At 52.9% G+C, this 57,671-nt stretch carries 48 protein-coding genes (1 of these 48 running past the window's edge); 11 read left to right on the forward strand and 37 right to left on the reverse strand.

The genetic code is table 11. The features are described from left to right. Nucleotides 1-205: 205 nt before the first annotated feature. The 15 genes from PKO02S_RS10130 to PKO02S_RS10200 form a co-directional block, all read right to left on the reverse strand. Nucleotides 206-1,183: a prenyltransferase/squalene oxidase repeat-containing protein gene (locus tag PKO02S_RS10130; RefSeq protein ID WP_127582053.1), complete on the reverse strand. Its 978-nt coding sequence runs from the start codon at nucleotides 1,181-1,183 to the stop codon at nucleotides 206-208. A gap of 29 nt (nucleotides 1,184-1,212) precedes the next feature. Further along, nucleotides 1,213-3,399, reverse strand: coding sequence for an MGH1-like glycoside hydrolase domain-containing protein (locus PKO02S_RS10135; RefSeq protein ID WP_127582057.1), 2,187 nt, complete (start codon nucleotides 3,397-3,399; stop codon nucleotides 1,213-1,215). A 22-nt stretch (nucleotides 3,400-3,421) separates the two neighbouring features. Next, a complete protein-coding gene (locus PKO02S_RS10140; protein WP_127582248.1) occupies nucleotides 3,422-4,576 on the reverse strand; it encodes an enolase C-terminal domain-like protein in 1,155 nt (384 codons plus the stop codon). Nucleotides 4,577-4,687: 111 nt separating this feature from the next. Further along, nucleotides 4,688-6,067, reverse strand: a complete 1,380-nt coding sequence (locus PKO02S_RS10145) for an extracellular solute-binding protein (RefSeq protein ID WP_164821379.1) — start codon at nucleotides 6,065-6,067, stop codon at nucleotides 4,688-4,690. A gap of 155 nt (nucleotides 6,068-6,222) precedes the next feature. Next, on the reverse strand, nucleotides 6,223-7,809 hold the full coding sequence (locus PKO02S_RS10150; protein WP_127582063.1) for a response regulator transcription factor: 1,587 nt from the start codon (nucleotides 7,807-7,809) through the stop codon (nucleotides 6,223-6,225). Beyond that, nucleotides 7,802-9,595, reverse strand: a complete 1,794-nt coding sequence (locus tag PKO02S_RS10155) for a sensor histidine kinase (RefSeq protein ID WP_127582066.1) — start codon at nucleotides 9,593-9,595, stop codon at nucleotides 7,802-7,804. Before PKO02S_RS10155 ends, PKO02S_RS10150 begins: the two co-directional genes overlap by 8 nt. A 90-nt stretch (nucleotides 9,596-9,685) precedes the next feature. After that, the gene (locus PKO02S_RS10160; protein WP_127582069.1) at nucleotides 9,686-10,531 is read right to left on the reverse strand and encodes a carbohydrate ABC transporter permease; all 846 of its coding nucleotides are present in this window, start codon (nucleotides 10,529-10,531) and stop codon (nucleotides 9,686-9,688) included. Then, the gene (locus PKO02S_RS10165; RefSeq protein ID WP_246066909.1) at nucleotides 10,528-11,412 is read right to left on the reverse strand and encodes a carbohydrate ABC transporter permease; all 885 of its coding nucleotides are present in this window, start codon (nucleotides 11,410-11,412) and stop codon (nucleotides 10,528-10,530) included. The genes PKO02S_RS10160 and PKO02S_RS10165 overlap by 4 nt, the downstream gene beginning before the upstream one ends. Before the next feature lie 230 nt (nucleotides 11,413-11,642). Beyond that, nucleotides 11,643-12,896: an FAD-binding protein gene (locus PKO02S_RS10170; RefSeq protein ID WP_127582072.1), complete on the reverse strand. Its 1,254-nt coding sequence runs from the start codon at nucleotides 12,894-12,896 to the stop codon at nucleotides 11,643-11,645. A 43-nt stretch (nucleotides 12,897-12,939) separates the two neighbouring features. Continuing rightward, a complete protein-coding gene (locus PKO02S_RS10175) occupies nucleotides 12,940-14,709 on the reverse strand; it encodes a diguanylate cyclase domain-containing protein (RefSeq protein WP_164821380.1) in 1,770 nt (589 codons plus the stop codon). 209 nt (nucleotides 14,710-14,918) lie between these two features. Then, nucleotides 14,919-15,359 carry an SRPBCC family protein gene (locus PKO02S_RS10180; RefSeq protein ID WP_127582078.1) on the reverse strand — a complete coding sequence of 147 codons (441 nt, stop codon included), beginning with the start codon at nucleotides 15,357-15,359 and terminating at the stop codon, nucleotides 14,919-14,921. Next, entirely contained in the window at nucleotides 15,346-15,804 is a 459-nt protein-coding gene (locus tag PKO02S_RS10185; RefSeq protein ID WP_127582081.1) for an SRPBCC family protein, read from the reverse strand. Before PKO02S_RS10185 ends, PKO02S_RS10180 begins: the two co-directional genes overlap by 14 nt. Further along, nucleotides 15,801-16,307 (reverse strand): MerR family transcriptional regulator, encoded by a 507-nt coding sequence (locus PKO02S_RS10190; protein WP_127582084.1) that lies wholly within the window; start codon nucleotides 16,305-16,307, stop codon nucleotides 15,801-15,803. Before PKO02S_RS10190 ends, PKO02S_RS10185 begins: the two co-directional genes overlap by 4 nt. A gap of 126 nt (nucleotides 16,308-16,433) precedes the next feature. Further along, complete coding sequence (locus PKO02S_RS10195; protein WP_127582087.1) at nucleotides 16,434-16,862, reverse strand: SRPBCC family protein; 429 nt, start codon at nucleotides 16,860-16,862, stop codon at nucleotides 16,434-16,436. 122 nt (nucleotides 16,863-16,984) lie between these two features. After that, nucleotides 16,985-17,833, reverse strand: a complete 849-nt coding sequence (locus PKO02S_RS10200) for an SDR family NAD(P)-dependent oxidoreductase (RefSeq protein WP_127582090.1) — start codon at nucleotides 17,831-17,833, stop codon at nucleotides 16,985-16,987. 157 nt (nucleotides 17,834-17,990) lie between these two features. Between PKO02S_RS10200 and PKO02S_RS10205 the strand changes: the two genes are divergently transcribed. Further along, nucleotides 17,991-18,413, forward strand: a complete 423-nt coding sequence (locus PKO02S_RS10205) for a MerR family transcriptional regulator (protein WP_127582093.1) — start codon at nucleotides 17,991-17,993, stop codon at nucleotides 18,411-18,413. Nucleotides 18,414-18,519: 106 nt separating this feature from the next. Here PKO02S_RS10205 and PKO02S_RS10210 read toward each other — a convergent pair whose 3' ends face one another. The 5 genes from PKO02S_RS10210 to PKO02S_RS10230 form a co-directional block, all read right to left on the reverse strand. After that, nucleotides 18,520-23,223, reverse strand: a complete 4,704-nt coding sequence (locus tag PKO02S_RS10210; protein ID WP_127582096.1) for a discoidin domain-containing protein — start codon at nucleotides 23,221-23,223, stop codon at nucleotides 18,520-18,522. A gap of 292 nt (nucleotides 23,224-23,515) precedes the next feature. After that, complete coding sequence (locus tag PKO02S_RS10215) at nucleotides 23,516-24,286, reverse strand: M55 family metallopeptidase (protein ID WP_127582099.1); 771 nt, start codon at nucleotides 24,284-24,286, stop codon at nucleotides 23,516-23,518. Nucleotides 24,287-24,378: 92 nt separating this feature from the next. After that, nucleotides 24,379-25,911 (reverse strand): extracellular solute-binding protein, encoded by a 1,533-nt coding sequence (locus PKO02S_RS10220; RefSeq protein WP_127582102.1) that lies wholly within the window; start codon nucleotides 25,909-25,911, stop codon nucleotides 24,379-24,381. Between the two features lie 125 nt (nucleotides 25,912-26,036). Beyond that, nucleotides 26,037-26,909 (reverse strand): carbohydrate ABC transporter permease, encoded by an 873-nt coding sequence (locus PKO02S_RS10225; RefSeq protein WP_127582106.1) that lies wholly within the window; start codon nucleotides 26,907-26,909, stop codon nucleotides 26,037-26,039. 18 nt (nucleotides 26,910-26,927) lie between these two features. Further along, nucleotides 26,928-27,872 (reverse strand): ABC transporter permease, encoded by a 945-nt coding sequence (locus PKO02S_RS10230; protein WP_127582109.1) that lies wholly within the window; start codon nucleotides 27,870-27,872, stop codon nucleotides 26,928-26,930. A 225-nt stretch (nucleotides 27,873-28,097) separates the two neighbouring features. Here PKO02S_RS10230 and PKO02S_RS10235 point away from each other — a divergent pair, with 225 nt between their 5' ends. Both PKO02S_RS10235 and PKO02S_RS10240 read left to right on the forward strand, forming a co-directional pair. Continuing rightward, nucleotides 28,098-29,144, forward strand: a complete 1,047-nt coding sequence (locus PKO02S_RS10235; protein WP_127582112.1) for a response regulator transcription factor — start codon at nucleotides 28,098-28,100, stop codon at nucleotides 29,142-29,144. A 2-nt stretch (nucleotides 29,145-29,146) separates the two neighbouring features. Next, on the forward strand, nucleotides 29,147-30,958 hold the full coding sequence (locus PKO02S_RS10240) for a sensor histidine kinase (protein WP_127582115.1): 1,812 nt from the start codon (nucleotides 29,147-29,149) through the stop codon (nucleotides 30,956-30,958). A 12-nt stretch (nucleotides 30,959-30,970) separates the two neighbouring features. Here the strand turns inward: PKO02S_RS10240 and PKO02S_RS10245 are convergent, their stop codons facing one another. After that, nucleotides 30,971-32,095: an acyltransferase family protein gene (locus PKO02S_RS10245; RefSeq protein WP_127582118.1), complete on the reverse strand. Its 1,125-nt coding sequence runs from the start codon at nucleotides 32,093-32,095 to the stop codon at nucleotides 30,971-30,973. 208 nt (nucleotides 32,096-32,303) lie between these two features. Here PKO02S_RS10245 and PKO02S_RS10250 point away from each other — a divergent pair, with 208 nt between their 5' ends. Then, nucleotides 32,304-32,954, forward strand: a complete 651-nt coding sequence (locus tag PKO02S_RS10250) for a response regulator transcription factor (RefSeq protein WP_127582121.1) — start codon at nucleotides 32,304-32,306, stop codon at nucleotides 32,952-32,954. A 43-nt stretch (nucleotides 32,955-32,997) separates the two neighbouring features. Here PKO02S_RS10250 and PKO02S_RS10255 read toward each other — a convergent pair whose 3' ends face one another. Further along, nucleotides 32,998-34,950 (reverse strand): sensor histidine kinase, encoded by a 1,953-nt coding sequence (locus tag PKO02S_RS10255; protein WP_127582124.1) that lies wholly within the window; start codon nucleotides 34,948-34,950, stop codon nucleotides 32,998-33,000. Between the two features lie 255 nt (nucleotides 34,951-35,205). Between PKO02S_RS10255 and PKO02S_RS10260 the strand changes: the two genes are divergently transcribed. The 6 genes from PKO02S_RS10260 to PKO02S_RS10285 all read left to right on the forward strand — a co-directional run bounded on the left by PKO02S_RS10260 (nucleotide 35,206) and on the right by PKO02S_RS10285 (nucleotide 42,649). After that, on the forward strand, nucleotides 35,206-35,778 hold the full coding sequence (locus PKO02S_RS10260) for an RNA polymerase sigma factor (protein ID WP_127582127.1): 573 nt from the start codon (nucleotides 35,206-35,208) through the stop codon (nucleotides 35,776-35,778). Beyond that, entirely contained in the window at nucleotides 35,753-37,132 is a 1,380-nt protein-coding gene (locus tag PKO02S_RS10265; RefSeq protein ID WP_127582130.1) for a DUF4179 domain-containing protein, read from the forward strand. The genes PKO02S_RS10260 and PKO02S_RS10265 overlap by 26 nt, the downstream gene beginning before the upstream one ends. A gap of 420 nt (nucleotides 37,133-37,552) precedes the next feature. Next, complete coding sequence (locus PKO02S_RS10270; RefSeq protein WP_127582132.1) at nucleotides 37,553-38,128, forward strand: YdeI/OmpD-associated family protein; 576 nt, start codon at nucleotides 37,553-37,555, stop codon at nucleotides 38,126-38,128. A 100-nt stretch (nucleotides 38,129-38,228) separates the two neighbouring features. Then, a complete protein-coding gene (locus PKO02S_RS10275) occupies nucleotides 38,229-40,859 on the forward strand; it encodes an SLC13 family permease (protein ID WP_127582135.1) in 2,631 nt (876 codons plus the stop codon). A 73-nt stretch (nucleotides 40,860-40,932) separates the two neighbouring features. After that, entirely contained in the window at nucleotides 40,933-41,409 is a 477-nt protein-coding gene (locus tag PKO02S_RS10280; RefSeq protein WP_174819897.1) for a PD-(D/E)XK nuclease family transposase, read from the forward strand. 760 nt (nucleotides 41,410-42,169) lie between these two features. Continuing rightward, nucleotides 42,170-42,649: a toll/interleukin-1 receptor domain-containing protein gene (locus tag PKO02S_RS10285; RefSeq protein ID WP_246066910.1), complete on the forward strand. Its 480-nt coding sequence runs from the start codon at nucleotides 42,170-42,172 to the stop codon at nucleotides 42,647-42,649. A 360-nt stretch (nucleotides 42,650-43,009) separates the two neighbouring features. On the opposite strand, the gene PKO02S_RS10290 is transcribed toward PKO02S_RS10285, so the two are convergent. The 9 genes from PKO02S_RS10290 to PKO02S_RS10325 all read right to left on the reverse strand — a co-directional run bounded on the left by PKO02S_RS10290 (nucleotide 43,010) and on the right by PKO02S_RS10325 (nucleotide 50,786). Continuing rightward, a complete protein-coding gene (locus PKO02S_RS10290) occupies nucleotides 43,010-44,158 on the reverse strand; it encodes a helix-turn-helix domain-containing protein (RefSeq protein ID WP_127582141.1) in 1,149 nt (382 codons plus the stop codon). Between the two features lie 15 nt (nucleotides 44,159-44,173). After that, nucleotides 44,174-44,878 carry a hypothetical protein gene (locus PKO02S_RS10295; protein WP_127582144.1) on the reverse strand — a complete coding sequence of 235 codons (705 nt, stop codon included), beginning with the start codon at nucleotides 44,876-44,878 and terminating at the stop codon, nucleotides 44,174-44,176. 335 nt (nucleotides 44,879-45,213) lie between these two features. Next, nucleotides 45,214-46,485 carry a DUF6602 domain-containing protein gene (locus PKO02S_RS10300; RefSeq protein WP_127582148.1) on the reverse strand — a complete coding sequence of 424 codons (1,272 nt, stop codon included), beginning with the start codon at nucleotides 46,483-46,485 and terminating at the stop codon, nucleotides 45,214-45,216. A gap of 335 nt (nucleotides 46,486-46,820) precedes the next feature. Further along, nucleotides 46,821-47,300, reverse strand: coding sequence for a 23S rRNA (pseudouridine(1915)-N(3))-methyltransferase RlmH (gene rlmH / locus PKO02S_RS10305; protein ID WP_127582151.1), 480 nt, complete (start codon nucleotides 47,298-47,300; stop codon nucleotides 46,821-46,823). A 33-nt stretch (nucleotides 47,301-47,333) separates the two neighbouring features. After that, on the reverse strand, nucleotides 47,334-47,744 hold the full coding sequence (locus tag PKO02S_RS10310; protein WP_127582155.1) for a DUF1398 family protein: 411 nt from the start codon (nucleotides 47,742-47,744) through the stop codon (nucleotides 47,334-47,336). A gap of 78 nt (nucleotides 47,745-47,822) precedes the next feature. Continuing rightward, nucleotides 47,823-48,635 (reverse strand): helix-turn-helix domain-containing protein, encoded by an 813-nt coding sequence (locus tag PKO02S_RS10315; RefSeq protein ID WP_127582158.1) that lies wholly within the window; start codon nucleotides 48,633-48,635, stop codon nucleotides 47,823-47,825. 422 nt (nucleotides 48,636-49,057) lie between these two features. Further along, complete coding sequence (locus tag PKO02S_RS32310; RefSeq protein WP_164821381.1) at nucleotides 49,058-49,234, reverse strand: hypothetical protein; 177 nt, start codon at nucleotides 49,232-49,234, stop codon at nucleotides 49,058-49,060. A gap of 104 nt (nucleotides 49,235-49,338) precedes the next feature. Beyond that, on the reverse strand, nucleotides 49,339-49,506 hold the full coding sequence (locus PKO02S_RS10320; RefSeq protein ID WP_127582161.1) for a CxxH/CxxC protein: 168 nt from the start codon (nucleotides 49,504-49,506) through the stop codon (nucleotides 49,339-49,341). A gap of 5 nt (nucleotides 49,507-49,511) precedes the next feature. Further along, a complete protein-coding gene (locus tag PKO02S_RS10325) occupies nucleotides 49,512-50,786 on the reverse strand; it encodes a S1C family serine protease (protein WP_127582164.1) in 1,275 nt (424 codons plus the stop codon). A 234-nt stretch (nucleotides 50,787-51,020) separates the two neighbouring features. Between PKO02S_RS10325 and PKO02S_RS10330 the strand changes: the two genes are divergently transcribed. Continuing rightward, complete coding sequence (locus PKO02S_RS10330) at nucleotides 51,021-51,230, forward strand: hypothetical protein (RefSeq protein WP_127582167.1); 210 nt, start codon at nucleotides 51,021-51,023, stop codon at nucleotides 51,228-51,230. On the opposite strand, the gene PKO02S_RS10335 is transcribed toward PKO02S_RS10330, so the two are convergent. The 6 genes from PKO02S_RS10335 to PKO02S_RS10360 form a co-directional block, all read right to left on the reverse strand. Further along, a complete protein-coding gene (locus PKO02S_RS10335) occupies nucleotides 51,196-52,023 on the reverse strand; it encodes an MBL fold metallo-hydrolase (RefSeq protein ID WP_127582172.1) in 828 nt (275 codons plus the stop codon). The genes PKO02S_RS10330 and PKO02S_RS10335 overlap by 35 nt on opposite strands. A 42-nt stretch (nucleotides 52,024-52,065) precedes the next feature. Further along, the gene (yycI, locus tag PKO02S_RS10340) at nucleotides 52,066-52,815 is read right to left on the reverse strand and encodes a two-component system regulatory protein YycI (RefSeq protein WP_127582175.1); all 750 of its coding nucleotides are present in this window, start codon (nucleotides 52,813-52,815) and stop codon (nucleotides 52,066-52,068) included. A gap of 35 nt (nucleotides 52,816-52,850) precedes the next feature. Beyond that, nucleotides 52,851-54,137: a YycH family regulatory protein gene (locus tag PKO02S_RS10345; protein WP_127582177.1), complete on the reverse strand. Its 1,287-nt coding sequence runs from the start codon at nucleotides 54,135-54,137 to the stop codon at nucleotides 52,851-52,853. Next, complete coding sequence (gene walK, locus PKO02S_RS10350; RefSeq protein ID WP_127582180.1) at nucleotides 54,134-55,990, reverse strand: cell wall metabolism sensor histidine kinase WalK; 1,857 nt, start codon at nucleotides 55,988-55,990, stop codon at nucleotides 54,134-54,136. Before walK ends, PKO02S_RS10345 begins: the two co-directional genes overlap by 4 nt. Before the next feature lie 25 nt (nucleotides 55,991-56,015). Further along, nucleotides 56,016-56,735, reverse strand: coding sequence for a response regulator YycF (gene yycF, locus PKO02S_RS10355; RefSeq protein WP_127582183.1), 720 nt, complete (start codon nucleotides 56,733-56,735; stop codon nucleotides 56,016-56,018). A 201-nt stretch (nucleotides 56,736-56,936) separates the two neighbouring features. Beyond that, nucleotides 56,937-57,671, reverse strand: partial view of a peptidoglycan DD-metalloendopeptidase family protein gene (locus tag PKO02S_RS10360; protein ID WP_127582186.1) — the 3' end only. Its footprint extends 816 nt past the window's final position; only the last 735 of its 1,551 coding nucleotides appear in the window; its start codon lies off the right edge, out of view — the gene reads right to left on this strand; the stop codon is at nucleotides 56,937-56,939.

The raw sequence follows: 57,671 nt of genomic DNA on the forward strand, positions 1-57,671 counted from the left end.
CTCTTATGCGTAGTTACTGGCCAGGGCGAGAGCGTCGTGCGGACAAGCAAGGAGTGAGAAGGAATCGACATCTGAACGGCAAAAATCAGTGTCAGGTGTATAATGCTTGTACATCTGAACCCAAAAAAAGCCGACTTCAGAGCTTAGCTGTACAATCCATATACATCTGGGCAAGTACCGATAACCTCCACTCCCTCAAACCCAATCATTTACCCGCCGAATACCAAGCCAACACCCGCAAGGCGCGCAATGTATTCCACCGACTCGCTTGCCCCACGCCTTCGTTCACCTCGACCGCCATCGTGCCAGGATGCTGGTGCTCGAGCGGCCAGCGACCGTCGCTGTCCTGCTTCGACTCGATCAACGCAATCGCCTCGGCTACACGCTCGTCCGGCTTGACGCCGGCTCGGCGCAAGTACTCGAGTCCCCGCAACACGTCGTAATACCACCATGTCGGGAAGGTGAGGCGCGTCCAATCTGCTCCGCTCTTGCGATCTCGCTCGATCGCTTCGCCTGTCGACAGTCGCCGGAAGAGCCTGCGTGCAAGGAGGAATTCTTGCCCGCGGAGGCGGGCTTCCGTCACCTCCGTGGGGCTCCCGCACGCCAGCTCGTATTCGAGTAGGGCTTCCAACACACAGATTGTGGTATTGAACGACGACCGGATCGAGCCGCTGTCCCCCGCATCGCAATTCCAGCCTCCGTCGGGCAACTGCTCACTAAGCAAGCGGTCAACGAGCCGTTGAACGTCCTGGCCGAAGTAGGCACCGCTCGCCGCCACCTGCCCGTTGATGCACGGCTCGACCTCGCCCGCGAAGAAGGAATTGCCCTTCCACTCCCAGCCCCGCCACGTGCCGTCCATATCCCATCCCCGCCATCTCACGTGGTCACGGACCAGGCCCAGCGCTCGACGCGCTTCACCGCTCAAGGGATCGAGGCCCAATTCTCGCAACAGCAACAGGACATGCATAGTGGAGTCCCACCCGTGGTTCCAAGCCTCGCCAACCCAAGACCCGTCAGACCCTTGAAGGGCGAGCAAGCGTGCGCCAACCCCTTCGGTTGCCACCTTGGCCCGCTCGGCTTCGACCTCCTCCACGGGCGCGTCCATCAAATCGCGCAGCACCTGCCAACGGATCGACGGGTCTGAATCCAGCAACCACTCGATGACCGAACGATGAGCTTTCATCCAACCGTTCTCCTCCCTTATTTCGAGAGCTACAGTCGTATAACAACCTCAGTCAAACAATCAGACCTTGCCGCCACTTTCCCGTCCACCATCACGGTCATCCCTTCAGCAATAGAGGCATTCTCCTTGCACTCGCGCTTTCTCCATGAGATGGTGAGCAGCTTCCCATGGTACGGAACATGCTCCAGCCTAAAGTAGTCCCATCCCATATCCAGCGGTCTAATTCTTACTATTTCGCTTTCCTCCGGTACAATTCCTGCGATTCTTGATATAAGGATGGAATTATAGTAGGAATGAAAATAATCGTAAACCTCTTTATTCCATACCCCCGTCTCCGGATTGACGCTCTCGCATGTATTCAACAGGTTGTTCGCCTCGTCCTGAATCTGAGATCGGGTCCACTTGTTCCAAAGATCTCGAAATAAATCTACATAGGCCTTCGCATTTTCGAATTGTTGGATGGAAGCCCCCAATCCATCCAGGGCGATGGAATTCGAGAAATGCCACGATGGACCGTTCCAGCAGCAAGGATACTTATACGGGTCATTGTCCGATGCATGAGGACCAATTCGCCACATATTATCCGGTGCGTAGGCCGGACATTTCTTGGATACCGTAGGAATGGGATATTCGGCGTAGAACTCCTCAGGGTCGCCCAAATAAGCATACATCGCCATATGTTCTTCATGAAGAATGTCCGCCAACCCCGGGAAAAAGCCCACTACACTCCTGCTCGAGAATGCCTTTGCGTCTGACTTTGGTTCCAGATCATAAAAAAACCGCGAATCTTCATCCCACATCTTGGAAATGATATTTTCCCTAAGCTTAACAAGTTTATCTTGATAGCGATCGGCTTCCATCGGTCTGCCCTTTAACTCCAGCATTTTCTGCAACGCCTGTAGGTTCAAGTATAAAAAAACGGCTTCGTCGATCCGTTTCAGCGCGGTCTCCCGTTCTTTATGAAAGGGGGCACTCTTGGTGTGGTCCCATTGGGGCTCTGTAAACTCAAAAAAGCTGGGCTGATACTCCATAGCCGTTCTCCAGGTTCCAGTTACGATCGGGAGCCCATCATCCTCCCCGACAAACAGAGCTCCCGATTCCCAATTCACAAAATCAGCGATCCGGTCCACATACTCATCGATAAGGACGGGATCCTTTTGTACAAGGTACATATTCCATATAGCCGCCGGAAAATAATTCAAATAGGTATCCCGGAATCTTCCCTTCTCCATCCCCTCCTCCACCTGACTTTCTAAGAGACTGGATGCATAGCCTTGACTGATAGCCGGGTCCCTTAACCACTTGGCTTCATCCAAATGCATAGGAGCGCTGCAGCAACAAGGAACGGAGATCACATCTTTTCCTTCATAGAAACAAGCATCTTGAAAGCAATCGATCTGAGGATAGATCAAATTCTTATAGACCAGATACCATCTGTAATAGTATAGTTTCTCTACATCCTCAGAGGAACACTCGAATCCGGGCACATATGCTTTAAACCATTCGATAAAGGACACGTCATAGCAGCTATACAGGTTGGGTTCATTATCAACATACTGAATCAAATCATCCGGATTCCTATCACCCGTATGGTCCATATAGCCGGCTATAACAACCCTTATTTGCTGGTCGCCAGCCAGTTTAACACTTTTCTTCAACGTACAGTTGTCCTCTTGAACCTGAAAGCCCTTGGCGTAAATACAATATTCCGTTTTCACCACATGTCTGAAGATCTGTCTTGCGTTGCATTCCACATTAAGTTTACCCCTCACATGATCCTTGCCCGCATTGTCCCACCGGAGAAAGAAGGGATTGGCCGTGGCCGACCTGTGGTTTTCAAGAGCGGTGTAGAGGGTATCCACTGCCAACTCTACATTCACTTCATACTCTCGAGGGTTACGAATGTCCAATATAGAGATAAACCTGTCTTGCCGGTCTATGAATTTCTTCTCTTCCACGAGCAGGCCCTCAGACTCGAACTCCATTTTAAGCCCCGTGGGCTCCCACCGTAAGTTTTTACAGTCCAAGGTACAGGATTTCCCATCCACACTGGCATGGAGCCTCCACAAGTAGTTATAGGGTACATTATTGATCGTCACGTAGCTGATCGAATCGGATACAAAGCCGGGGCGCTTCTCCATTCTTCTCACCCATAGCCGGTTCCCGGTCATATCCGTTCTAACCCCATTCGCTAGCCTATCTATAAGAAAATCCACGTTCTGCCCCCTATTCCCCGACCTAGCGGCTATCAACCGACCAGCCATACTCTTTCACCAACCGAAGAAAATAATCAATATCAAGCTCCAGCCCAAAGCCGGGTTTGTTCGGGACTCGGACATGACCATCCTCGATCCGGTAGCCCGAAGCATCCATTCCCTGCATAACGGCTTCGTCCCATTCCACGAACTGAAACTGCTCGACAGCCGACTTCAGATGGCTAAGCGCATAATTGCCGTAAGCACGACCATAGTTATGCGGGGAAGCTTTCAGCTTCCATTCATCCAGCTTCCTGCCAAGCTCCACCCAGCCGGAGAACGAATAATTGAGGATATCATATTGAATGACATCAATGAGCCCGGATTGGGCCCAATCGAGCAACTGATGAGAAACGGTCCCCCCCTCGCCGTCGGCAATGAGCGTCCTGAGCTTCTCCTTCCCCATCCACTCCCTCAAATCCTCGTAATAGACCGGATCTTCGTGAAAGGCTTCTTCGATCCAATAAAGATCGCAATCCGCCGTTTCCGACAGCACCTGTTTCGCTATGTTGAGGTTATATCCGTTATTGGCATCGATCATCACTTGGCCGCCCGGACCCGCCGCCTCGCGGACGCCGCGAATGACCGCAATATCCCTGCTGATGCCCGCAAGCAGCGGCATATGTCGAGCGCCGCGGCCTACTTTGATTTTGAAATGTCGATGGCCCTTGGCTGCACCCTCTCTTACTTCATCTTGGATACATTCTACGGCAGCGACATGGTCTGAAAGATGCAGATCATCGAAGTAGAGCGAGGTGTCGTAGCAAGGAACCCTGTAATTGGCCGGATCCTCCTTCTTTCTTGCGAATAGCTCGCATACCGGCTTGCCTTGCACCTGTCCGAGCCAGTCCAGGAGCGGATAGTCGAGCTCCCTGTATGCCGGCAGCACCGTACCGTCCATGCCGAACAGCTCTATCGCACGTTTGCCAATCAGCTTCACGGCATCTTCTCTTCCGGCGCGTGTCCACCCAAAACCGCTAACTCCGCCCATCGTAATACGCGCTACAAGATATTTCATCTGGTTGCCGCGCGCACCCAGCCTGGCGTTCGCTCCGGCCGATCGGTGCCGCTCCCCTTCCATGGCGACGCATTCCACCTTCTCAATCTTCCAATTCGGGTCGATGTTGAACAACCCCATCTCCACAGTACGTCTCCTCCTTCATAGGCCATATAAGCAGAAGACGCCGGGCTACAAGCTCCGGCGACTTCTTGCTAGGCTAAGAACCTGTTGCTTCCTCTTACAGCAGTACTACTTCGCGGCCTTAATCGCGGCATCCGCCTTCTTCTTCATCTCGGCAAGCGCCTCGTCGATCGTGGAGACGCCGAACAGCGCCTTCTCCGCTTCGTTCTGTAGAATCGTGTTGATTTCGTTATAGGCCGTATATATGGTGTCGGTGTAAGACTTCGCTTCATAGTTCAGGAGGATTTTCTTGAACTGTTCCACATCGATCAATTTCGCAGCATCGGGGCCAAGCATAATCTTGGCGATTTCGTCCTTATTGTTCTTCTTCCACGTCGGAATATGGCCCACCTTGGCCAAATCCACCGAGCCCTCCGTCGACAGCCATTTCAGGAACAACCAGGACGCTTCCTTCTCCTTCGTGTTCTTGTTCATGGCCAGGTAGCCGAAATGGCGAAGCCCGCCGTTATACACGTCCTTCTGGTCCTTCTCCATCGTCGGAAGCGGAGCTACCGCCACCATGAAATCGCGGGGATAATCCTTCGTATTGCTGATGAAGCGCGAGAACGCATTCGAATTGACTGTCATGGCCGCTTTCCCGGCCATGAACACATCGTTAGCGGTCGACTTGGTCGATTTATATTCGACATAAGGAAACTGGTACTTGTCTACGTTTTCGATCTTGTTCTTGAATTCAAGTGCTTTCTTATAAGACGGATGGTCGAAATTAGACGTGCCGTCCTTCTTGAACCACGCATCTCCGCCGAGCACGCCCCTGACCGGAAGCGTCCAGTAGTAATTGGTGTGGAAATCGGAGGAGCCATACACCTTATTGCTTCCGTCGCCCTTGGTCATCGCTTTGGCATAGGCCGCATATTCATCCAGCGTCCACTTGTCCGGCACCTTCAAGCCGGCGGCGTCCAGCATTTTCTTATTGATAAACACAGCGTCAATTTGCGACGTCGTCGGCAAGCTGTAATATTTGCCGTCAACCTTGTACGTATCCTGACCGAACTCACCGACTACATCCAGCTTATCCCGGGTGATAAATTCGCTCAGATCCTGCAGACCGTTCTTCTTGGCTCGAGCCTCCAGCCGGGTCAGCCCGTAGTTGAAGAACACGTCGATCTGCTGTCCGGCAATCAGGCTCGTATCGATCTTCACATTGCCTTCGTCGTTATTCGAGAATTGCACATACTCGACTTGAATCTGCGGATATTTCTGATTAAACTTCTTGATCATCTCCGCCGGTCCTTGGTCTTCCGCCCATGCCGCCCACCAGCTGATTTTAGCCGGTTTGACGGTCTCGGACGCAGTAGCCGAAGGCTGACCTGTCGGCTGGCTCGACGCGCTTCCCGCCTTATCCGGCCCGGTGCTTCCGCAGCCGCTTAATATCGCCCCAGCCATGGCCACGCTTAGCACGACCGGTGCCCACCTCTTTTGTCTCATACAAATCCCCCCCATTGGTGATCGTTCCTCAGCATAGCGCTTACAACACTGAGTATAATCCGTTGCCTGTACGGTCAGAAGGAACGATTTTGCCTAAATGGTTCACTTATTTTGGCTTTGGAGCCGGATGTTCACTAATTTATGAATGGGGTTCGTTAATTTTTGGCCCCCTGCTGACTGGTCCGGTACTGACTTGGGCTGACGCTTTTCTCTTTCTTGAACGCACGGCCGAAATAGTTGATGTTATCGTATCCTACTTGCTCCGCAATCAGATAGACGGGGAGATCGGTCCGAAGAAGCAGCTCCGCCGCCTTGTCCATCCGGATTTCCGTGAGCAGCTCGATGAAGCTTTTTCCCGTCTCGCGCTTGAAGAGGGAGCTCAGATAGCTGGGGCTCATATTGACGATCCCGGCGGCATCGTTCAGCGTAAGGTTCTCGGTATAGTGCGCTCTCATATAACCGATCAATTGGCTCACTTCCACGCGGTACTTCTCCCGTCCGGCCTTCGCCAGCTGCTCGACAAACGAGCCGAAGAGGGAGCCGAACCAGGCCTTCATCTCCTCGATTGTCTCCTTGCGAAGCAGCTCAATATGGATAGGGACCGTATCCGCGTATACATGGTCCCAGGAGATGCCATGGCGTGCAGCTACGCGCTTGACGGCGTGAAGGATCTCCATGAACATGCTGATATCCTGATTGCGATAGCACTTACTGGCAGATAATCTCTCGAAGAGAGACTCCTTCAACAGCTCCAGCCCGGCCAACTGGCCGGTATCCGCGCAGCGCTCCAGCTCCTCGGCGTCCTTCTTATCGAACAGGACTTGATCCCCGTGCGCAAAGAAAGATGGCTCGTACCGGTAGCCCTTGCCCAGCCCATGATAGAAAGCATACTGCACCGCTTCCTTAGCCTGCAGGAATGCGGTCTTAAACTCCGCTGACGAAGCAAAACAATCGCTCAGTCCGACGCTCCCCTCCATATTCAGAAACCGCCGCACCGCATGCAGCAGGGGCTCAACGTTTATCCGTCCAGCACCCTCCGGGCTGGTGGCCTGTGCCAGAACAATCAGCGCCATGAATTCTCCGCTCTTGTACTCCAGCACATGCCGGCAGCGTCCGGGACCGTATACCTCCGCCAGATGCAGCAGAGCGCTCTCCAGCCCGATCCACGCCGCTTCCTCGGGTCCGTGCAGCTTGATATACAGGACGGCCCATTCGTCGCCAGGCTCATCCTTCTGCCCGAACCACGCGTCCCGCTCCGATTCGTCGACCGGCTCGCCGCACACCAGCCGAAGCATCGTCCGCTTCAGCTGTTCCCCGTTCAGCGCAAGCTCCGCCGGCTGCCCTGTAGCCTGCGGAACGGCGCGCTGCTCGAGCTTATCCGCCGTCGTCTGAAGCAGACGGATCAGCTCGGCCGGCTTGATGGACGCCTTCAGAATATAGTCCTCGGCATCAAGCTTCATCGCTTCCCGGACATACATGTAATCGCTGTGGCTGCTGAGCACGATAAAGCGGATAAAGGCGTATTTGCGGCGAATCTCCGCGATCAGCTCAAGCCCGTTCAAGCCGGGCATGACAATATCGGTCAGCACGATATCCGGCATATGCCGTTCGATCAGCTCGCGAGCCTGCAAGCCGTCGCTCGCGGTAGCGACTACCTCGAAGCCGTAATCCTCCCAGCGGATCAAGGAGGTCATCCCGATGCGCACCAGCATCTCGTCGTCCACAATGATGACTTTATACATGAGTCCCTCCGGTCGGAACGAACTTCGGCAAGGTGACGGTTATGGTTGTCCCTTCTCCCGCTATGCTGTGGACGGTTATTCCATAGGGCTCTCCGAAATGCAGCCGAATCCGCTCATGCACATTCAGCAATCCGATACGCTCTCGTATAGGCCGGGCATCGGTACCGGCAATTGCGCTATTCATCCACCGCAGCCTGTCCTCCTCCATGCCCGCTCCATTATCCCGAATGACAAGCGAGAGCTGTCCCTGCATTTCTTCCACATCAATGTCGATTTGCTGTCCCCCGTGATGATGCTTAAAGCCGTGGAGGATGCTGTTCTCGACTAGCGGCTGCAGCGTAAACTTCACGATGGCGCAGGACAGCAGCTCATTCGGAACGTTCGTTCGCAGCTCGATTGCCCCGTTGAGTCGAATATTTTGCAAGGTGACATAGCTCTCGATATAGTCGAATTCCTGCCGCAGCGTAATAATATCTTCCCCTCGGCCGATGCTGGCCTCCATCATAACCGCCATATGCGAGATCATATCGCCGACCTCCTGATCCCGTCGGATATAGGCCATCCATTTAATATTGTTCAGCGTATTCAACAGGAAGTGCGGATTGATTTGGGCCTGAAGCATCTTGAAGCGCAGCTGCTCCTTCTGCTTCTGCTCGTCCTTCACATGCTGGATCAGCTCCTTGATCTGCTCCAGCATCCGATTGTAGGTTGTCATCAGCTCCGCGATTTCATCCTTGCCTTTGACCCATATGGCGCCTGCATGCAAATCTCCCTTCTCCACTTTAATCATCTTGAGGCGCAACAGGCGAAGCGACCGCGTTACCCCATAGGAAATCGTGCCGGCCACCAGAATGAAGACGACAATGATGCCGCCGATCGTATACAAATAAATTTCCCGCAGGCTGACAATTTCCTTGAACACATCCTCATACTGCATAAATTGCGCGACTTTCCATCCGGTTACGGCAATCGTCCGATAGCTCACGATAAAACGCCGATCGTTCAGCCGCTCGATAAACTGTCCCTGATCCTCATCGGTCATTGCTTTTATCGCTATTTCTTCATATTCCTGACTGGACAGCCAACTATCCTTGGAACGATAAAGCACCTGACCGTCCGCCCCGGATAACATAACGTGTCCTTCGAGCGCACCGAGGATGGTCCCCAGCTCGCTGGCCCTTACCATAATGATGACCACGCCGAGATTCCGGTTGCCGTCCTCCGAGTCGATGGACTTCGCGACCATAATAACGGGTTCTTTCCGGAAATTGTCGATCAGATTCGTTTCCTCGTACACCCATAGAAACCGGTTTTTCGCTTGTTTCGCTTCCGGCAGCCAGGTGAAGCTGGCAAGCGTGTCCTTCTTCAACCCCTGATTCAACAGCGAAGAATACAGTTGCCCGTTGTTGTCCAGGATGGTGGTATAGAATTGCATTCTATATAAATAGCCGCTATTTAATTTGGCGGTCAGCTCGTCGGTTACCCGAAGCCGCTCGTAGGCGCTCATTTCGTCCGGCGAATCGAGCACGTGAGCGATGGAACGGTCGATGCTGACCAGCATAGCTGCGGACATCATCTGCCCTAGAATATCCTCCATATTGCTCTGGGTGAGATGCAGCGATTCCTGCATAGAAGAACCGATTTTATCGGTGATGATATCCTTGAGCGACTGGAAGCTGTAGTAGAAGGTGATGCCGAATGGGATGATCAGAAAAACAATGACGAGAGTGAATATTTTGCTCTGCAAGGTACGAAACCGCACGAGCCGCCACCAACGCTCCGACATGATCCTCGAACACCCCCTATTGTGCCGTCGTCATGATGCATATATTTCGTAGTGTACCACACCGGATGTCCCAATATCGGCTTCGATTTCTTACCCTTTAACGCCGCTTGAAGCGATGCCTTGGATGAAATACTTCTGGAACAGCAGGAATACCAGCATAATCGGCAGCACCGCGCATGTCGCTCCGGCCATGACGAGATTCGTCCGGATGCCTTCCTGATCAAGCAGCGCCTGCAAGCCGACCGGTATCGTAAACAGCTCCTTGCTGGTCAGGAAAATGAGCGGATCGAGATAATTGTTCCAATTCCAGACGAACGAAAGGATGATCAGGGAAACAAAGCCCGGCTTGGCAAGCGGAATGACGATCCGCCAGAAAATGCTGAAATGCCCGGCACCGTCGATAAAGGCCGACTCCGAAAAGTCCTTCGGGATACCCATGAAAATCTGTCTTAGCAAAAAGATGCCGATAATATTGAACATGCCCGGAAGGATTAGCGTCCAATGGGTGTCGTACACGCCAAACCAGTTAAACAGAATGAAACGGGGCACCAGCGTCACTTGATGGGGGATCATCAACGTCGTCAGGTACACAAGGAATATAATGTTTTTTCCTCTGAATTCGATCTTGGCAAACGCATAAGCCGCAGCCGCACTGACAAGGAGCGTACCTAGGATTGTGAGAACCGTGACCTTAATCGAATTGAAGAAAAAGAGCGAGAAGGGGTAATACTTGTTCGTCCAGACGAACTTGTAATTCTCAAACCGGGGATGCTCCGGAATCCAACGGATCGGGAACTGAAATACTTCCGCTGGCAGCTTCAACGAAGCCGACAGCATCCACAGGAATGGCATTAGCATCAGAATGCCCAGCGCCGTAACGGCAACTGTAACTAGCAGCTTAATGAGACGTTTGACCCATGGAGCGCTCGTTGTCATGAGTAATTCACCCACTTCTTCTGCTGTCTCCATTGCACGAGCGTAATCAGGAATATAAGGAGGAACAGCACCCATGCGATGGCCGAGCCGTACCCGAATTTGTAGAAGCGGAACGATGCAACATAAATGTAGTGCACCAGCACCGAGGTCGATTCCCCCGGCCCTCCTTGCGTCATAATGTTAATCGGACCGAACACCTCGAAGGAATGGATCACACGGGTAATGAACAGAAAGAACGTCGTCGGCGATAGAAGCGGAAGCGTAATGGAGAAAAACTTGCGTACCCCGCTCGCCCCGTCGACCTCGGCCGCTTCATACAGCTCCTTGGAGATGCCCTGCAAACCCGCCATGTAGATGACCAAATCGTAGCCAAGACCGTTCCAGATCATCATCAGCATGAGGGAAGGGAGCGCCCAAGTCGTACTGGCCAGCCACTGCGGAGGGTGCTCGATGCCGATGGACTGAAGAAACTGCGTAATCGGCCCTTGCGAAGGATGCAGCAGCGCCATCCAGACGACCGAAGCCGCGACTATCGTTGTAATGTACGGCATGAAGTAGACGAGCCGGAGCGGCCCTTTCATATACACCTTGCTGTTCAGCGCTATCGCAAGTACCAGGGCGATCGCCATTGTGACGGGCACGACTACAATCGTAAACACCGCGTTGTTGCGGAGGGATTGATAGAATAGCCCCTCCTTGAACAAGGCGATATAGTTGTCGAGTCCTACAAACTTGATCTGACGCAGTCCGGAAATCAGATCCCACTCGCTAAACGACAGCACCAGAGAAAATACAATCGGGAACAGCATAAACAGCACAAAACCAAGCAAACTGGGAAGCAAAAACAGAAGACCGACAACCGCATCTTTTCTTGGGTTCACCCCATCACCTTCATTCTCCAGTATTCAAGCCATGTCTCGCTCTCATTATAGAGCGGATGTTCGCCGGCTTTGAAGGAATGATCTTCGTGACAAGTTTCATCTTTTTTGCCGGTTGCGGGCGACGTTCAATATTATTGGGGGAATGTTCATTATTTTTGGATCGTAGGGATACGCAAAAATCCCCCTAGACCCATCTCTAGGGGGATACACGCATCTAGCTTCTAATGCACCTACCACAAATACCGTTCCAAGAACGAATTGCGGAACTTTCCCTGCGGATCGCAGCTGGCTGCGAGCTTTTGGAAATCAAGGCGTTTCTCATAGAGCGACTTCAATCGTTCCGGCGCCATGGCGAACAGCTTCGCCCAGTGCGGGCGCGCCTCATAGGGCTCAAGCGCGGCTTCGATGAGCGGCAACACACGCTCCACCGCCTCGCCGTGCGGCTTCCATGTAAAATGAATGCCCACGGAATCGCGGTCGTAGCTTGGACTCATCCATAGCGGATCGGCAGCAATGGAACGGACTTCCGAGGTGTAGAGATGCGGAGCAAATTGCTCCCGCAGCTTGTAAATCGTCTCTAACGCAGCGTAGGCCTGGCTTCGCGGCACAAAGTACTCGCTCTGCAGCTCCTCTCCCGCACTCGGAGTAAACTCCATCCGAAAATGCGGCAGCCGCTCGTGCCAAGGTCCCCTTTTGCCTAGCTGCTCACTGCAGGGCTCCGCGGAAATGCCCGGTACGGGATGCAACGGCACTGTGGCCCTCGTCGCCCCGTAGAACTCATCCTCGGCGAACGGATCCTCCTCACCCACGAGACATTTCAACCACACCTGATTGAAGTGTTCGCTCTTCCAATCGGTGAATAGGCTGACGCTGTACGCGCTCGAGAACACATCGTCGAAGTGACTTTCCAGCTGGGATAGAGCTATATTCTCAAACAACCGTTGGCTGATATCAAAGCTCGGCACGATGTCTAGTGTCAGCTTCGACACGACGCCTAACGCTCCAAGACTGACCATGGCTCCGTCCGCTTCCGGCTGTTCACCGCGTGTATAAACGACCGCTTCGCCGCTTGAAGTCACAATCTCAACCGAGCGTACGGCCGTAGCGAGATTGCCGTTCCGGTCCCCGGAACCATGCGTCCCCGTTGCACAAGCGCCAGCAATCGTAATGTGCGGAAGAGAAGCCAAATTATGCAGCGCATATTGGTTGGCATGCAAATAACTTGCCAGCTCTCCGTATCGAATGCCGCCTTCCACCGTGACGGTCCCGCGGGTACGGTCAAGCTCCAGTACTCGACTCATCTTCTTCAATGAAACTAAACTGCCGGGCGTGTCGGCAATGCTGTTGAACGAGTGTCGCGATCCAAGCGCTTTGATCCTATGGCGCTTCGCCACCCATTCCTGGAGCTGCTCCACCCGCTCCGGCTCGAACAGCTCCTCGGCGCTGTACCTGTAATTCCCCGCCCAATTGCGTTCCTCTTGCATCGTGCTCCTCACTCCTTCTCATCGTTAACGGCAAACATCAACCCTACACGGTTTTACTATAAAAGCAGTAACGGTTTTTCCCCTTCGATTTGGCCTCGTACATCGCCTGATCCGCCTGATGTAGAATCGTCTTAGCCTCTATGCCGGCCTCGTTGCCCAAAGCGATCCCCAAGCTGCCGGAGATGGCCACCGGGTGGCCCATGATGACGTCAATGTGTCGCACGGCGGAAAGAACACGATCGGCCAATTGATCCAAATCAACGTGCTCGACCCGTTCCACCAGAATCACAAATTCATCTCCGGCCCAACGGGCTACAATGTCCGGCTCGTCGGTACACCGTTTGAGCGCGGCCGCCACTTCCTGCAAGAGCTTGTCGCCCCTTTCATGCCCCAGCGTATCGTTCACCTGTTTGAACCCGTCCAGATCCAGGAACAACACCGCATAGGGATCCGCTCCCGCTTCCTGCATGGACGCTCGGCGTTCCAGCCACTCCCCGATATACCGGCGGTTTGGCAGTCCGGTCAACTCGTCGTTGTGCGCCTTATGTATGGCTTCCGTGCGGTTTCCGAAGGCGATCAAGTGACCATAGAAGGTCGTGGTACCCTCATCTCGGATCGGAGTGACATGACACTCATAGTAGGAAGCCTCTCCATCCGACGCCTGATGGGCAACGTACTCCCGGAAGGCAGCCTGCGTTTTCTCGAAATAAAGGAACATCTCTTCGGCGAGCATTCCCCCATTCAACAGCTTCATTTCCTGGACATACGTTACAAGGGAATCCCCTATAGACAACGGCCTTCCGAACAGCTCCTCAAATCTCCCATTGGCAAACACCACCACTCCCCGCGTATCGCACATCGTAATCGCTTCATGGCTCGATACTAGCATGCGTTCAATAATCTTGTTCTGTTCCGCGATCTTGCGTCCCGCCTTCCGACTTTGGTCATATAGCCCCGTCATCTTCACGTACATTTGGATAAATTCGTAGAACAAGGCAGCAAGTACGATATTCGCAAAAAGAAACGTATGGAATTTGGACACATACCAGCCCAGACTGAATCGGTTGCCTCCCCACAGGACGATCCCTACGTCCAATACGTTCACAAGCAAGGCGACGCAGAGCCAGGCCGAAGTCACCGTTCCAGCTCGGGTCAGTCTGTAGTAAAAGACGAAGGCTGCACAACTAAGTACCATGATAGGCAGCGCATAGCCAAACGTAAATAACCTTGACACAAGACCGAAGTTCACCAAATTGGGCAGCTGTTTCTCAAAAGCGACCGAAACATACACGAAGCAGGCGACAATGCCAACGACTCCCACGCCCAATAGGACGGTTCCCCGCAGGGCTTGTTTTGCGCTCCATCGCACCTCTCCAAACCAACGTTCCATGGTGGTATATATTAGAAGGGTCACAGGGAATCCGGCGTGCCAGTAGACATACAAATATTCAGCCGTCTGATTGCCCGGAGTATAGTATGTCGGCGGAAAGAACCCCGGAAACAGAATTAGATAGGCCAAGGTCATCAGAGAAGTGTAAGCGTAGCCTGCGCACAAGACCAAGATCTGAGGGGAGCGGTGGATGCGAAACTGATTATAGAACACGAAGATGGTCATCCATTCAAAACAGACCACCGTGCCTAGCAATGTCGGCAGGAACGTATTGGACTTGGGCAACTCCAATCGGGCAAACGGCACGCACAACAACGTAAGGACGGCAATAATCAGGCCAATAATAAAAGTAGACCGCCGCTGCAACCGGTTGGACGGCATGGTAAAGAGGGTATAGGCCGGAATTTCGTTATGCTTCGACATAGTACATCTCCAGTGCATTTTCTCCATCAACGATAACTATAACATGCAACTGAAATCCTATCCTATAGCGATTTTCATCGGTTTTTTCGAAAAAATCTTAACAAAAAAAACCGCCGTCCGATTCCTGAGGGATCTTGAACGGCGATTATTCTAGAGTCCGCGCACGAGCAGCCATTTTTTCCGGTAAATGCAGCTATGACGTTGCAAATCTAGTTGGCTATGTCCGACAGCACCTTGCCAAGCCGGTCCAGATTCTGTTCATTGCCCTCTATGCAGTACGGCTTAGCTTGTTCAAACTCCTCTTTCTTCTTAAATAGTTGACGGAAGGTGACCTTGGTACGGCCCCCCAAGTCTTCGAAGGTAGCCGTCACCCGAAATTCGTGGCCGGATAGATGGTCGAGCACGACCCGCTCCGACGGTACAATCTCGACAAAGACGCTATGATTCGGGTAATCTGCGCCATCCGGTCCGTGCATGGTGTATCGCCATGTGCCGCCCGGCTTCATATCGCACTCATGAAACGTATTCGTGAAGCCTTGCGGTCCCCACCACATAGCTAACAAATCGGGGGTAGTCCAGGCTCGAAATACAAGCTCACGCGGGACATCGTATTCGCGCGTAGCCATAAGTTCATTTTCACCTATTGTCATGTTCCTGTCCCCCTTCTATTGCCTTGCCCAGGTTGTCCAACATGATCTTGGTACCGTGCTCTCGTATTTCCGGCGTATCGTGTCCGTCGAAAAATGCGCCTTGTTCCGTGAAAATCAGCTTCGTGCCGCCCTCTGCCTGAATGAGCTCGATCGTAGTGATCGAGACGGACATGCGTATGTCTCCCGAATCCAACGTGTACGTATAGACAATACGCTGCTCCGGAATAAGCTCCTGGTAGCAGGCATCGAAGGTAAAGATCGGACCGCCCGGCGGACCGCCGCTGCTATATTCTCGACCTCCAACCCGGAAATCAAAGATAGCTGGCTTTGAAAACCATTTGGCTTTGGCAATAGGGTCCGCCCATGCGTGATAAACCCGCTCCGGTGGAGCGGCGTAGATCCGTTCGACGACGAAGCTTCCATGCTTGACGAATCGTTCGTTCATTCATTTTCCTCCTTCTGTTTCGGGATTCCGCTCTCTTCAGCCAGAAAGTCTCCCAACAGCTCCAGATGTCGTTCCCAACTCGCTCGCCGCTCCAAGACCGGCTTCTCCAATCCGATCTTCATGGCTTGCAGAAGGCTGGTGAAATCTTCAACCGTTAATTCCGCCTTACCCTGCATCAGCTTGGATACATGCCGGAGCTGCTCCAATAATTTCTGCTGGAGTTTCATCTGTTCTGTGATTTGGTCGATCTGTAATCCCACAATCTCTAGTGGACTGATCTGCCCGCCATGTAATGCCGATTTAATCTCCTCAAGAGATAATCCCAGCTCCTTAAGCGATAAAATCTGGTGCAGTCTGGACAAGTCCAACTCATTGTACAGCCTATGGCCGGATTCCGTTTGTCCCGATGGGGAAAACAGCCCGATTTGATCATAAAAACGCAAGGTTCGCACGGTAAGCCCCGTAAGCTTGGCCAGATCTCCGACCTTCCAATATCTCTTCATGAACCAACTCCACTCTTCGGCGCTAGCTGTGTACCGGTAGCTTTATTATAAAACATTACGTAACGTAAGGTTCAACAAGAAAAAAGATGGCGCCCTAGGACACCATCTCCGACTAACCTTATCCTCTTACTCGTTGGATTCACTGTACTTTTTTAAATTATCCAAAATCGCCTGCCACCCTGCTTGTTGCATCTCAATAGAATTGGTGGATTCTGCGTCGAACGTTTCAATTACTTTCGTATCGTTCCCTTGGCTTTCAAAAGTAGTCGCAACCTTTCTTCCATCGCCCATCGTGTAAGAAAGAAACTCATTTGTTCTCACTTCATCATAGATACCGCCAAAATCAAATCCGAAGCTGCCATCCTTAGCTTCCATTCGTGTAGAGAACTTCCCGCCCACTCTCAAATCATTCTCGGCATTCGTCGCATGCCAGTCATCAGAAGCGAAAGCCCATTGCGTAATATGCTGAGGTTCCGTCCGATACTTCCACACCTGTTCAATCGGCTTACGAATCGTCGTCTCAATGGTAATAGATACAAAATTGCTTGTTCCCATCGTAATACCTCCTCCATTTTTCTTGCAAATTTTCTTCATGTCGTTCCTACAAACTCAATATACATCATCAGGAATATTCCTGTCAAGGAATATTATGATTTGGGGCTTTTCCTGGGGGCAAATCAGAATCCACGCTGATAATCCTCCCTGTAGATTTCATCCACCCGGGCCAGCACTTCGGCTCCTTGCTCCGCGAACTTCAATTTGGAGGGTCTGCCTTTCGTCAGATAGCCGCCGCTAGGAACGTCGCCTTGTCGACCAAGCGCCGCATCGTAAAGCAAGCCCGCCCCTTTCGACGGATCCGGAAAGAGCAGCTTCATGACAGGCCTCAGCAAGAAAGGCAAGCCGGCCCGATTCTTCGGGTTAATCGTGTTGTTGCCGCCCGGATCGACGCTGAGGACGGTGATCCCCTCTTGAGCGAATAATTGAGGCCCTGCCTCCCGCGTCCATAACGACAGCGCGAGCTTCGTAGCGGCATAAGGCCCGAACAATTTGCGGAATGAAGTCGGCTGCTCCAACGTACTGGCATTAAAAGTAGTAAGGGAGGCGAACGCATTCGTAGACGTGTTGACCACCTTCCGATGCTCCCCCCGCTCCAGCAGTCCCTTCAACTCCATCATAATCAGGTACGGCGCGACCGTCTGCAGCTCATAGTGGAGCTCGCGACCTTGCGGGGAATAACGGATCTCGGGCAGACTTCCGCCGGCGTTGTTGAAAATCAGATCCAGGCGGGATTCTTGCGCCAGAATCAGCTCGAGCGCTTGCTTCAATTGCCGGAAATCCGCCAGATCCGCTCTATACTCCCGCAGCCTCCGTTCCATTGCCGCCTCCTGGACAATCGGATCTTCCGCAGGAAACGCCGAGCGATTCAGACCGACGACCTGCCAATTCTCGTTTAAAAGCCTGCGCGTCAACGCCAAACCGATCCCGCTGCCTGCTCCCGTAATCAATGCTGTTTTCTTCCCGTTCATCGTCCTTGTCCTCCCGTTGGCTTACTTTGCTTAAGCCACAGTTTACAAGTTGGAGTCGACTTCAAGTCAATAGCCAAACATGCATGAATGGACTTGACTTGGAGTTGACTCCAGGTTGTACAATGGAGACTACAGGACTATGGAGGGAAAGAAGACCATGAACGAAGCAGAAACGTACACGATCAAAGAGGCTGCCGAGCTTACCGGACTTCCCGCGGATACTCTTCGATACTATGAGAAAATCGGTTTGCTGCCTCATGCAGAGCGGAGGCCGAACAGCCATCGCTTGTATCGTGCCGAAGATCTGGAGACGATGCGGATGATCGCTTGCTATAAGAAAACAGGTCTTTCCTTGGAAAGCATGAAGCCCTTCCTTACCCTCCGGCGGGATGATCCTATAACCGACTACCCGGAGCTGGTTGCGCTGGCGGAAGAGCACAAACGCCACATCGAGCAGCAAATTGCTTCGCTGCAGCAAATTGTCGTCTTCCTGGATATGAGGCTGTTGCAAGTCCGGACCGATCCGGAACCTGGGAGCTGCACCTTGCCGGAACCGCCCAAAGGCCGACCGCCTGTCTAAACTTTACATGATTTGCGCCGTAGAACTGAATGCAAGTAAGCACAAGCTGCAAGCCGCCGACAGGATGTCGGCGGCTTGCAGGCTTGCAGCTTATGTTGAGAAGCCGTTAATGATTGGGCGTTCGCACCTCAATCTGCTGGGTTCGGCTCAGACCGTACACATTATCGGTTACCGTCAGTACGGCGGTTCCCGGCTTCTTGGCCAGCGCCTTGCCGTTCGGGAGGAAGGCCAGCACGGTGGTGTTGCTGGTCGTGATTTCCACGCCCGCAGGAGCTGCGGCGACGACGCGGCCATCCGCGAATGTGTATGAAGCCGTCAGCTTACGTTGGTCGCCCGGCTTCCAGACCGCCGGCGCGTCGATGCGAACCGAGATTGGCGTCGGACTAAAGATACCGACCTCCGTGTAGTTGTTCCATAGACTCGCGGAGTTTCCGAAGCCGTTGATCCGGACGTACCGGGCCTGAGCGGCCGAGGCGAAGTGGAACACCTCCGGCTCCGAGCTCAACCCGCTGCTGGACCCGCTCGGATAGGCGAGGCTCCAGTTCATTCCGTCGAGCGACGTCTCGATGTTGAAATACGCGAGGCGCGTATGCCCGTTGAAGAATGCGATCGAGACGGCGCCGACCTCCCGAGCCTGGCCGAGATCATATTGGATCCACTGATGACCCTCCGAGGTCCAGCGTGAATTCAGGTCGCCGTCCAACGTCTTCTCCGGCGTGTAGCCGAGGTTCGCCTGCGGCGACGCGCTCGCGGTGACGCCCGTCACAGGGAGGCGGTTGATCGCAGGCGGATCGCCGAGGATCGGGCCGAGCACGAAGGCGACGGTGTATCGGTTGATCCTCTCCGGTTGCTGTGGATCGGCGACGTAGATCAGCGTCCGGCCCGGCAGCGACTGCGCGGCGGAGAGCGTCGTCGCATGCTCGGAGACGGCGGCAACCGTAGGCACGTCCGTCACCTCGAATGGGATGACGTACTCGTAGTACGTCATCGTCGGGCGGAAGCCTTCGATCGGCACACCGTTCACCGTAACGCTCTGCACGGTCGGCAGCGGCGCAGCCGCCGGTAGTGCGCCGTCCGGAATCGACCACGACTCCATTGGAACGAAGAGCGGTGATTGCTGCGGCAGGGGCTCCTCTTCCGTAAGCGGCACCAACCAGACGGCAATGTTAGCCTGCTCGATCCCCGTCGCGTGAATCGACAGCTTATTCACACCGTAGTTGATCCGCTGGCCCGGCGGGTTGGGCAGACCAGGCAGCGGCGCAGCGGGCATCGCCGAGAAGACCGCGCCTACGGGTGCTTCCAGCATTTTCACATAGAGCTTCTTATCCTTACGGGATAATATCGCTGCGCGGCCGTTCTCGATAACGGAGATCGACGCCTCCGTGTGCATGAACCAGTACAGCTCCGACGACGCGTTCAGTGTGAGTTCGTCCTGGACGATTAGCTGCTTGCGCTCCCCTGTCAGCATAAGGCCGCGTCGATACGAGACCGCGTCGTTCGGGTATCGCTCCGTCAGATCGACGATGCCGAAGGCTCCGCGAGGCTTCGACTCGCTGCGGGTCAGCGGCGCTCTCGCGGCGTGATCCTGCATATGCACCGGGTTGCTGTGCGGATTGATCACGATCGTGTTGTGCCCCTGAAGTCCCTTGCGATAATACGTCCAACGCGTACCCTCGCCGCTAAGCTGCCAGTAACCGGGCAGGCTGTAATTCTCGTTGCCGATATCCAGCGCCCAGCGCTCGCCCAGCGCATCGAAGATGAACGATCCCGCATCCAGATCGTTATGGCTGAGCAGCGCCTCATCCAGCCCCCGCATCGCGGCATAGGTACCGTTCGGGTCGGCCCAAGAGCTTCGCATCGCAATCATCTCGGGACCGTGGAAGGCGCGATCCAGTGCGGTCGGCTGGGTATCGAACATCCCCGGCTCGTAGAACAACAGGTAGAGTGGCGAGGAGATCTGATGCTCGCGATACAATTGACCCGCATACCAGGCGAGCTCCGGCCGCTGGTAGAAGTCAGCCAGCCAGAGCGACTGCGGGGACGGCACGGGCGCATTGTCGTCGTCGCCGAAGTTGAACGTGCCGCCCGGGCCGTGCAGATGCAGTGGGTACTCGCCAATTGCTTCCATGCCCTCGAGCTCACTCAGTCCGTAGTCAGTGCCGAGGGTGCTGTGCAGTCCCGCCAAGTACAGGTACAGCGGCTGCGTGCCGTACCGCCAGTAGTGCGGTCCCTCCGGCCAACCGCCGTCCTCGGATACATATCGGAGTGCCTGCTGCAGCTTGCGATAGGTGCCCTGCAGCACCTCCGCCGCTTCCGCGCCGATCGTGCCGCTCTCCCGGAACATGGCCAGCGCTAGCACGCCGAAGCTTCCGTTATTGACGAAATTAATGTTGTTTCGCTCTCCGTTATGCGTGAATTGCCCTCGATACCACCCGAGCGCATGGGAGAAAATATACTCGCTGACCATAGCCTCTATCGTCTGACGCTCCGTCGGAGTCATCTCCTGGTACAGCCAGTCGTAGGCGAGGCCGACGGCGTTGGCGATCGGAGCCAAGGAAAGCATATTATTGAACTGGCCCGGCCACTGACTGACAGGCATGTCGTTAGCCATATACATCAAATGGGCGATGGCCCGATTCGCGTAGACGGGATCCTCGGTGAGCTGGTACATAAGAGCCGTCTGATACAGAATCGCCGTGCCCGGGCCGGTGCTCGGCTCAGCGACGAACGCGTCAACTACCGACTTCAGGTCGTTCACCCAATCTGACATGTACGGATCCGTGGCGATCAAGCTGCGAATATGGGCGAACCGGTCCGCGTCGGCCAGTACACGCGGATGCACGTTGCCGCCCGAGACAGCGTCGAGATTGGCCGCGAAGTCGGTCGGCGCCGGCACGACGAAGATGTGCACCGTGTCCTCCGTCGGCAGGCCGCCTGCGGTAGACACGGCGACGCGAAAGCGGTCGTAGCCGATGAAGCCGGATGGCGGCGTGTAGGTGAAGCTGCCGTTCGACTGCACGGTCGCCGCTCCGCCGCTCTCCGGCGCGCTCGTCCGTGTCCAGGTGACCGGCTCTGTCGTTGGAGAGAGGACCCGTTCGAGGGTTCCGACGAGCGGGGTCCCCTTGTCCGTAGAGTACCAGAGCAGGTCGAGCACCGGTGCTCGCTCAATAGGCTCGACGACAATCGAGACGATGCCGAACAGAGGCCCCTCCGCCTCTGTCTGAGCCAGGAAGACAAAGTCGTCCGCACCCGTGTAGCCACGAATCGGGATGTAGCGGAACGTACCGTCCGCGTTGACCGATGCATGGCCATGCTTGGGCTCCGTCGCCTTGGCAAAGGTAATCGCCGCATTCCCGGCATCGAAGGCGGAGAACGCGCCCGCGAGCAATCCGTTCTCCTGCACGGTCCCGACGAACGGCTGCACAGTTAGCGACACGGCGGGGGGAATGCCGATCGAGGCGACGACGCTGCGTCGCTGACTGGTCTCGGTCGACTCGGCCGTAATAACGGCATAGCCGGTAGAATGTCCGTACACGCGTCCGCTTGCGTCGACAGTCGCGACCGCCGGGTCGGACGATGTCCAGATGAGGGTCTGATTCGCCGCGTTCTCCGGCGTAAAGGCGGCATCTACCTGCGTATCCGCGCCTTCTCCGATTGCGACGACCTGTGGATCCAGCGAGAAGTCCACCAGCGGCACATGCTGCTTAATCGAGAAGTCGTCGTACCATACGGTGCCGGTCGAATTCTCGAGGAATGCTTCCAGCGTCGTGACCGGCGCGTTCGGCTGCACGATGTTGTCCGGCAGCGTGACGACCCGGCTGAAATAGGTCCAATCGTTCGTCCCGTTCACGTTGTTCACGAGTACCACATTCGTCGTGACCGGCCCGTTGCCCAGGTCACGCTGGTACTGTAAGCGGACGTGGATCGTATTCGACACGTCCTGCGTCTTATACCAGCCGCTGATGAGATACGGCGTGCCAATCTCCAGCGTTTCGATCCTCTGAAAGACGGCCCCGCGGCTCGCGTTCGGCGGCGCTCCGTCGATGCGCACCGATGCCGTACCGCTGCGGACCGTCCCCGTATCCGCGGTGAAGACCGGGGTTCCGCTAGGCTTCCAGACTCTGAAATTCGCCGCCCCAACACCGTTCGCCCAGTCGACCGATGCCGTCAGTCGCTCGAATCCGCCGTTAAGCAGCAGCTCGCCTTCCGGCTCGACGTCCGGCAGCAACTCGTAGAATCGCATATCGTCGAACCACACGGTCCCGTCGACATTCTCGAGGAACGCTTCGAAGCTAATCGACACCGTCCCTTGCGGGATCTCGAACTCCTTCTCCGCCAGGTTCCAGTCCCTCGATCCGGTGACGGTCCGCGAAAACTGGTTGGCACCGATGGTCTGGTTGCTACTATTGCGGAACGCGTAGCGCACATAGGTTTTGCCCGTGCCCGACGCATCGTCCGTTTTCATCCAGAAACTCAATCGGAACATCTTGCCGATGTCTTCCTGGTCCAACCAGACGATCTGCCGGATGGAGGCGCGAGCCGTCGGCAGCGAACTGTTCAACTGGTGGGCATACGTGCCTTCCGCATAGACCGCGTCCGTGACGCTGAATTGCACCGTGCCGGTGTACTGGTGGCGCGTCCAACCCGTCGCGTTGCCATTGCCGTCCGTGAGCTCGAAGCTGCCGTTCGAGAACCGATTCGGCCCCTCGGCGGCATACACGGCACGCGGGCCCAAGTAAGAAACGATAGAGAACAGCAATGCGAATGACAATAGCAAGGCCACATGTTTTTTACCGTAACTAATCCTCATCGTCCGATGATCCTCCCTTAAATGAATACGCACGCTACCAATTTTAATGGAGGAGGTAGGTGCACAAACTATTCCTTACATGAACCGGGTTATCCCTCTTCATTATCGATCCTCCCTCAAGTTTGTTGTAAGCGCCATCATTTGAAGTGAAGCAACCTCTTGAGTTTGCGACCCGGCGCATGGACAAGCATGCTGAACCATGTGGCTCAGCCCGGCAACACCCCCTTTCAGCACTTGAGCCCGACTCTAGTTCACCTTGCCTCCCTCGGCGGAAGCCTTTTCTCGCGTTCATTTAAAAGGGCAAATCGTTTATAGAATCCGAAGTGATGCGAATCGTTCGGTCATCTATCCATTCCGCCTGATTCTCGTTCCACTTTGTCATAGAAGGCCGCTCATTATATCGAATTTCCAATATAAATGGCGCCGCAAAAGCGGTAAACGGTTCTATTTCCTGATGACGACTCACCGCTCTGGCCGATGCTTCACGGACAAGCGAGCAAGCTGCGTCTGCAGATAGATGCTCTGCTTCCTCCAACCCCTTCCCTCGCTTCACTACTGCCAATTCAATGTCGGGAATAAAGCATCTCGCCTCGGCTGCAGCTTTGTCATCACCTGCCAGCAATATCGTTGGCACGCCTTGAAGGCCCGCTACCAAAGCTCTTACGGCAAATTCTCCGACATACACATCGTTTAAGCGGTAATAAACAATATTTCGCGAATTGAAGGTGTGACATAGCGGGGCATGAAACGTACCTGCCATCGCATGCTGACCTACGAATAACATAGCCGCATATCCTGATAAGTTAAAATACGGCTTCTGCTGAGGAGGAATATAGGTTGCCCCCCTTAAATCCTCCTCATCAAGCCCGCCCGAACCATGGCCGTCCCATACAACAACCTCAGCCTCTGAATCAATCGATCGAATTCCCTCTATACAAGCATTTGCTTCTGCAGCCAATTGTTTCATGGAAGAATACTTCCTGGCCCTGTTCTCTGTTCTTGTCTGAGCAAAAGAATCCGTACCTGCTACACCTTCCAAATCGGTTAAAATAAAATACTTCATTTGTTCGCACCCCTAAGGTATAAACGGTCAGACCTCAAATCACTCTGAAGTCTGACCGTCTTGTTCATTTCAATAGGCTTCGTTGCCAATCCTTACTTGCCGGAGGGAATATAAATTTGGCCTGATTTGCTGTTATACAAGGCCGTCGCCTCGTCAATTGCGGCCTGACCTCCGCGTTTGAGCCATTCCTGAATAATCGTGTCATAATAATCGATCGGTGCGGCGCCGACGATGATACGCGCTACTCCGTCCATCCAGATCGGCGGCGGCGTGTCGACTCCTGGATTAATATCCGGGTTGGCGGACAGCGCCTTCAGCGGCAACATGAACTTGATGCTGTCTCTGCCCTCTTTGGACAGGATGTTCTCGAACGCTTTGACCAGTCCTGGACCGCTTGGTTCTCTGAGGATAGCTAGCGGGTTGTTAAAGTCTCTCTCCTTAACCATCCAAAGCCAACCGACCCTGTAACCTTCCTCGTCTTCCTCCTTCTTGTTTGCAGGCGCCTTGTATTGCGCGGGGTCTCCGCCGTAGGTGAAGAAATTCTTACCTTCTTGCGTCACTTGCCAATCAATAAATTCGATCAATCGGCCGACATCGACTTTGGTTCTTGCGTTGAAATAGAAGGCCATAATGGAAGGATCGTATATGAAGTGCCCGCCTTTACCGTCAGGACCTGTCGGCGACGGGATGATCGCCACCTCCGCGCCAGGCACATTCCCCTTCACTTCTTTCTCCCGTCCGATAAAATCGGATCCGTTCATCGACCACATGCCGCCTTTGCCGGCCAGAATCGCATTGGTGGAATCCGTTGCCGTCAACGTAACAAATTCCTTGTGAATCAAGCCTTCTTCATACAGCTTGCGATGGAACGCCACGGCTTCTTTGCCTTTGTTGCCCGCCATAAACTTTGGCACTACTTTGCCGTTGTAATATTCCCACTGATAAGGCAGCGCGTCGAAGGCGCCGAAGAATGTATCCGAATATTTGAAGTTGGCGCGCATCACGAACGGCTGCTCGACGCCCATCGATTTGAAGGCTCGCAACACTTGCACATACTCGTCCAGCGTACGAGGAGTACCGAGCCCTGCTTTTTTCACCAAGTCCATCCGAACATTCATCGCTCTGCGGTTCGGATTATTCAGGTAATCCGGGATTGCATAGATTTTGCCGTTATATGTTACCGCGTCCCAGGCTGCCTTGGGGACGACCTTCAACAGATTGGGTCCGTGCTTCTTCAGCAAGTCATTCAGCGGCAGGAAGACATCGTTCTCGATCGCGCCGGCCAATTCGGGACCGAAGAGATAGGACCCGGCGTTCACAATATCCGGAATGTCACCCGATGCGAACATGACGTTCATGCGTTCAACCCACTGCGCATTCGGGATCAGGCGAATATCGAACTTCGTATTCGTAAGCTCCTCCAGCTTCACCTTGTTCGGTTCCTTGTTGATATCCGGCAGACCTACCACAAACGGATTGTTGAAGTCCCGCATCGAAATCGTAAATTCCAGCGGAGGCAAATCCTCCTTCGCAACCGGCTGCTCCGTTGCAGCGGGAGTCCCGCTGCAAGCCACGAGCGAGACCGCAATCAGGAAAACAAACGCCACAACCAAAATTTTCTTCATTTGCTCATCGTCCCCTTTTTCTCAAAATTTGAATCCGCTTACAGCTTCAACTTAACATGACGATTACTAAATTTATATGTGAAAAAGTAATGTCGACTTGGTGTTTTTTAAGTTCGGAACGAACCTTATCCCTTAATCCCGCCAAGCAGTGCGCCCTTCACAAAGTATTTCTGAACGAACGGATACACGGCAATGATCGGCAGCGAAGCGACCATAATCGCCGCCATCTTGACCCCTTCGGGAGACATGTACATCGATAATTCCGTCGATACGTCGAACGTGCTCTTATCCTCGATCAGCAACTGCCTGAGTTTGATTTGCAGAGGGTACAATTTCCGGTTTTCGATGTACATCAATGCGTTGAGATAGGAATTCCAATGAGATACCGCATAGAAAATGCTAAGTGTAGCGAGCGCCGGCTTGGACAGCGGCAGCACAATGGAAGACAAAATCCGCAGCTCGGAGCAGCCGTCGATCCGGCCGGAGTCGATCAGCTCAGACGGAATGTTCATGAAGAACGACCGCATGATGAAGAAATTGAACGCGCTGATGGCAGACGGGATAATGAGCGCCGCCAGGCTGTTGAGCAACCCGAGCTTCTGTACTAGCAAATAAGCAGGAATGAGCGAAGGACTGAAGATCATCGTGAACATGATCAGGAACAGAATCACCTTTCTCCCCGAATACTCGGGCCGTGATAACGGATAGGCAAGCGAAGCCGTCAGCAACAGATTGACGAATGTACCGAATGTGGCGAGAAACGCTGATATTCCGAATGCCCGCAGAATGGATTGATCCTTCATAATGTGCTGGTAGTTACTCAACGTAAATTCGACCGGCCAAAAAAGAACTTCCCCTCTCTGGATGGCGCCTGATCCGCTGAACGATTGCGATAATACATGAATGACCGGCATCAAGCACAGCGCAGCGGCGACAATCAAGAAGACGGTGTTGAATGCGATGAACACTTTTCTCCCGGGACTAGCTCTCCAATACATGATGTGCCCTCCTTACGTTTAGTATAGACTGTTTCCGGTCGCCCGCTTGCTGAGCCAGTTTGTGATCACGAGCAACGCCAGGCCCGATACGGATTTGAACAATCCAACCGCAGTCGTATAGCTGAATTGTCCCCTCCGCAGACCGGCTTCATAAATGTAAGTATCGAAGATTTGCCCTGTCTGATTATTCAACGGGTTCAAAAATACATACACGCGCTCGAATCCGAAATCGAGGAAATTCCCGATATTCAGCAGAAACAATACCGTAACCGTAGGCAATATAGCCGGAAACGTAATGTAAATCGTTTGGTGCCACCGGTTTGCCCCGTCAATCTCGGCTGCCTCGTACAAATTCGGATTGATCGCGGCGAGCGCAGCCAAATAAACAATGATTCCCCATCCCGAGTCACGCCATATGCCGGAAACGACGATAATCGAGCGAGTGAATTGCTCCTTCGCCATGAAATAGATGGGTTCCATGCCGATCCACGCCAGCACTTGATTGATGATGCCTGTGCTAGGGGACAAAATGCCAATGAAGATACCGCTTATTATGACCCACGACAAAAAATGCGGCATGAATATAGTCGTCTGAATCACTCTCTTAAACGCCGTCCTCCTAACCTCGTTCAGCAGGAGAGCAAGGACAATCGGGGCCGTAAAACCAAACAGCAGATCGTACAAATTGATCAGCAGCGTATTTGCCAAAATTTGATGGAAGTCCGCATAGTCAAACATTCGCTTGAAATGGTCCCATCCTACCCACGGGCTTTTGAACACGCCTCGGAAGATGTTGTAATTTTGAAAGGCAATGACATTTCCTGCGAGCGGAACGTATTTGAATATAGCGAAATAAATCAAACCTGGCAAAGAAATGAAATAGAGCGCCCGATATTTCCACAAGTTGCTAAGGGTGCTGCGTTTTCTTTGTGATGCCTTTATGGCTTGCGCTTCCACATGCATTTTCGACTCCTCCATCAGGTCGGTTCTTTTGTTGATTGCTCCATCATCGTAATATGTTGCATGCAAATACAGCAATGTCAGAAATATTGCAGCTGATGTGTTTTTTTAAGATACAGGTAGGGTGATTTTAGGTGTCCAATTTACGAGGGTTCACGTTCTGTGCTAAGATGGCGATAGATTGAACCGGCGGAATTTAGCGGGGCATCGTTGCAGGAAGGATGATGAATGGTGCTGATTCTGATCGTGGAAGATGAACCGATGATTCGCAAAGGGCTGCACGCGTTGCTGGAGCGAATCGACGATATAGACGGCTTGAACGAACGGACGATATTCGAAGCAAGCGGCTTTGAAGAGGCCGACAGCTTACTGCGACAGCATTCGTTTCATGTAGTGTTTACCGATATTGAAATGGATGGTCCTTCGGGACTCGCGCTGATCGAGAAATGGCATCCGACAGCGACGGCGACGCAGTGGGTCATTATTTCCGGCTACGATGATTTCCCTTACGCCCAAAAGGCGATTTCCTTCGGCGTCAAAGACTATTTATTGAAACCGATTACAAAAAAAACACTCAGAGACACCCTCTATCGACTGGTTCAAAATTTAGATAAAAGCAAGGGACAATTTGTTGGACCGGAGGAAATGGAAGCGATCATCACGCAGTTGGAGGAGCATATCTGGTCACTCGACGAACCTGGCATGCAGGCCGCATTGGAATCGTGGGTTGCCCAAATGAGCAAGCGGAGTCTGAATTTGACGTATTATCTTCAATTGCTGACCCATATCCTCAATAGACTGATTACGCGCCTGAATTCGCGCGGCGGGAACACGCTGGACCCTGGCATGGCGCTAATTAACGCGCCGCACGCGGCGGAAGCCAATCAGAAATTGATGAAGATGGGCAGGCTGTTTATCGAGGAAATCAGGCTGAAACGGAAAAGCAAAGAGCTTGATCCTATAGAAGTTGCCAAGGCCTATATTACGAACCATTTGAACACAGAAATGTCGCTCGAAATGGTCGCCTCCAAGCTCGGGCTGGCCCCGACCTACTTCAGCCAATTGTTCAAGCAGGAAACCGGAGAATCGTTCGTCAAATTCCGGACCCGGCTGCGAATGGAGCTGGCCAAGGAGCTACTGCTGCAAAGAGATGTTCGTATTGTCGACATTCCGTATAAAATAGGGTGTGTCGATCACCCGCATTTTAGCAAAACCTTCAAAAAGTACACCGGAATCAGCCCTTCGGATTATCGATCCCAAATGGGAATTGATTAACCATGAAGAGATCGTTGAAAAAAATGAGCCTGTTCCAACGACTTATTCTTTATTTCACGATTATTATTTTCTTCTCGCTTTCTTTGGTCAGCTATATTATTTATCGTCACTCGACAACCCAGATGTTCAATCAGGCGGAAGACTATCTGAATCATATCGTTCGGAACACGCTGGCCCAAACCGACCGCTTCATTGACGAATACGAATTGACTTCGCTTGCGCTGCTGGCCAATAATCACGTCAAAGCGATGTTGGATTTGAATAGAACGGAGATGGTCGATTTAGGCTCATACAACGAGATCACACATATCATTAACCAGATGTCGTTGCAGCACCATGAGATTGAGCTGATCATGCTCATCGGGGAAAACGGGAAAATTGCGATGTCGAATCGACCTTATCTCGAAACCCTGGTCATCCCGAATATTTATCGGGACGTGCTGAATTCGACTCCCAACACGGGCCGTGCCGTCATTGACATCAACCCCAGCCTAACACTCCGCGATCAATACGTAATCAGCATCAGCCGCCAACTGCGCGGCAGATTCGGCTTTGAGCCCAAAGGCATTCTACGGATCGACGTCCGCGCTTCGGCGCTCGAAGAGCTGTGGGATGTAGCCAACTTCAGCCAGCATACGTTTTTCATCATGAACGACCAGGGCCGCATTATCTACCATCCCGACAAGCAGATGATCGGTACCGAGTTGAACAACTCGACCATCTGGACGCATTTGCAAAATCAATCAGACGGCACTTTCGTAGAGGCGTTCAACAAGGAGCAGACCCTGTTTCATTTTAATACGTCCAATTTCACCGGATGGAAGATTTTAGCCACAACGCCTTACTCCCTTATTCTCGAACCCGCTTCCGTCATTAAAAAAACGACGCTTGGCATCGGCATGTCCGCGCTGCTGATTTCGATGATGCTGGCGCTCCTGTTCACACGCAGCATCTCCCGGCCGCTTGCGAAAATACAAAGGGGCATGAGGCGGGTTGATCTTGAACAATGGAGCAAAATCTCCCTTTCCTCGTCCATTGAGGAAATCGATAGCTTCGTCAAAAATTACAACGCTATGGTCGATCGCTTGTCTACTTTGCTGGAGCAGCTTTACAAATCCGAGTTGAAAACCAAGCAAACCGAATTGGAAAGACAGCAACTCGAATTACAAGCACTGCAGTATCAAATTAATCCTCACTTCCTGCACAACACGCTCGGTACAATCAATTCCTACGCGATACTGAAGGAAGCTGACGATATTTCAGAGATGACCGAGGCGCTTTCTAATATGTTCCGATATTCAATCCGAAATATGGAAATTGTTGCGCTCTCGGACGAGTTGAATCATATTGAAAACTATTTATTTATTCATGAGCACCGGTTTCAGAAGAAACCCCCGATCGAATATCACATTCCCGCGCTGCTCATGGACCGGGAAATGGTCAAGCTTTCCTTGCAGCCGTTGGTGGAAAACGCGTTGCAGCATGGCATACGGAATCGGCCCCATGCAAAAATTATCATTTCCGCCCATCTGGACACCCACTATTTGTGCATTACCGTCGAGGATAACGGAGCTGGAATTCCAGCTCCGAAATTAGCGGAGATTCAAGCCTCGCTCAAAGAAACGGAATCCGGATTCAGCAAAACGTTGGGCATCGGCATTCAAAACGTCCATCGCAGAATCCAGATTATCTTTGGTCCTGAATACGGCGTAGTCGTGGAGAGCGAGGAAGATCGCGGGACAAAAATGACGATGCAGCTGCCCTCCGACATTAGCCGGACAATACGCGACCTTCCGCGCACTGATCTGCTGTGATTTCCATGCCGGTCAAACGACTTTCTTGACCAAGGAAATCCTACGAAGCAGCGATGCCGCCGAATAAGTCAGCACAACGGCAATACTGCCGACGAGCACGAATTTCAACATTGGCGGCCAGATTAGATGCCGGAACGCAAAGGCGGTATAAGTTACAACCAGCGCATGAAGGATGTAAACGAGAAAGGCATGGGCGGATAACCATCCGGTGAACCTGGTCATAGTACCGTTCCGACGATTGCGGAACCAGATAAGCAACAGGAGGGAGATCCCCAATCCCATCAGCGGATCCAGTACGGCGTAAAAGGCCGCTTGCCAGCTCATTCCTCCCATGAACACGGAAGTATCGCCTTCCAATGCACCTCCCAGAGCCATCCCGGCCGGAAGCATGAGGATCATCAATAAGACCGGCCATCTCCATTTGCGAACCGTTCGTTCATCCAGTTGCTGGAGCCAATTGCCTCGATATGCTGCAATCCCGGCCATAAATAAGCCGATATAGGCCGGGAAATAGCCCAACTGCAGGTTCAGCCATTCGGTTCCGACCGGGTATACCAAGCGTACAAGAAAATTCGCCGCAACAACGAACGCTACATAGCCTGTCATCAAGCGCGGGGTCAGCATAAGAGGTTTGCGGCGGGGCCGGCCTTGGAATAGCTTGCGGTATAGGGCATACCCCACATAGAAAATCAGCAGCGCCTCCAGGTACCACAACGGCCCGACGGCAAACGCTTGGATTCCCTGAAGGGGAGAAGGCAGTACCTGTTCTTTAAAAAAGGAGACGAACGATCCGTCGTACCCCGTGGATACATACCCTAGAAGGGGAACCAGGATCAGCATGTAAAACAAGATCGGTATACCGAACCTCAAGAGGCGTGACTTCAGGAAGCTCAAGCTCCCTTGTCGGTCGAAGGAAGCCGGGGTGACATAACCGGAAACGAAAAAAAACAACCCCATAAAAAATGATTGATTCACCGCCGTAAATGTCGACAAAATCGCTTGAGCCACGATGCTGTCCTGCGGTTCATAGTAATACCAGCTGCCCGCCCCGCCATAGATGATCGAGGTATGGTGCAGCACAACCAACACCGTCAAGAACACTTTTAACCGATCCAGATAAAATAAACGATTCTCCATAGTTCCACCCTACCTCTTCTTCGATTTCACATCTTTACGATAGCATGGCATCCGGGATCTCACACCGAAATCACGGCCGCAAACCGCGCAAATCGCACTTCGGAATAGGGAGGTTGTTTTTGCGGTCTGAACCGTTACGTTTGTGGTTTCCACAAGTCATCGATATAGTAAAATAGGAATATTCGAGTGTGAGCGCAGGAGGTTTGGGATGAAGCATCTATTATTGGTGGATGATCACAAAACATTTTTAGCCGGAACCGCCCTAATCCTGGAAAGACACGGGTATCGCGTCACTACCGCCTCCAGAGGGACGGAGGCGTTGGAACGGATGGAGCAGTGTCCATTCGATCTGTTCGTGTTTGACTTGAAGCTGCCGGGGATGAGCGGCTTTGAACTATCGGAAGCGGCTCTTCGTCGTGATCCGGAGGCGACCATCGTCATTTTAACCGGAGAAGATATTGCGGAGCATTATGATAAGCTGATTGATCTCGGAGTAACCGGTATTATGGAAAAATCGCTCGGAGAGCAGGAATTTATCCATTGTATTCACTTGGCGATGCACCAGCTAACGGTCCTTCCCGTGCACCTCGCAAGGAAGCTGAGAACGAAAGACAGCTTCCATGGAATCCAGCCTGTGGAATCCGGTGCAGGGAACAAGTCGTTGTCGGAAAAAGAAGTGGAGGTCCTGAAGCTGATCGCCCAAGGAAATAAAAATAAAGACATTGCGGACCGGCTATTCATGAGCCAGCGCAATGTCGAATATACGATTTCGCGGTTGTTTGAGAAGCTGGGTGCCGCCTCGCGGCAGGAAGCCGTGATGAAGGGGATCGAGCAGAAATGGCTGAGCCTGGAAGTGTAAGCTCGGTTAGAGAGCGGCGGCTACAAGCGGCAACCGGCAGCTGCTAGAGCGGAATAGAGCAGCGGACGGCAACCCCTTGGCCAGGCTCCGAATCTATCGAGACTTGCCCGCCCAGCATGCGAATGCGCTCCTGAAGGCCTTTGATCCCCAGTCGGCTCGTGGAAGATAAGATCGCCCCGGTATCCATGCCTTTCCCGTTATCCTCGTATCGAATATGCACAGCCTGATCCAACTGCTCAATCTCCAACGTGACCCGGCCTGCTTCCGAATGCTTGACCGCATTGTTGATCAGCTCCTGCACAACCCGGTAGAGAGCCGTCATCTGATCATCATTAAGCGAGACCTTGATCGGAAGCGCCTGAAATTCCAGCTGAAAATCCGCCCGCAGTCGCGTTTTCTCCACGAGGCCGGATATGGCGTGCAGGATGCCACGATCCTGCAGGAAGGAAGGCATCAGCTCCCGGCACGTTTCCCGAATCATATATTCCGCGTTATCCAGCCCTATTCGTAGCTGCTCGTATTGTTCCTGTCGCAGCGAGGGCTCGGCAGGGGTGCGATCCAGGATGCGGCGGATATGCAACAGCTCCTGCAACACTTCGTCGTGAAGATCGGAGGCCAGCCGCTTCCTTTCCTTCTCAGCGATTTGCATAAACAGCTTGGACAGCCAAGGCGCACGCTCCGCCGGTCTTTGCTCCAGTTCCTTGAACCGGCTTTCGATCAATTGGAAATATTCATAGAAGAGCGAAACATATTTGCACATGAGCCGCAGGGCGAAGGTTTCCCTTTCTCCTATAGTGAGCAAACCGCCATCCTTGAAATACACCGCCAAGAAGAGCATGCTATCGCCTGCGCGTCCCGCTGCCCCCAATACCATTCCAGGAGTAACCAACACCTCTCCGGAAGCTAAGCGACTCCCCTCGGCGCGCAGCGACTCTTCCATATTCCGTCCCGGAGAGAACGGGCCATCGATCCCTTCAAAGCCGACCGTATTCGCCGCTTCATCGTATTTGACCATGGCAAAGGCGTACCGCTGAAAATAGCGTTGTCCTTCCCGAAGCACGCCTTGCTCCAAATCCGCTGTCCGGTACGTCCGAAGCAGAACGGAGAACAGCTGGTCCAGCCGCTGGCGGGTTTCCACTTCCAGCTCCAGCGCGGCATTTTTCAGCTTCAGCTCTTCGGAAACGGCCTGATTGTCCTTCATCGTCTGCACGAATCGGCGGAAAAAGACGATCCCGAATACCACCAGCAGCGATAGCAGAGCCCAAGCGAACGTATCCTCCAGACATTGCTCCCAGAACACCGGAAGGTAACCGAGGCTGCGCCCCTCGATCAATTCCAGCAAATCCTTTACGGGATCCGGCAGAAGGACGATCGAGAACAGGAGGAAGCCCAACCCGATAAACCGCAGTTCCTCTAGCTGCCCTTGGAGTCGAAGCAAGGTGATAAACTGCCAGATGCAGAGCGCCATATTGAAGAACACATGCGCCAGAAAAAGAAAGTTCAGCCCGACAAACAAGGAATCCCCGCCTGACAACAGCAGCGCCGCGAGAATGGCCGTCCACAGCATCCCGCCTGCCCAACGAAAAGCCCTAGTGATCGGTTGACTCCCGGTTTTCAGCATATAAGCGGCCAAGGAGAAAAACAGGAACGTAATGCTACATTTGACGAGCAGCGATCCGTGGGGAACGTCCGGCCAGGGTCCGAACAAAAGCACTTTGTCATCCCAATCCCAGAACAGCTGCAACGAGGTCAGCAGCGAGATCATCCCTAAATACAAGTAACCGCGCTCCCTTGGGAGAACGGCGAACATCGCCCAGAAGACGAGCGCCAGGATCCCAAACAACAGAATAAAAGCGGCGTCATCCAAACGATAGCGAAGCTGGTCGAGCACATCCCGCCCGTCCTTCCACCCTTGCATCAGCGATAGGTTGATCCATCCGTTCAATAGAAAGAGAGCAAGTGCCGCCCCGAGCCATTTCCCGCTAGACTTCAACATCGTCTGCCTTGCTCCTTTCCTGGTGCTGCCATCTAACAACTATACTCCAATGTTTCACGTATCTGAAATTCACGGAGTAGTTTATCCTTGGTATATGGAAGAGTGATTCTTCCGATTTGTATCTCTGAAAGCCGGATCAAATCCAATATCTTACATATATCATAGATTTGACTCCGTACCAAGACCCTTGTCCCAAATACACCTGCTTGATTGTTATACATACGAAAACATAGTCCATTCGCAGGGAGGGAAACCATGGAGTTGGCTGACGCGGATCAGATGGTACGGGCAGTGAAGAACGGGGACAAGGATCGTTACGGAACGATAGTGGCGAATTATCAGCAGCCCATATTTAAATATTGCTTCCATATGCTTGGACAGCTGCAAGAGGCCGAAGATGTAACACAAGATGTATTCGTGAAAGGACTCGAACGGCTGGAGCAGTATCGCGAAGGCACCTCTTTTAGTGCATGGTTGTACAAAATCGCTTACCATGAATGTCTAAACAAGCTCAAGAGAGCCCAAATTCATGACCGAATATTACACCTGTTTTCGCGCTCGATACCGGTTTTCCAAACGGATCGGCCAACCGAGGGTCTGGAATACAATGTGGAGCTGCGAGAAGCGTTGCTGCGGCTTGCCCCCAAGGAACGCCATATTATTTTGCTGCGAATTGTTGAAGAACATCGGTTCGAAGAACTAGCAGAGCAACTCGACATAAGCTATTCGGCGGTGCGCAAGAGATATGAACGGGCAATGAAGAAGTTAAAAAGTTACTTAGCGGATAAGGGGGCAGGCGAGGATGAGCGAAGCTTTTCATACTTTTGAACAGGAGTTAAAGCATAAATTTCAAGAAACCAAACTGCCGCTCCTCCAATTGCAAACCCGAGTGTTGGAAGTGCACGTCGAGAGAAAGACGCAGAAAACAAACAAGTCAACCCTCCGAAGAACGCTGTTTGCGGCAGGCTACTCCATCTTCGCTTTAGTCTTGCTTTTCGTCACCTTATCGTCATTCCCCGCTTCAGCTGAGCAATTACGGAAAATTCCAATCGTGGGCAAAATATTTAAAGGAAATGTCTTTTCATTTGCCGGCGATAGCGGAATTATTAACAGTCAGAACTACGGGTTGACTTCGTTAATCAACGAAGAAGCAAGTGACAATGGCGTTACCATCAAGCTGCAAGACGTCATTTACGATGGGGCCCGACTATCGATTGGTTATGAAATCCATTCCGAGCAGGTCGACAATTTATTGTTTTTAGGGAAGGCTTCCGTCAAAATAAACGGCGTTCCGCAATCTGGAGCTGCCCTTGGAACAAAACCGCATCGAATAAACGCCAACCAATCCGTTGGCATCCTGACACTCGACATCGATCAGTTGGGAGTGGAAGCTAAACATAGCTTTGAACTAGAATTAAAAATCGGCGAAGTGACAGGGCCTAAGGACGACCATTCCGCTCAGCAAAATCGGGTTGCAGGCGAATGGAGCTTCCATTCCTCAATTACCAACAAGGCTATAGGGAATAGTCAATATAAAACACTTGCAGATGGACATAGGGCCAAGTCAAAGGATGGACAGTTCCGATTAACAAGCTATTTACTAACGCCTGTAACCACTATGCTGAACTTCGAATTTCTTGGAGACAAGGACTGGCTCCTCTTTCAGCTCGAGGATGAGCGAGGCATGCAGATTCAATATCTGGATTTGCGCTTTTCAACCGACAAAGATGGCATATCGAGAGGAACCGTTCGTTTCGCTCCGCTTCCTAGCGGCACGAAAGAGCTTTATGTGACGCCTTATCATTTGCTTGCGCATCAGAATGAAATTAAAACCGTAACGTCCAAGTTAACAAATGAATTTCCTATTGTTTTGTCTCAAGGGAAGGTTGGAGAAGTAATTGTAAAAAATGTAGTGTTTATGAATGACAAAACGCTGATTTATTACGAAGTCAAAGGAAAGGTCCCCTATACGCAAACCGCCTCATTGTGGTTGGAAACGGCTGACGGTCAGCTGATTATTTCGGATAACGGACAGCGAACGCGACTAAGCGATACTTCTTATGATTATTTACTGGAATACCCGCCATTGGATCCTCTGCAGCCTTATGTGCTCGGTACCATGACTCAAACCGATATTAAACTACTGAGCGAGTTAACGGTAAAGCTCGAATTGGAAAAATAAACGCAGGTTTGGTTTGAGGGGAGGGCTCCAACGGCTCGCGGCAGTAAGGGGCGAGTAACGGCTGGAACGGACAGTCGTGACGGTAAGAGCAAGAAAACCGGTCTGTAACGGCAAGTTTTAGGGCCATCCTTTCGGATGGCCCATTCGGCGGAAAGTAAACGAGCTCGTACGCATCGGGCGTGCGCGGCCCCACGATCGCACCCGCCTGCGTCGTAAAAATCGCCGGTCAGCGTCAGCTCGGGCATCCACGGATCAGCGCATGCGTGATCGGCAGTGGATACGGATTAGATCTCCTCTCATGCACGTTTTTGACTATATTGTAATGGGCAGAGGAGAGAGGTTCAACATCGAATCGGCCGCATGTGGCAGGTATTGACCTTCCGCCGGCGAAATGAAAGTAACAACGAGGAGGCGATTCGAATGGAACGAAAAGACGGGCTGCCGATTCGGCTGTTCGCCACACAAGACGATCTGGAAGCTTGGCTCGCCGATAACCACGTGTCGTCCCCGGGCATGTGGCTGCAGATTGCGAAGAAGGGCTCGGGGATCGTGTCCGTCACCTATCTGGAGGCGCTGGACGTCGCATTGTGCTATGGCTGGGTGGACAGCCAGAAGGACAAGTTCGACGAGCGCACGTATTTGCAGCGCTTCACGCCGCGCGGAGCGAGGAGCATCTGGTCGCAGGTGAACGTGGCCAAGGTGGAGGGGCTCATCGCAAGCGGCAAAATGCAGCCGGCCGGCCTCCGCACGATCGAGATCGCCAAAGCCGGCGGCCAGTGGGACAGGGCGTACGCGCCGGCGAGCAGCGCCGAAGTGCCGGACGATTTGGCCGCTGCGCTGGCCCTTAACGCGAAGGCGAAGGAACGCTACGAGTCGCTGACCAAGTCCGGCAGGTACACCATCCTGTTCCGCCTGCAGAACGTCAAAAAAGCGGAGACGCGAGAGCGCAAAATCCGCGAGTTCGTCGACAAGCTGGAGAAAGGGGAACCGCTGTAGCGGCGGCGCGCCGCACGCGAATTGGCCGGCTGACCGGGTCTTCGTCATCCGGCTTCCAGAAGAAAAGATAATTTTATCCTACGACAACGGGAGAAAAATCATGGCGCTAGAGCAAATTGAGATGTTCCGCGACTTGACCAAAATTGAATTGGCCAAGCTGCTGGGCAAGCTGAACAAGCAGGACATTCCGATCGGAACGACTCTGTTTCGACAAGGGGATGCCGGCGATTGCCTGTATATTATCGAAAGCGGCAAGCTGGATTTGTTCTCGGCCGCTTCGGCAGGAATCGGGCTGCCGATGGCGACATTGGGAGAGGGAAGCGCCTTTGGCGAAATGGCGCTTCTGACCGGCGAAGCCCGGACGGCGACGGCGATTGCTGCGACGGATTTGCGTCTGTATGTGATTGACCGCGAAACGTTCGATTGGCTGATTACCGAACAAGCGGCCTTGTCGCGTTATTTTATCCGGCTGCTGTCGAAGCGGCTGATGGCGACGAATGAACGGCTTCATGAGGGCAAAGGAGAGAAGGCCCAGCAGGTGGCCGACCGGTTGGACAAGCTTCCGGAGCCCGTCGCCCACATGCTGCTGTGGTGCGCCGAATTTCCGCGGGTCAGCCGCAGCCTGATTCGGCGGCAATGGTCGATTTCGCTCGAGGAGCAGTGGAGCGCTCACCCCGAAATCGGGCATTTTCTGCACGTCGACGGGGACGATGGCGAGTGGGTGTCGCTTTCCAAAGAGGAACGGCCCGTGCTTGCCGGGCTGGCCAACGCCATCTTCGGCTATGCCCAAAAGAAGCAGTGGACTGACGCGGCGGTTGCCTTCCACGCAGCGGCAGGCGATTGGGCGGCGGCGGCCGACATTTACGCGGACAAGGACGAATGGGCCGCTGCCCTCGATGTGATCGAACGGGCCGGAGACATCCTGTCCGACAAACAGCGGCGGGACATCCGGCATGTACTGGACCGTTGCCCCCTGGAGCCGCTCACTTCCCGCTACGCCGCTATCAAGCTGTATATCCCGTATTGCCTGGAAGACGCCTCGAAAGCCAAAAGCGGTCTGTCGATTATCGAAAACGCGCTGAACACGCAGGCAGCCGCTTATTCGCCCGCGCAGCTCGCCTCCTTGTACGAATGGGGCGCGGATTTGTGCAACCGCTTGAATTACGGGCAGCAAGCGCTGGAGTACCTCAAGCTGGCCGAGTGGATGGCCGTCTCGGAAAACGGCGCCGCCGCCACAGGCCAGGCTGACAGCAAGTCGTTCGGTCTCGCCAAGCAGAAGCTGGCCCGGAACAAAAGCCAGCTGCAAGCGGAGAACGCGGGCAAGCTGGCCAATCGCAGCGGTTGGGCGGGAATAGCCGCCATAGCGGCAGCGCTGTTCAGCATCGGCTTGTTCTACTGGCTCGATCCGTTCGCGGGGCTGTCGCGGCATGCGATGATATTCGTAGGCGTCGCCATAGCGGCGGTCATCCTGTGGATCGTCAATCTGATTCCGGATTATATCGTTGCCTTGGGCATGCTTGCGTATTGGGTGCTCGGCGGCCTGGTCGATCCGGAAGTGGCGTTGTCGGGATTCTCCTCGACCACGTGGCTGTATATGGTTTTTATTATGGCGCTCAGTGCGGCGATAACCAAATCGGGCATCCTGTATCGGGTCGCCCTGAATGCGCTGAAACGGTTTCCGCCGCGCTACCGCGGTCAACTGATGGGAATCGTCGCAGCAGGCTCGGTATTGAATCCGCTTATCCCTTCCTCCTCCGCCAAGGTGGCGCTCGGCGTGCCCATTGCCCGTACGCTGGCCGAATCGATGGGCTTTGCCGACAACAGCCGCGGCGCGGCGGGCCTCGGCATGGCGGCGATGCTGTTCTACGGGTTCACCGCTCCGTTCGTCATGACGGGTTCCTACACGAACATGATGGCTTACGGACTGTCCGGTGCCGAACCGGTCGCATGGCTGCAATGGTTCTTGTATGCACTTCCGGCGTTCGTGCTGTTCAGCGCGATTCTGCTCCTTATGCTGCTGCTGTCGTCCCGGGGAACGCAAGCGCCGCGGCCGATCTCCGTCGAAGTATTGGATGAGCAGCTTCGGCTCATCGGGCCGCTGTCGAGAGGGGAAATCGTCGCCGTTTCGACCGTGCTCGGGGCTGTCGGTTTGATGATGCTGCAGCCGCTGCACGGCATTGACAGCACCTGGGTGATGCTCGCGGCGTTTGTCGTGTTGGTCCTCTCCGGCACATTGGACCGCCAGACGATATCCACCGACATCGACTGGACATTCGTGCTGTTTCTCGGCATCGCTTTCAGCTTCGCGGGCGCCGTGAGCGAACTCGGCATCGCCGATGCGCTTTCTTCCTATCTGGGTGCGCACATGACCTTTTTTCTCTCTTCGCCTTACTTGTTTATTTCCTCGGTAATCGTCATTTGTTTCCTGGTCACCTTGATCGTCCGGGACGATCCCGCCGTGATTTTGCTCGTTGCGGCTTTGTTGCCGTTGGCAAGCGCGCAAGGGATTCATCCGTGGGTGCTCGTATTCGTCATTTTGCTATGCACCGATCCGTTCTTCTTCGCCTACCAGTCACCCACTTACCTGGCGGCTTACTACAGCTCCGAAGGAAAAACGTTCACCCATCGCCAGGGACAGCTGGCGGCCTTCGGATATGCGCTGGCCGTCGTCGCGGCCGTGCTGCTGAGCATTCCGTACTGGCAGTGGCTCGGACTGATCGGGAACAACTGATCGGGACATAGCAGTAACGTTTCATGCCAATCGGCAAGTTTCATCCGGCTTTCGTGCGGGGCGTTGGGGACCGATGGAGTTTCACGGCGTTGCGTCGTCTTCACGGCGTGCTGACACCACCTCCCGAACTTCTGGAAAGGATATTATTGCCATAGATCGTCAAGGCAAAGAACTGTGGATCAGCGTCAAAGGATACCTTGAGAAGAGTTCCAACGTTCAAGCTCGCCATTGGTTTTCAAGCAATTGCTTGAACGGTGTGGACAAATCCAACTGGGAGGTGCTGGCCATGAACGAATCCGTATTAAAGAAAGCCATGGATACGCTAGAGTTTCTTAGTCAGGATGCAGAGGCACGCCGGATGTACGAGGATAGGCAGAAATATCTACACGATGAAGCTTCCATGATTGAGGGAGCACTGGCAGAAGGGGAGAGAAAGAGAGCTATTGCGATGACCGTAGACTTATTAGCACTGGGTATTGAGCCTTCTATTATTGCTACAGCCTCTGGACTGTCTGTTTCGGAAATCGAGTCTCTAAAGAAACCAAATTAGCTAGAGACACAGTAATGCAAGAGCCCGTTACAAAAGCTGGCTCTTATTTCTTTTGCAGCTTGCTTCCATACATCTCGTGGTTAAAATATGTAACCGTTTACTGTCTACCATGTGACTAATCATGTTCATTATGATCGGAATATTTGCCTCTATTAGCTCCTAAATGAGCAACACCAACAAACCCCAGCTTCAACCCGTGGAGACCACGATCTCGCCTCCAGGAGCCCGTTTGCCGAGGTTTTTAAACCAAGTCACGGCCATCCCGCACCCTACCCTCTGGGGCATGTTTCCGTGGCCAGCAAGCGGTTAATGCGAAAAATTTCGCCTCATTTATGATACGGTTCTACGTATGCTTGCTGAGGCGAAAGCGATGAGCACCCGTCTGGATTACTTGCAGTTAGAACAGAGTTCATATGGGAGTAACGTGCGGGACAACTCTACGAATCAAGATTCGACACAACACATCAAATATATGGTTTTTTTTCCTATTTTGAATTACTATAATACTAGGAAAATCTAATTAGGAGGTAGGGACATGGCTAGATGTACAGCTCCTGTAAACGGACATCGCTCAGCAAGTGCCGCAGCCAACTGCCCAGCGTGCAGAGGGCGTTATGGCCGCTATGGTAGTGGTGGCGGCTACAATTCGTACTCGCCCTCATCTTACTCCTCGTCCTTGACAAGTGGAGGGGGTCGAAGCAGCGGCGGCGGTTCCGTCCGCGGTTCAAAACCACGCTGGTCAGGAGTAGGTTCGTCCATATTGTACACATCTGAAGAAATTCGGTCATTAACACCAATCCGCAACAGCGTCGAAACCTTAGCAAAACAACCTGACCTTCGAGACGTCTTCCTTTGCCATGCGTGGGACGACCGGAAGGGAGCCGCCAAGGAGTTGCACGATCTGCTTGAATCACACGGTGTCTCCGTCTGGTTTAGCGAGAAGGACGTTGGCCTCGGTGTGCCGCTGCTTCGCGCTATCGACAAAGGCTTGGCCAACTCGCGAGTTGGAATTGTGCTGGTGACCCCAGCACTGCTACGCCGCCTCCCAACAGAGGGCATCGCCGACAAAGAACTTTCGGCACTCCTTGCAGGTGATCGGCTCGTTCCGATTGTGCATGATACAACGTATGAAGCTCTCCGCGAAGTCAGTCCCTTGCTCGGATCACGAAGCGGATTGAACACTGCAGAAGAGCCAATGGCAGACGTCGCGGCCAAGCTCGCAGAGTTAGTCGCCCTTTAAGCTCTATTAATCTACCAAAGTTTGCTGTTCAGTTGGGACTGTTGTATGCTTGGCCGCTTCTCGCTTACTTGGAAGATGCCGTTGTACAAGGGTTAGTAAAGGAGACCTCGCTATATGCAAGGTCTCCTTTACTTTAGATTTGCGCAGTACTGTCACATCTCATTTCGCACCATCAATATTAGGCACTCCACATGTGTGGGGTATGCAGAGTCAACACATACAATAACAATTAACGGGGATGCCTAAATCAACTTAATACCAAAAAGCAGGAAGCCTATACTTGGATATAACAAGAAGCTATACCAGTAAAAATCAATATACATACATAAAATTCTGAGGGTTTTTCAGGCTCTCAGAGTTTTATGCTTCTTTTTGATTGTTAATAATCAGTTTAAGCGTAGGCTCAATCTCCTTAAGTTTAAGTGAACCTTTATCCATGGTACCAAGCATTTCAATAAACTCTCGCGGTACGCCACTCTCATTGATTATTTGCAATTCATTTTTAAAATTATCCTGGAGTAACATCTTTATGCCTTTATTCAATAGAACAGGCTTGGGAACCGGAATCACATCATCTAAGGGTTCTTTTGATCTCATTTTGTGAATGGACATTTGCTTCAATAATGAAGTATACCTGCTCTGATCAATTATCCCTAATTCTTGAGCTCGATATAGCATAGCTGCGATTGATACTTTCCAATATTTTTTCAATTCTATGAAATGAATCAATTTTGTTGAAGTAACTGTCTTTGCAAATGCCTCCGCAGGCAGTAGAAAAGCTGATGCAAAACGATTGGCCTGATTCTCAATAATCTTGAATTCCTCTCTTGAGAGGATATCCTGGTTGTGAATATGGTTGTGCATCAAGCGATGACCAATTTCATGAGCCGCATCAAATTGTCTTCTTGCAGCAGATTCCTTATCATTCCCTAAGAAAATATAAGGACGTCCCTTTCTGGATTGACAGAACGCGTCTACCTTTAAGCTCTCCATATCAATTGAAAAAACAACAATACCGTTTCGTTCCATAAGATTAACTATATTATTGATAGGATTTTCTCCAAGTCCCCAAAACTGTCTGACATTCTCCGCAAGAAGCTCTATTGAATCATCATCCCAGTCAGTTTGATCAAATGAAGATAGATCAGGTAAGTTCAGTTCAGGAAATTCAATGTACTTTTGCAAATAATCATATATATATCCAGCAAGCTTTGATTTATTGTATTGAATTTCCTTGTTTTTTTTCGTTGTTGCTGCAGACGCCCTAAAGAAAGTATTACCTATAATATGTTCTTCATAGGTTTTATAGAAAAAACTCTTAGGGAAATCCAACTCCCGAATAATCCCCATCATAGTACTAGATTTAGGTTCATTTTCTCCCAATTCATACTGAGAAATAGCTTGTTTAGAAAGGCCTACCCGAGTCGCGAGTTCACCAATGCTTAGGCCTCTTACTAAACGTGCCTCTTTGAGTCTGGCTGGAATAATTTTCTGATCTTCATTAATCATATTACTTTCCTACTTTCATACTGACGGATCAAATTTCAGCTTCAGTGGGATATCCTCATCAGTTTGATGCGCTGTCTCTTTGAACGGTATCTTGATATCGTCACTGTCCTCATACACATTAATCGGCTTAACATTGTCTAAACTAGTGCTTAGTACCATACTCGTAGTATCCTCTAAAAATATCCAGTCCGTATGATCAGGCAGTAACGCACCCTCTCTAATTGAACCATCATAAGGGTCGTATACAACAATTAGACCAAAGGGATAATTCTCCGCACCTAATGGGTGCATTGCCCTTTGGTATTGAATATCAATATCCGGGAAGTCCTCAGGTAATCCTTCCTCAATTAACCTGGGGATATTTGAAACAGAAAAATTCATTCTGTACGTACTGGCACTGTCAAACATGTCTTTTTTATTGGCTAATGGTAAGACAAGAACAGATATATTTCTCAGCTTTTCTCTTAATACTATATAGGGATGGAATCCCGACTTCTTCTTCTCAATTTCAATTTGTAAGTGCGGATACTTCTTAATCGAATTAATTACTTCTGTGTTAACAAGGTCATAACGATTTTTGGGATTCGATGTATCTGTTTCTATATCGGAGAATAGTTCTAGATATAGCTGATGTCTCTTAAATCCCGCTTTTATTCCTTCACATATAACTGTTCTCTGCTCCAAAAGAAGCATACATTTTTGATATATATCCATACTCATAAATTGTCTCCCCTCGTTATGTCCTCACTACTAAGATATACCAAAACTATATTTTTGTCTAGTTATGGACAAATTGATTTTAAATTTGTAAAGTTACAACTCATTTTAAAGTTGATCGTCAATCCATTATGACCAATTCTACGTTGAAGTATTTTCATAAAAAAGAGCAGGATATAACTCGCAATGGAGCCTTTATACTGCTCTTGAATAAAATATCTTTATTTTCCAAATTGTCTTAACTATTATAAACAATCTATAGGCTGGATTGATATCTCAGAAAGAAAAAGCCTCATTCTCTGTTACGTAGTTACTATTGTTTTAAACATAAATGCGGTTTATTCATTTCTACCTTGTATCATCTTATTAACCCAATTAGTCAGTCTACCTGATTTATTTTCAGCAGCATACCACTTACCATTAACAGTAACAACTTCACACTGATCAGTTAACAAATGAAATGTATTCTTTTCAAAAGTAGTCAGTCTCTTTTCAGAAAGACTCTTAATAAGATCTTCTAGTTTTGCGCCTTTTTGATCCACCCATTCTTGGAACCCAGGTTCCTCTGTATTAAGCTCTTGATATAAGCAGAGCCAATTGATTATAAACCACTCTACTTCGTCAAGTTCCGCAGGCTTCCACTCCCAAAATAAAGGCTCATGATCTAGTCCTTCTCTTGGGATATAAATATAACTTGTCTCCCAACCTATTTTATCATCGCTTCTTTTAGCCTTAGTACGCAGAAAAGGATGGAAAGCTTCAAAATTAAGGTCTTCACCAAAGATATCATCGCTAAGGTTGTATCTATAGCTTAGCTTTGTCCAAATAAATTCTAGCAGTATTAAAAATGGATTATGTGTTGTAGAACCATAGAAATTCCAGTTACCTTCCTTATCTAGAGGACTTATGTAAGGCATAGCATCAAGCTTTGCTAAAACACTATTATTACATATAATAAGATCGGGAAAGATTGTTGGACTAAAGCCCTTAATACCTGAGTTCTTTTCTATATATTTATTAAACGCTTCTCTTAGAGCAAATTCAGACGAATATCCATAATAACCAAATACTATTCTAACCGGCATCATTTCTTCTATTAACAAACTGTGATAAATCATTTGCTCATGTAAAGGCAACTCTGTCACTTCTTCATATTCAAGAAGTTCTTTCTGCACTATATGTCTAAATGCATCTCTAAACGCTCTCATATTTAGCAACTCATTGCTAGGGTCAGTAATTGAGTATATTTGCCGCATTTTATTGTAGGCATCTATTAAATCATCTTGATACAAGTTTTTTTTCACTTCTAGGACTGCAATTACTTGAGAGAGATCATATATAAACTTACCTGTATACGGAATGGCTTCGCCTTCTCCCTCTACTATCATACAGTCTATTTCATTACTAAAGGTGCCTACTTCATTTCGTATTTTGCCAGACACAATCCGTATATCTAATCCTTCGAATATAGCTTTATTCAAGAGACTCGCTGTAAGCCCTTCATACATATCGCCAATTGTAGGACCATGCTTAATTATACTGTATTTGTTCAATAATTCTTTTTCTTTGGTCATAAGAGAATTCAATAGATCGGCTACTGTTGTAATCAATTTAAATCCACCCCTCAACTGCATTATGCTTCCAGTATACAATAAAAAGAGCATCTGTTTGCTAAGTTCAACATGTCTACACACTCGACGTCAAAACCGAGTTCCAGCAAAACCGAAACCTCGATTTTATCCTTCAACCTCTTCAACACCGTATTTTGAAATCTGTGCCATCCTTCATGAATGTCATATAACCCGCAAAGTGTTGAAAACAAAGGATTTCTATGTATCTATTCTTTGCATTCCACTTCACGTGCATCAAATGTTGTATACTTAAATCCCTATTTGGATATTTAACATCCACGCCTCTACCCTTAGCACAACTCTCTGCTTTACCACTACCGATGATACGGTTCCCCCCTCACAATCTTAAACCCCCGATACACCTGCTCCAACAGCAAAACCCGCATCAACTGATGCGGGTAGGTCATACGCCCGAACGACAGCTTCTTGTCGGCGCGGGCCAGCACTTCCGGCGCCAGGCCGAGCGAGCCGCCGATCACAAAAGCGAGGGATCCGCCGCCATAGATGGCGGTCCGCTCCATAAAAGCGGCGAGCTGCTCGCTCGTCCACGTCTCGCCCTCGATGGCGAGGGCGACGACGGTGGCGTCCGGCTTGAGCGCCGCCAAGATCCGTGCGCCTTCGCGAACGCGCACTTGCTCTTCCTCCGCCGGGCTCATCGAGTCCGGCGTTTTCTCGTCTGCCAGCTCGCGGATGTCGAGCTTGGCGTAAGCCCCGAGCCGCTTGGCGTACTCCTCGATCGCGGCCACCCAATATTTCTCCTTCAGCTTGCCCACACACACGATCTGAATCTGCATCCCACCGGCCTCCACGTCCAATTAAAAATCAATCTATTCCACCGGAACCGGCACGTCCTCCGTATAGGATTCGCCGGCCCGTCCACTCGTATAAATGACGACTCTCCGCTCCATATTGACCTCATAATAGCGAACCCCCGCCCGAGCCATGTCCTGAACAAACTCGACATACGGCGTGCGATGCTGCTGGTGATGCGCCAAATCGCGACGAACGGCCTCCCCATCGTACATATCCGCTACAGCCAACCCAGGACCCGCTCCCTCCGGCGCCATCTCCTCATAGCTCGTCCCATCGCCACCGAAGAAAACGGTCGTATGATCCGCCAGCATGTTCCGATACGAGACAACACCGGCCTCCCGAAAAGCTTGGAACGTCCGCGGATACGGCCATTTCTCCCGTTTGGAATTCTCGCTAATTTGCTTTACCTGCTCCACATTCATCATGGCTAAGTCCTCCTCGAATTCGGCTATAGCCTCATCTTAGCCTAGGATGCGACCCTTCTCTTGTAAAAATGCGACATCCTATTCGAGTCGGCGACGAACCATACCCGGAGTCATCCCGGCATGCCGCTTGAAATCCTTCACCCAATGCGCCTGATCGTAATAGTCCCCCTCAACGGCCAACTCCGCCAAACGGCCCTCCCCAGCCAACGTCCCCATCGACCGCCGAAACCGCACCAGCTGCGAAAAAGCTTTTGGCGCTAGCCCAATCCGCTCCCCGAACTTACGCTCCAGCTGCCTCCGGCTTAGCACCGCTTCCTCCGCCAACTGCTCGATCCGCACGCTGCCCCCCGAGTAAACGATCCGATCCACCATCCACTCCGCCCAGGGGTCGAGCTCCCGATCTTTCAGCTGCCTCCACAGCAGATCCTCCACAAGGTCGAGAAAACGCTCCGGCTCCGCCGACAACCGCGCATCCCCGAATCGCTCCCGCTCCCAGTCGCCAACGCCCAAGTCGAACAGCGAATAACTCGTCCCCACCAGCTCCCGCGGGTCCCCGATCCGCCAAGCGAACAGCGCCTCCGGTCGAAAATACACCAAGACGGTGCTGCAATCCGCCGAGCTCCGGAACCATTTCAGCTCCCGATGCAACCCGGTCAACCCGGCCGCCGCCAAAGGACGCTCCACCTCGCCCACCACCTGCGACACTTGCCCCACGCTCTGGATCCCCATGACGGGATAAATGTCCGGATACACCGCACGCGCCTGCTCCGACCCTCCGCCTACCCAGACCATCCGGTCCACCCAGCCGCTCAACCGCGCCGACCGCCTCGTGATGATGCCCGCGCCCTGCTCCATGACCTGTTTCACGACCTGCCCCACGACCTGCTCCACACAGCCTGCTCTACGACCTGATCCGCGCCTTGCTCCACAACCTGCCCACCTCCGCCAGCAACTTGCTCCTACCGCTATTGTACCGCACCCCGAGCCTCCATCAAAACCCCCGCCAGCGAATTAGCGCACCTGTATTACTACTCCTTCATTACTGCTCCTGCGCTAAAAAATCAGACAAGAAGCCTCCTAGGAAAGCCACCAGCCGTCCAACTCCTCTAACTCCTCTAACTCCTCCAACTCAGCCACCTCAAGGAACCTATTCTGAAATAACTGTATTTCATCATCTGATGGTGCCATTAGCAGCATGGGAGTCTAAGTTCCTAATGTGTGAACCCAATTTCCTTCTTCCCGGCGCGCCATCGCTATTTATGAACCTAAGTTCACTATTCAGGAATCCAGCTTCCCGAGTTATGTACTTGGGTTCATAGTTGAGGCGAATCCCCTCCTTCATGCGAAAATAGGTTCATAAGCAGCGAATTTACGTTCACTAGCCCCTCGCCACTCCCGCCTTCGACCTTCGACTCCCCCTTCCACTCACTCCCCTGCATCCCGCCCCCAATCTCATCCTCATCCAGCCAGCCATCCAGCCAGCCATCCAACCAGCACCTCCACCCAACAAAAAAAGAGCCCGACCGCACCACCCACCGGCCAGGCTCCCCACTCCTCACTCCGCAACCCCAACGCTACCGCGTACCAAACCACACTAAATCACCAAATACTCCGGCGCCTCACCACATCGTTCGCACTGCGCAGGCGGCTCCCACGCAGTGAACTTCAATTCGTTCAAAGCATACACGTCCGGCGCTTCCTCGTACTCGTCGACGAACAGATCGAGCGCCAGCTCCAAATGCTCCTTGCACACACAATACATGCGGCTTATTCCTCTTTCCTCTCGGTTAACGTCACCGTAGCGGTCGCCTTCTTCCCGGCGCGATAATACGTAATCTTCAAAGTATCTCCTATCTTCTTCTCCTGATACAGGTACTGCCGCAGCATCAGGTTCGTAGACACGGCCTTCCCGTCCAGCTCGGTGATGACGTCGTTCGCCAGCAACCCGGCATCCTTCGCCGGCCCCAGCGCGTCCATCACGATAAGTCCATTTTTCACCGTATCGGGCAGCTTTAACCCTTCCGTCCCCTTGTACGCGCGCAGTGCATCGGTCGTCACGCCGAGATAAGGCCGCTTCACCTTGCCGTACTTGATCAAGCTGTCGATCGTTTCCTTCACCTGATTGATCGGAATCGCGAAGCCCAGCCCCTCGACCCCGGTCTCGGACACCTTCATGCTGTTGATGCCGACGACTTGGCCGTCCAGATTGACGAGGGCGCCGCCGCTATTGCCCTGATTGATCGCCGCATCCGTCTGGATCACGTCCATCTCCCAGTCATAGCTGCCATCGTTAGAAAAAGAAATCGGAATGCGCCGATTCGGCGAACTGATCACCCCAACGGTAGTCGTCTGCGAGAACCCGAGCCCGAGCGGATTGCCGATCGCAATCGCCGTCTCCCCGGACTGCAGCTTGGCCGAATCCCCGAACTCCGCCAGCACCTTGATCCCGTCGCCGTCCATCTCGAGCACAGCCAGATCGGTGATCTGGTCGCGTCCCTTGATCTCGGCTTTCTTATGCTCCCCGTTCGATAGCACGACCTCTACCTGGGTCGCATTCTGTACGACGTGATTATTCGTTACCACGTACGCCTTGTTTCCATTTTTCTGAAAAATAACGCCGGACCCAATCCCTATCTTCTGCTGAGCCGGAGCCTGCAGCGATGGCGAAGCCCCCGATCCCGCCCCCGGAGAAGCCGAAGGAGCCGGTGCCGCCGTCTCCCTGCCCGCACTAATAATGCTCACGACCGTAGGCTTGACGGTATTGACCGCCTTCACGACCTTGTCGCTCCGCAGCTGCATGTAGTCCTCCACCGCCAATGTCGGCGAAACAGCCGGCGCGGCATTCCCAGCACCACCCGATTCCCCTCCCGAAGAAGCGGCCCAAATGATCGACACCGCCAGCACGATCCCCACACCGGCCGACGCCGCCACCACACCTAACTTTTGCTGAGAATATCTTGACGTTCTAGTAGTCCAATCGCTCCGCCAGGGAGTCGACTTCCGCACCTTCGTCGTATAAAAGTCGTCGTCAAATAAACTCATCGCCGCTTCTCCTCCTCTCCAACACCCGAAACCCCGCGACTCAAAAAAACTAGTATCCGAACGGCCTTCCGCCGGAATGGCGGCGCCTTCTTTTGCCAACACTAGTAATGCATCCACCCAAACATTTCTACCATTCACGAAAATAGAGATTCTAAAACTTAAAAGCCTACCATACTATTCTACTAGATTATGTAGTGAAGATCGAGAGCATCCATTAAAAGGAGAGAGCCCGAAATGAATCGTATCGGAAACGCGATGCAAGAAGTCAATATGGTCGCCAAGCTGGCGGACCTGAAGGAGGAGCACTACCGCAACAGCCTGCTGCTGAGCGCCATGATGGAGTTGTTGATCGAGAAAGGGATCCTCAGCCGAAAAGAAATCGAGTCCAAGATGGTTGAACTCGACTCGCTCATGACTCCCGATTCAGCTTTTCCCATGTCGTAGCACGGTCGAAGTAGGTGTCCATCAGCCGGACCTTGCGGCCCTTGGCGGGATATCCGCCGTCTTCTAATACATTATTCACCGTCAGTTTGGCCAAGTCCATCATATTGTGGTCGCGGCTCAAATGGGCCAAGTACACCGACTCCGTTCGCTCGCAGATCATATCGCACAAGGCGGAGCCGGCGGCGTCATTGGAGAGGTGGCCCGTGTCGCCCATGATGCGGCGCTTGATGTTCCACGGATAATGTCCGACCCGCAGCATCTCTACATCGTGATTCGACTCCAGGATAAGGGAGTTCGAATCGGAGAGCTTCTCCTTCACCTTGCTGCTCACATACCCGAGGTCCGTGGCCAGCCCCAGCTTCTGATCGTCGTCGTAAAAGCAATACCCGACCGGCTCCGCCGCATCGTGCGAGATGTTGTACGATTCGATCTGCAGGAAGCCCTCGCCGTCCACTTCGCCGAACTCCAGTAGCTCGCCGGTCTCGAACACGACCTTCTTCTCCTCCGCCAGCTCCCCGAGCTGACGATTCAAGGTCTGCCATGTCTTCTCGTTCGCATACACCGGGAGGTCGTACTTCCGCGCCAGCGCGCCGACGCCCTTGATATGATCGGAATGCTCATGCGTGATGAGAATGGCGTCCAGCTCCTTGCCCTGCACGCCACGCTCCTGCATCAGCTGTTCGATTTTTTTCATGCTAAGCCCGGCGTCCACCAGCACCTTCGTCTGCTCGGTCGAGACCAAGAGCGAATTGCCGGTCGACCCGCTGGCCAACACCGTGAACCGCATCGTCATAATCGGTGGTTCTCCTCTAACCTCTAGATCTATCTGTAGCCCTTAGCGCGTCGTCGTGCTCTTCAGCTGCGCGTTCTCGACATCCCCGCGGAAGCCGTGCACGTAATACAGCTCGCCGCCTTGCACCGCTACACGCCACGTCGGGACGAGCAGCTTTTTCTCCGAATCGAACAGCTGGCCGTGATACCCGAGACGAATGTCCTGAATGACCGCGCCGGTCTGCAGGAATTTCTCCGTCAACGTCCGCAGCACCGTATAAGCCGGGATGACCTTCTTCGCTTCCTTGTCCTCCGCCGGCTTCTCCACTTCTACGAATGACTGCTTATACGCGCTGATCTCGCCATCCGTCATGAACAGCTCCATCGTCACATCGAACATCGGGTAGTCCAGGTACAACTGGTTCATCCGGTACACGCCGTCCATCGCCGACACCGGATCATAGCGATAGGCCTCGGCATTCGGAATCGAATGGTTGGCGAGATCCTTCAAGCTGCCTTTGCTGAGAAAACGGTTGTACTTGAGCGGCTGCGCCAGCGTCACCTTGCGGCCGTACGTATTGCCATCCATCCATTTTACCACAATTTCCTGCATCTTGGGTACGTCGGTCGGGATATCCATCTCCACGCGAATATTGCGGCTCTGCATCAAACGGTTCAGCTCCACCGCCATATCTGCGGACACCGTCTTGCCCTCGCCACGAAGCCACTGGTTGGCCCATAGCTCATACCCCAGCGTCAAATTCAGCAGCAGAAACGAGAAAATCAAGATCGTCTTGGCCCGGCTCCAATCCATGGCGCAGCCCTCCTTCCTCCACCGTCGTCCTCGCCCTATTTCAAGTGCTCATACGTGCCGTCCCGGTATTCGACCACCCACACCGGATTCAGCTGCATGATTTCATCCTTGTCCAGAACCGGCTGGTAGGCAGGATACACCCCGGCCACCAAGCTGCGTCGAGGCAGCGCCGTCACCAGATCGTCCAGCGCCTTGCCGCCCTCGATCATCTTCAAGCTGCGCTCCACCCCGCGGGTCTCCAGCGTCAGCATGGAGCGGTCGTAGCTCGCCACGACGCCTCTCTGCAGCACTAGCCGAATAAGGCCGAACCCTTCCGCCTTCTCGCTCACGATCGGGTACGAATCGTAATATTGCCGGAACGTGAACGCCTGGCGCCCGATAATCGGAGTGAGCGGAATCGACTTCACGCCGAACTGCCCGTTCCAGCCCCCATGCTGGTTGACGAACGTTACCGCCGAGCTCAGGTTCTCCCGCACATCGTTGCGGCTGTCCACCGTCGGGATCGGGTCGGAATAGCTCATCCAGAGCGGATCCGCCTTCACCTGCAGCCCGCGCTTGCCGTCCGTGTAAATCTGCGAGCCGTCCCGATTGTCGAAGTTCCGCGTGTTGCGCGGGTCGACGAACAGCGTCTTGATCAACTGATCGATCGTAATCGGCTCGTACGGAATCCGGTACTGGGTCATCTCGAGCGGTTTATCCGGCAAATACACGTCGCCGTCCTTCGTATGGTACGTCGTCTGCAGCTCCTGGAACCCGACGAACCCTTCCACATCCTTGTTGTTCAAGTCCGCCCGCGCTTCGTACGTATTGAACTCTGTCTGGAAGTACGTTTTCACGTCCTCCTTGACATCCTTCGTGAAGATCCAGAGCCGCGTCACCATCTCATTGTCGAGCGGCAAGTCGCCGCGCAGCACGAACATCGTCTTCAAGATCGAGAACGGAATGCCCCCGCGAAAACGAAGCTCCACCCCCGGCTGCTTGTTGCGGATTTCTTCCCACTCGATGCCGGTTGTCATCATCGAGGTGCGGCGGAAGCTGTCGAACGTCCGTTTCTTGATCGACTCGAAAATAAGCGTGTAGAAGCGGCTGTTCGGGTACAGCACCGTATGCGTCTCCTTGCCGGAGTGGATGATCATCTGATCGGGGAACACGACCTCGTCGACGGACAATTGCGTCCCGATGGTATTCGCCTCGACGTATTCGTTTTCTTTGATCGGCGCCCGGCGCGGCTCCCCGAACACGAGGTAGTAGCTCTGCACGAGGCTCGAGAAGATGAGCAGCGTGAGCACAATCGATTTCGTCTTCTCCATCATGCCGTTCATACCGCTTCCCCCTCCCACTTGAGCAGAGGTAGTGTGAACACGACCTGCGTCCCCCGATTGAATTCGGAATCGAGGGTAATCGTGCCGCCGTGCGCCTTCACGATCTCGCGGGCGATCGACAGGCCGAGGCCGGTGCCGCCCATGCTGCGAGAACGCGCCTTGTCCACCCGGTAGAACCGGTCGAAGATGCGTGCCAAGTCTTTCTTAGGAATGCCGATCCCGTTGTCCTGCACGCGGAATTCCATCCAGTCGCCGTCCAGCTTCTTGCTGTAGATCTGGATCGAACCGCCCTCCGGCGTGTACTTGATCGCGTTGGAGACGAGGTTGTCGAGCACTTGGTCGATCTGGTCGCGGTCGAGCTTGACCTCGCCGATCTCCCGATCGACGTCGATCGTGATCCGGATCTGCTTCTGCTGCAGCTGGAACGAGAACCGGTCGGCCACTTCCTCGAGCATATCCGGCACATGCGTCCGCACCTTGGCCATCTGCGCCTTGCGCGAGTCGAGCCGCGACAGGTGCAGCAGGTCGTTCACGAGCCGGATCATCCGCTCGGTCTCGTTGCGCGTGACGCCGATGAAGCGGTGCGCCAGCACCGGATCGCCCACGGCACCGTCGTCGAGCGCCTCGAGGTAGCTGCGGATCGTCGTGAGCGGCGTGCGCAGCTCGTGCGAGACGTTCGCCACGAATTCGCGGCGCGCCTGCTCGAGCTTCTCCTGCTCCGTCACGTCCTGCAGCACCGCGATCGTGCCCACCGCCGTCCCCTTGTCCCGCCGGTAGATCGGCGTGAACATGATGCGGATCGTCACCGGCTCCTCCTCTTCGTCCTCGCCGATATGGACGAGCGCCATCTGCTGCTGACCGTGCACATGCGACTCCACCGCCTCGCGCGGCATGCCGAGCACCTCCCAGATCTCCTGGTTGCGGACCTCGGAATTGCCGATGCGCAGCATCTGGCGGGCCCGCCGGTTGATCACGATGACCTTGCCCCGATCGTCGGTCGCGATGACGCCGTCGTTCATGTTCGAGAGAATCGAAGCGAGCTTCTCCTTCTCTTCCTCGTTCAGCGCCAGCGCTTCCTTCAACCGGTCGGTCATATAGTTGAAAGCGTTGCCGAGCTGGCCGATCTCGTCCGGTCCCTTCACCCTCACCACTTGGTTGAAGTTGCCCTCCGCCATCGCAGTAGCCTGACGCGTAATTTCCTTGATCGGATTCGTAATCGTATTCGACAGGATGACGCCGAGTGCCGCCGTAAGCACCAGCGCGAAGATCGTCCCCGTGAGGAAAATTTTGTTGATCCCGTTCATCGTCTTGTAGAGCGGCTCCATCGACGCTTCGATGTAGACGGCTCCGTTCACCTTGGTCCCGTTGCTGATCGGCTGGGCGACGACCTTCTTCCGCTCGCCCGTGGAGTCCACAAGCTCGGACTCGTTGTCCTTAATTCCTTGCAGCGCTGAGATGACCTCAGAGCGGAGGTTCTTTTGCCCGACATTGGATTCATTGCTCTTGAGCGAGGTGCTCAGCATAATGCCATTGGCGTCGATGATCTGAATCTCTGCGGCGCTGATATCGAACAAGCTGCTCACGATGCTGTTGAGGGACTCGATCGACTTCTTCCCCTCATCCTGCTCCGATCCTTCCGGCGGTTCCCCCGTCCCCGTGTACTGGTCCATGTCGATCAGCTCGGCCAGCAGCCCCGCCTGCGTCTGCAGGGAAGAGGAAAAGTTGTCGATGAAGGAACGCTCCATCGTCCGGACGAAATACACCCCGATGAGCTGCATCGCAATCAGAATGAGCAGCACGTAGATGATAATGAGCCGGATTTGAATCGTCTGGAACAGCTTCATGCCTTTCATCTTGCTGGCCTCCCGCGCTTCTCCGTCAGACCGGACCCCCGGTTCGCGGATTTCGCATCATATAGCCGAGGCCGCGCCGGGTCATGATATACTCCGGCTTGCTCGGATCGTCCTCAATCTTCTCCCGCAGACGGCGGATCGTCACGTCCACCGTGCGCACGTCGCCCAGATATTCGAAGCCCCAGACGGCTTGGAGCAAGTGCTCCCGCGTCATGACGCGCCCGCAGTTTTTGCCCATATAGTACACCAGTTCGTATTCCCGGTGCGTCAGATCAAGCGGCTGGCGGTCCTTGTACACGATATACATGTCGCTGTCGATCATCAAGCGGTGGATGCGCAGCCCGCTCGGCTCGCTCGCTTCCTGCTGCGAAGGCAACGACTTGTTCTGCCGCCGCAGATGTGCCTTCACGCGCGCCAGCAGCTCCCGGGTGCCGAACGGCTTCGTGACGTAGTCGTCCGCGCCGAGCTCGAGCCCAAGCACCTTGTCCAGCTCCGAATCCTTCGCCGTCAGCATGATGATCGGGGTATCGCGCTTCGCTCGCACTTCCCGGCACACGTCCATCCCGTCCTTCACGGGCAGCATGATGTCGAGCAGGATCAGATCCGGGTCTTCCTCGAATGCCAGCTCCACGGCCGTCCCCCCGTCAAACGCGCAGACGACTTGATAGCCTTCCTTCTCCAGGTTGAACTTCAATATTTCAGCAATCGGTTGCTCGTCGTCCACGACTAAGATTTTGCCGTACATCGCGCCACCATCCTGACCGTTATCATTTGTTGGATATGTTCCCATTTTACCACACCCGGGCAGGGGATGCCCATTTTCAAGTCCTGCCAGCCCGCTATTTAAAAAGAGGCCGAATAGCGACTTACCGTCGCTACCCGACCTCTGGAAACCCTGTTGTGTGAAAAGAAGGAATAATGGCTGCTTATGCTTGGCTTGCTCGTGTTACCTCGACAAAAACTTCATCGGATTCTCGGCTGTTCCGCTGCGCTGCACCTCGAAATGGAGATGCGTGCCGGTCGAATCGCCGGTGCTGCCCATGTACCCGATCTTCTCGCCTTTCTCGACGATCTTGCCCTTCGAGGTGAAGAACTGGCTCAAGTGTCCGTAGATGGTCTTGTACCCGTTCTGATGATCGATGATAATCTGGTTCCCATATCCGTCGCGCTTGTCGCCTACGTAAATGACGATGCCGTTATCGGCTGCCATGATGTTCTTGTTGCCCGTGATGTCAATGCCCTTGTGCAGCTTTCCCCACCGCTCGCCGAAGCTGCTCGTAATGTTCGGGCTGAGGACCGGCCAGATGAACTTCCCAGTACCTTCGCCCAAGATCACCTTGGTCCCCTTCTTCGCTACCGCCGATACCGGCTGGACGAGCACTTCCTCTCCAAGCACCTGCTCCTCGGCGAGATAGCCGTTCTCCTTGATCAGCTGGAAGGTTACTTTCTTGAGCCCGTTCTGCCCGGGGCTGATCGCTTGCGTCTGTCCGGCTCGCATGTTCTCGTCCTTCTCGTAGACGGTGTCGAATTGAATCTCCTGATTCTCGACGACCTTCTCCACGGTCCGCACGGTCAGCGCCGGTTTAAGTACAGTCACGTCCAAGACTTGACCAATCTTAATCTTATCGTCCTGGATCCACGGGTTCTTCTCGTAGATTAGCTGACGGGGAATGTTAAGCTT

The sequence above is a fragment of the Paenibacillus koleovorans NBRC 103111 genome, from assembly GCF_004000845.1.
GTDB classification, from domain to species: domain Bacteria; phylum Bacillota; class Bacilli; order Paenibacillales; family NBRC-103111; genus Paenibacillus_AA; species Paenibacillus_AA koleovorans.

Excerpts from the sequence above, each read along its gene's own strand:
- PKO02S_RS10235 (WP_127582112.1), top strand. The coding sequence starts at position 28,098 with ATGGTGCTGATTCTGATCGTGGAAGATGAACCGATGATTCGCAAAGGG.
- PKO02S_RS10330 (WP_127582167.1), top strand. The coding sequence starts at position 51,021 with ATGAATCGTATCGGAAACGCGATGCAAGAAGTCAATATGGTCGCCAAG.
- PKO02S_RS10255 (WP_127582124.1), bottom strand. The coding sequence starts at position 34,950 with ATGTTGAAGTCTAGCGGGAAATGGCTCGGGGCGGCACTTGCTCTCTTT.
- yycF (WP_127582183.1), bottom strand. The coding sequence starts at position 56,735 with ATGTACGGCAAAATCTTAGTCGTGGACGACGAGCAACCGATTGCTGAA.
- PKO02S_RS10130 (WP_127582053.1), bottom strand. The coding sequence starts at position 1,183 with ATGAAAGCTCATCGTTCGGTCATCGAGTGGTTGCTGGATTCAGACCCG.
- PKO02S_RS10250 (WP_127582121.1), top strand. The coding sequence starts at position 32,304 with ATGAAGCATCTATTATTGGTGGATGATCACAAAACATTTTTAGCCGGA.
- PKO02S_RS10325 (WP_127582164.1), bottom strand. The coding sequence starts at position 50,786 with ATGAGTTTATTTGACGACGACTTTTATACGACGAAGGTGCGGAAGTCG.
- walK (WP_127582180.1), bottom strand. The coding sequence starts at position 55,990 with ATGAAAGGCATGAAGCTGTTCCAGACGATTCAAATCCGGCTCATTATC.
- yycI (WP_127582175.1), bottom strand. The coding sequence starts at position 52,815 with ATGGATTGGAGCCGGGCCAAGACGATCTTGATTTTCTCGTTTCTGCTG.
- PKO02S_RS10190 (WP_127582084.1), bottom strand. The coding sequence starts at position 16,307 with ATGAAGAGATATTGGAAGGTCGGAGATCTGGCCAAGCTTACGGGGCTT.
- PKO02S_RS10225 (WP_127582106.1), bottom strand. The coding sequence starts at position 26,909 with ATGTATTGGAGAGCTAGTCCCGGGAGAAAAGTGTTCATCGCATTCAAC.
- PKO02S_RS10175 (WP_164821380.1), bottom strand. The coding sequence starts at position 14,709 with ATGTCGAAGCATAACGAAATTCCGGCCTATACCCTCTTTACCATGCCG.
- PKO02S_RS10260 (WP_127582127.1), top strand. The coding sequence starts at position 35,206 with ATGGAGTTGGCTGACGCGGATCAGATGGTACGGGCAGTGAAGAACGGG.
- PKO02S_RS10295 (WP_127582144.1), bottom strand. The coding sequence starts at position 44,878 with ATGAGTATGGATATATATCAAAAATGTATGCTTCTTTTGGAGCAGAGA.
- rlmH (WP_127582151.1), bottom strand. The coding sequence starts at position 47,300 with ATGCAGATTCAGATCGTGTGTGTGGGCAAGCTGAAGGAGAAATATTGG.
- PKO02S_RS10195 (WP_127582087.1), bottom strand. The coding sequence starts at position 16,862 with ATGGGAACAAGCAATTTTGTATCTATTACCATTGAGACGACGATTCGT.
- PKO02S_RS10220 (WP_127582102.1), bottom strand. The coding sequence starts at position 25,911 with ATGAAGAAAATTTTGGTTGTGGCGTTTGTTTTCCTGATTGCGGTCTCG.
- PKO02S_RS10230 (WP_127582109.1), bottom strand. The coding sequence starts at position 27,872 with ATGCATGTGGAAGCGCAAGCCATAAAGGCATCACAAAGAAAACGCAGC.
- PKO02S_RS10145 (WP_164821379.1), bottom strand. The coding sequence starts at position 6,067 with ATGAGACAAAAGAGGTGGGCACCGGTCGTGCTAAGCGTGGCCATGGCT.
- PKO02S_RS10160 (WP_127582069.1), bottom strand. The coding sequence starts at position 10,531 with ATGACAACGAGCGCTCCATGGGTCAAACGTCTCATTAAGCTGCTAGTT.
- PKO02S_RS10245 (WP_127582118.1), bottom strand. The coding sequence starts at position 32,095 with ATGGAGAATCGTTTATTTTATCTGGATCGGTTAAAAGTGTTCTTGACG.
- PKO02S_RS10210 (WP_127582096.1), bottom strand. The coding sequence starts at position 23,223 with ATGAGGATTAGTTACGGTAAAAAACATGTGGCCTTGCTATTGTCATTC.
- PKO02S_RS10155 (WP_127582066.1), bottom strand. The coding sequence starts at position 9,595 with ATGTCGGAGCGTTGGTGGCGGCTCGTGCGGTTTCGTACCTTGCAGAGC.
- PKO02S_RS10310 (WP_127582155.1), bottom strand. The coding sequence starts at position 47,744 with ATGATGAATGTGGAGCAGGTAAAGCAAATTAGCGAGAATTCCAAACGG.
- PKO02S_RS10170 (WP_127582072.1), bottom strand. The coding sequence starts at position 12,896 with ATGCAAGAGGAACGCAATTGGGCGGGGAATTACAGGTACAGCGCCGAG.
- PKO02S_RS10275 (WP_127582135.1), top strand. The coding sequence starts at position 38,229 with ATGGCGCTAGAGCAAATTGAGATGTTCCGCGACTTGACCAAAATTGAA.
- PKO02S_RS10290 (WP_127582141.1), bottom strand. The coding sequence starts at position 44,158 with ATGATTAATGAAGATCAGAAAATTATTCCAGCCAGACTCAAAGAGGCA.
- PKO02S_RS10205 (WP_127582093.1), top strand. The coding sequence starts at position 17,991 with ATGAACGAAGCAGAAACGTACACGATCAAAGAGGCTGCCGAGCTTACC.
- PKO02S_RS10265 (WP_127582130.1), top strand. The coding sequence starts at position 35,753 with ATGAGCGAAGCTTTTCATACTTTTGAACAGGAGTTAAAGCATAAATTT.
- PKO02S_RS10270 (WP_127582132.1), top strand. The coding sequence starts at position 37,553 with ATGGAACGAAAAGACGGGCTGCCGATTCGGCTGTTCGCCACACAAGAC.
- PKO02S_RS10200 (WP_127582090.1), bottom strand. The coding sequence starts at position 17,833 with ATGAACGGGAAGAAAACAGCATTGATTACGGGAGCAGGCAGCGGGATC.
- PKO02S_RS10185 (WP_127582081.1), bottom strand. The coding sequence starts at position 15,804 with ATGAACGAACGATTCGTCAAGCATGGAAGCTTCGTCGTCGAACGGATC.
- PKO02S_RS10320 (WP_127582161.1), bottom strand. The coding sequence starts at position 49,506 with ATGTATTGTGTGTGCAAGGAGCATTTGGAGCTGGCGCTCGATCTGTTC.
- PKO02S_RS10180 (WP_127582078.1), bottom strand. The coding sequence starts at position 15,359 with ATGACAATAGGTGAAAATGAACTTATGGCTACGCGCGAATACGATGTC.
- PKO02S_RS10280 (WP_174819897.1), top strand. The coding sequence starts at position 40,933 with ATGGAGTTTCACGGCGTTGCGTCGTCTTCACGGCGTGCTGACACCACC.
- PKO02S_RS10215 (WP_127582099.1), bottom strand. The coding sequence starts at position 24,286 with ATGAAGTATTTTATTTTAACCGATTTGGAAGGTGTAGCAGGTACGGAT.
- PKO02S_RS10345 (WP_127582177.1), bottom strand. The coding sequence starts at position 54,137 with ATGAACGGCATGATGGAGAAGACGAAATCGATTGTGCTCACGCTGCTC.
- PKO02S_RS10140 (WP_127582248.1), bottom strand. The coding sequence starts at position 4,576 with ATGGGGTTGTTCAACATCGACCCGAATTGGAAGATTGAGAAGGTGGAA.
- PKO02S_RS10240 (WP_127582115.1), top strand. The coding sequence starts at position 29,147 with ATGAAGAGATCGTTGAAAAAAATGAGCCTGTTCCAACGACTTATTCTT.
- PKO02S_RS10335 (WP_127582172.1), bottom strand. The coding sequence starts at position 52,023 with ATGACGATGCGGTTCACGGTGTTGGCCAGCGGGTCGACCGGCAATTCG.
- PKO02S_RS10150 (WP_127582063.1), bottom strand. The coding sequence starts at position 7,809 with ATGTATAAAGTCATCATTGTGGACGACGAGATGCTGGTGCGCATCGGG.